General features: G+C 69.6%; 54 protein-coding genes (1 of these 54 cut by a window edge). 36 read left to right on the top strand and 18 right to left on the bottom strand.

Translation table 11 applies throughout. The annotated features are described in order from the left end of the window. The 4 genes from ACIRCZ_RS15955 to ACIRCZ_RS15940 all read right to left on the bottom strand — a co-directional run. Positions 1 to 842, bottom strand: partial view of an ABC transporter permease gene (locus tag ACIRCZ_RS15955; protein WP_402854750.1) — the 5' portion only. Its footprint begins 139 nt before the window's first position; only the first 842 of its 981 coding nucleotides appear in the window; the start codon lies at positions 840 to 842; its stop codon lies beyond the left edge, outside the window. Continuing rightward, on the bottom strand, positions 839 to 1774 hold the full coding sequence (locus tag ACIRCZ_RS15950) for an ROK family protein (protein WP_402854748.1): 936 nt from the start codon (positions 1772 to 1774) through the stop codon (positions 839 to 841). Before ACIRCZ_RS15950 ends, ACIRCZ_RS15955 begins: the two co-directional genes overlap by 4 nt. Next, positions 1771 to 2781 carry a phosphotriesterase gene (locus tag ACIRCZ_RS15945; protein ID WP_055894600.1) on the bottom strand — a complete coding sequence of 337 codons (1011 nt, stop codon included), beginning with the start codon at positions 2779 to 2781 and terminating at the stop codon, positions 1771 to 1773. Before ACIRCZ_RS15945 ends, ACIRCZ_RS15950 begins: the two co-directional genes overlap by 4 nt. A 137-nt stretch (positions 2782 to 2918) precedes the next feature. Further along, on the bottom strand, positions 2919 to 4046 hold the full coding sequence (locus tag ACIRCZ_RS15940) for a substrate-binding domain-containing protein (RefSeq protein WP_402854746.1): 1128 nt from the start codon (positions 4044 to 4046) through the stop codon (positions 2919 to 2921). Between the two features lie 244 nt (positions 4047 to 4290). On the opposite strand from ACIRCZ_RS15940, the gene ACIRCZ_RS15935 reads away from it, so the two are divergent. Beyond that, complete coding sequence (locus ACIRCZ_RS15935; RefSeq protein WP_402854744.1) at positions 4291 to 5472, top strand: ROK family protein; 1182 nt, start codon at positions 4291 to 4293, stop codon at positions 5470 to 5472. Between the two features lie 68 nt (positions 5473 to 5540). After that, complete coding sequence (locus ACIRCZ_RS15930) at positions 5541 to 6107, top strand: GIY-YIG nuclease family protein (RefSeq protein ID WP_402854742.1); 567 nt, start codon at positions 5541 to 5543, stop codon at positions 6105 to 6107. Between the two features lies 1 nt (position 6108). On the opposite strand, the gene ACIRCZ_RS15925 is transcribed toward ACIRCZ_RS15930, so the two are convergent. Further along, positions 6109 to 6810 carry a TetR/AcrR family transcriptional regulator gene (locus tag ACIRCZ_RS15925; protein WP_402854740.1) on the bottom strand — a complete coding sequence of 234 codons (702 nt, stop codon included), beginning with the start codon at positions 6808 to 6810 and terminating at the stop codon, positions 6109 to 6111. Positions 6811 to 6877: 67 nt separating this feature from the next. Between ACIRCZ_RS15925 and ACIRCZ_RS15920 the strand changes: the two genes are divergently transcribed. The 3 genes from ACIRCZ_RS15920 (at position 6878) to ACIRCZ_RS15910 (ending at position 9549) form a co-directional block, all read left to right on the top strand. Then, positions 6878 to 8197 (top strand): glycosyltransferase, encoded by a 1320-nt coding sequence (locus tag ACIRCZ_RS15920; protein WP_402854738.1) that lies wholly within the window; start codon positions 6878 to 6880, stop codon positions 8195 to 8197. Next, positions 8198 to 8842 carry a hypothetical protein gene (locus ACIRCZ_RS15915; RefSeq protein WP_402854736.1) on the top strand — a complete coding sequence of 215 codons (645 nt, stop codon included), beginning with the start codon at positions 8198 to 8200 and terminating at the stop codon, positions 8840 to 8842. Between the two features lie 365 nt (positions 8843 to 9207). Beyond that, a complete protein-coding gene (locus tag ACIRCZ_RS15910) occupies positions 9208 to 9549 on the top strand; it encodes a hypothetical protein (RefSeq protein WP_402854734.1) in 342 nt (113 codons plus the stop codon). Positions 9550 to 9552: 3 nt separating this feature from the next. On the opposite strand, the gene ACIRCZ_RS15905 is transcribed toward ACIRCZ_RS15910, so the two are convergent. Next, entirely contained in the window at positions 9553 to 10764 is a 1212-nt protein-coding gene (locus ACIRCZ_RS15905) for an ROK family protein (protein WP_402854732.1), read from the bottom strand. A gap of 243 nt (positions 10765 to 11007) precedes the next feature. Between ACIRCZ_RS15905 and ACIRCZ_RS15900 the strand changes: the two genes are divergently transcribed. The 6 genes from ACIRCZ_RS15900 to ACIRCZ_RS15875 are packed head-to-tail and all read left to right on the top strand — an operon-like array spanning position 11008 to position 17919. After that, positions 11008 to 12273, top strand: a complete 1266-nt coding sequence (locus ACIRCZ_RS15900; RefSeq protein WP_402854730.1) for an ABC transporter substrate-binding protein — start codon at positions 11008 to 11010, stop codon at positions 12271 to 12273. 28 nt (positions 12274 to 12301) lie between these two features. Then, positions 12302 to 13246, top strand: coding sequence for a carbohydrate ABC transporter permease (locus ACIRCZ_RS15895; RefSeq protein ID WP_055894577.1), 945 nt, complete (start codon positions 12302 to 12304; stop codon positions 13244 to 13246). Then, the gene (locus ACIRCZ_RS15890) at positions 13243 to 14166 is read left to right on the top strand and encodes a carbohydrate ABC transporter permease (RefSeq protein ID WP_402854727.1); all 924 of its coding nucleotides are present in this window, start codon (positions 13243 to 13245) and stop codon (positions 14164 to 14166) included. The genes ACIRCZ_RS15895 and ACIRCZ_RS15890 overlap by 4 nt, the downstream gene beginning before the upstream one ends. After that, entirely contained in the window at positions 14166 to 15851 is a 1686-nt protein-coding gene (locus ACIRCZ_RS15885) for a hypothetical protein (protein WP_402854725.1), read from the top strand. The genes ACIRCZ_RS15890 and ACIRCZ_RS15885 overlap by 1 nt, the downstream gene beginning before the upstream one ends. Beyond that, on the top strand, positions 15848 to 17101 hold the full coding sequence (locus ACIRCZ_RS15880) for a Gfo/Idh/MocA family protein (protein ID WP_402854723.1): 1254 nt from the start codon (positions 15848 to 15850) through the stop codon (positions 17099 to 17101). The genes ACIRCZ_RS15885 and ACIRCZ_RS15880 overlap by 4 nt, the downstream gene beginning before the upstream one ends. Beyond that, complete coding sequence (locus ACIRCZ_RS15875; protein WP_402854721.1) at positions 17092 to 17919, top strand: DUF6807 family protein; 828 nt, start codon at positions 17092 to 17094, stop codon at positions 17917 to 17919. The genes ACIRCZ_RS15880 and ACIRCZ_RS15875 overlap by 10 nt, the downstream gene beginning before the upstream one ends. Positions 17920 to 17923: 4 nt before the next feature. Here the strand turns inward: ACIRCZ_RS15875 and ACIRCZ_RS15870 are convergent, their stop codons facing one another. From ACIRCZ_RS15870 to ACIRCZ_RS15855, 4 genes are all read right to left on the bottom strand, one after another. Then, a complete protein-coding gene (locus ACIRCZ_RS15870) occupies positions 17924 to 18046 on the bottom strand; it encodes a hypothetical protein (protein WP_268765806.1) in 123 nt (40 codons plus the stop codon). A 55-nt stretch (positions 18047 to 18101) separates the two neighbouring features. Further along, entirely contained in the window at positions 18102 to 19007 is a 906-nt protein-coding gene (locus ACIRCZ_RS15865) for a hypothetical protein (RefSeq protein WP_402854719.1), read from the bottom strand. After that, the gene (locus tag ACIRCZ_RS15860; RefSeq protein WP_402854717.1) at positions 18997 to 19575 is read right to left on the bottom strand and encodes an RNA polymerase sigma factor; all 579 of its coding nucleotides are present in this window, start codon (positions 19573 to 19575) and stop codon (positions 18997 to 18999) included. Before ACIRCZ_RS15860 ends, ACIRCZ_RS15865 begins: the two co-directional genes overlap by 11 nt. A gap of 80 nt (positions 19576 to 19655) precedes the next feature. Next, positions 19656 to 21239: a phospholipase D-like domain-containing protein gene (locus tag ACIRCZ_RS15855; protein WP_402854715.1), complete on the bottom strand. Its 1584-nt coding sequence runs from the start codon at positions 21237 to 21239 to the stop codon at positions 19656 to 19658. A gap of 156 nt (positions 21240 to 21395) precedes the next feature. Here ACIRCZ_RS15855 and ACIRCZ_RS15850 point away from each other — a divergent pair, with 156 nt between their 5' ends. Then, complete coding sequence (locus ACIRCZ_RS15850; RefSeq protein WP_402854713.1) at positions 21396 to 23771, top strand: ATP-binding cassette domain-containing protein; 2376 nt, start codon at positions 21396 to 21398, stop codon at positions 23769 to 23771. A 13-nt stretch (positions 23772 to 23784) separates the two neighbouring features. Here the strand turns inward: ACIRCZ_RS15850 and ACIRCZ_RS15845 are convergent, their stop codons facing one another. Beyond that, positions 23785 to 24006, bottom strand: a complete 222-nt coding sequence (locus tag ACIRCZ_RS15845) for a hypothetical protein (protein ID WP_402854711.1) — start codon at positions 24004 to 24006, stop codon at positions 23785 to 23787. 99 nt (positions 24007 to 24105) lie between these two features. On the opposite strand from ACIRCZ_RS15845, the gene ACIRCZ_RS15840 reads away from it, so the two are divergent. The 12 genes from ACIRCZ_RS15840 to ACIRCZ_RS15785 all read left to right on the top strand — a co-directional run bounded on the left by ACIRCZ_RS15840 (position 24106) and on the right by ACIRCZ_RS15785 (position 36420). Next, the gene (locus ACIRCZ_RS15840) at positions 24106 to 25197 is read left to right on the top strand and encodes a DUF5937 family protein (RefSeq protein WP_402854709.1); all 1092 of its coding nucleotides are present in this window, start codon (positions 24106 to 24108) and stop codon (positions 25195 to 25197) included. A 281-nt stretch (positions 25198 to 25478) separates the two neighbouring features. Continuing rightward, on the top strand, positions 25479 to 26381 hold the full coding sequence (locus ACIRCZ_RS15835) for a UbiA prenyltransferase family protein (protein ID WP_402854708.1): 903 nt from the start codon (positions 25479 to 25481) through the stop codon (positions 26379 to 26381). A 31-nt stretch (positions 26382 to 26412) separates the two neighbouring features. Beyond that, a complete protein-coding gene (locus ACIRCZ_RS15830; RefSeq protein WP_402854706.1) occupies positions 26413 to 27465 on the top strand; it encodes a sensor histidine kinase in 1053 nt (350 codons plus the stop codon). Then, positions 27462 to 28175, top strand: coding sequence for a response regulator (locus ACIRCZ_RS15825; protein WP_402854705.1), 714 nt, complete (start codon positions 27462 to 27464; stop codon positions 28173 to 28175). The genes ACIRCZ_RS15830 and ACIRCZ_RS15825 overlap by 4 nt, the downstream gene beginning before the upstream one ends. 75 nt (positions 28176 to 28250) lie before the next feature. Beyond that, complete coding sequence (locus ACIRCZ_RS15820; protein ID WP_402854703.1) at positions 28251 to 29624, top strand: MFS transporter; 1374 nt, start codon at positions 28251 to 28253, stop codon at positions 29622 to 29624. Beyond that, positions 29621 to 30421, top strand: a complete 801-nt coding sequence (locus ACIRCZ_RS15815) for a class I SAM-dependent methyltransferase (RefSeq protein ID WP_402854701.1) — start codon at positions 29621 to 29623, stop codon at positions 30419 to 30421. Before ACIRCZ_RS15820 ends, ACIRCZ_RS15815 begins: the two co-directional genes overlap by 4 nt. Positions 30422 to 30486: 65 nt before the next feature. Beyond that, the gene (locus ACIRCZ_RS15810) at positions 30487 to 30804 is read left to right on the top strand and encodes a hypothetical protein (protein ID WP_055894551.1); all 318 of its coding nucleotides are present in this window, start codon (positions 30487 to 30489) and stop codon (positions 30802 to 30804) included. 76 nt (positions 30805 to 30880) lie between these two features. After that, on the top strand, positions 30881 to 31414 hold the full coding sequence (locus tag ACIRCZ_RS15805) for a MarR family winged helix-turn-helix transcriptional regulator (RefSeq protein ID WP_055894549.1): 534 nt from the start codon (positions 30881 to 30883) through the stop codon (positions 31412 to 31414). Further along, positions 31411 to 32190 (top strand): SDR family oxidoreductase, encoded by a 780-nt coding sequence (locus ACIRCZ_RS15800; RefSeq protein WP_402854698.1) that lies wholly within the window; start codon positions 31411 to 31413, stop codon positions 32188 to 32190. The genes ACIRCZ_RS15805 and ACIRCZ_RS15800 overlap by 4 nt, the downstream gene beginning before the upstream one ends. Positions 32191 to 32295: 105 nt before the next feature. Further along, positions 32296 to 33612, top strand: coding sequence for an MFS transporter (locus ACIRCZ_RS15795; RefSeq protein ID WP_402854696.1), 1317 nt, complete (start codon positions 32296 to 32298; stop codon positions 33610 to 33612). Between the two features lie 2 nt (positions 33613 to 33614). Then, positions 33615 to 35435 carry a glycoside hydrolase family 2 protein gene (locus ACIRCZ_RS15790; protein WP_402855089.1) on the top strand — a complete coding sequence of 607 codons (1821 nt, stop codon included), beginning with the start codon at positions 33615 to 33617 and terminating at the stop codon, positions 35433 to 35435. Beyond that, the gene (locus tag ACIRCZ_RS15785) at positions 35410 to 36420 is read left to right on the top strand and encodes a DUF2804 domain-containing protein (protein ID WP_402854694.1); all 1011 of its coding nucleotides are present in this window, start codon (positions 35410 to 35412) and stop codon (positions 36418 to 36420) included. The genes ACIRCZ_RS15790 and ACIRCZ_RS15785 overlap by 26 nt, the downstream gene beginning before the upstream one ends. Positions 36421 to 36442: 22 nt before the next feature. Here ACIRCZ_RS15785 and ACIRCZ_RS15780 read toward each other — a convergent pair whose 3' ends face one another. From ACIRCZ_RS15780 to ACIRCZ_RS15760, 5 genes are all read right to left on the bottom strand, one after another. Continuing rightward, positions 36443 to 36760 carry a hypothetical protein gene (locus tag ACIRCZ_RS15780; protein ID WP_157480292.1) on the bottom strand — a complete coding sequence of 106 codons (318 nt, stop codon included), beginning with the start codon at positions 36758 to 36760 and terminating at the stop codon, positions 36443 to 36445. A 165-nt stretch (positions 36761 to 36925) separates the two neighbouring features. Further along, positions 36926 to 37960: a DUF2804 domain-containing protein gene (locus ACIRCZ_RS15775; RefSeq protein WP_055894536.1), complete on the bottom strand. Its 1035-nt coding sequence runs from the start codon at positions 37958 to 37960 to the stop codon at positions 36926 to 36928. A 49-nt stretch (positions 37961 to 38009) separates the two neighbouring features. Beyond that, positions 38010 to 38906 (bottom strand): carbohydrate ABC transporter permease, encoded by an 897-nt coding sequence (locus ACIRCZ_RS15770; RefSeq protein WP_402854691.1) that lies wholly within the window; start codon positions 38904 to 38906, stop codon positions 38010 to 38012. After that, the gene (locus ACIRCZ_RS15765; RefSeq protein ID WP_200949610.1) at positions 38903 to 39826 is read right to left on the bottom strand and encodes a carbohydrate ABC transporter permease; all 924 of its coding nucleotides are present in this window, start codon (positions 39824 to 39826) and stop codon (positions 38903 to 38905) included. The genes ACIRCZ_RS15770 and ACIRCZ_RS15765 overlap by 4 nt, the downstream gene beginning before the upstream one ends. 13 nt (positions 39827 to 39839) lie before the next feature. Continuing rightward, entirely contained in the window at positions 39840 to 41150 is a 1311-nt protein-coding gene (locus ACIRCZ_RS15760) for an ABC transporter substrate-binding protein (protein ID WP_402854689.1), read from the bottom strand. Between the two features lie 257 nt (positions 41151 to 41407). Between ACIRCZ_RS15760 and ACIRCZ_RS15755 the strand changes: the two genes are divergently transcribed. The 4 genes from ACIRCZ_RS15755 to ACIRCZ_RS15740 are packed head-to-tail and all read left to right on the top strand — an operon-like array spanning position 41408 to position 46378. Beyond that, positions 41408 to 42487, top strand: a complete 1080-nt coding sequence (locus ACIRCZ_RS15755) for a LacI family DNA-binding transcriptional regulator (protein WP_402855086.1) — start codon at positions 41408 to 41410, stop codon at positions 42485 to 42487. A 50-nt stretch (positions 42488 to 42537) separates the two neighbouring features. Continuing rightward, on the top strand, positions 42538 to 43776 hold the full coding sequence (locus ACIRCZ_RS15750) for a CaiB/BaiF CoA transferase family protein (RefSeq protein ID WP_402854687.1): 1239 nt from the start codon (positions 42538 to 42540) through the stop codon (positions 43774 to 43776). Further along, positions 43773 to 44927 (top strand): acyl-CoA dehydrogenase family protein, encoded by a 1155-nt coding sequence (locus ACIRCZ_RS15745; protein ID WP_055894528.1) that lies wholly within the window; start codon positions 43773 to 43775, stop codon positions 44925 to 44927. The genes ACIRCZ_RS15750 and ACIRCZ_RS15745 overlap by 4 nt, the downstream gene beginning before the upstream one ends. Beyond that, positions 44927 to 46378, top strand: coding sequence for an aldehyde dehydrogenase family protein (locus tag ACIRCZ_RS15740; RefSeq protein WP_402854684.1), 1452 nt, complete (start codon positions 44927 to 44929; stop codon positions 46376 to 46378). The genes ACIRCZ_RS15745 and ACIRCZ_RS15740 overlap by 1 nt, the downstream gene beginning before the upstream one ends. Here ACIRCZ_RS15740 and ACIRCZ_RS15735 read toward each other — a convergent pair. Next, positions 46365 to 47531, bottom strand: a complete 1167-nt coding sequence (locus ACIRCZ_RS15735) for a Gfo/Idh/MocA family protein (RefSeq protein ID WP_402854682.1) — start codon at positions 47529 to 47531, stop codon at positions 46365 to 46367. The two genes, ACIRCZ_RS15740 and ACIRCZ_RS15735, sit on opposite strands and share 14 nt — an antisense overlap. 81 nt (positions 47532 to 47612) lie before the next feature. On the opposite strand from ACIRCZ_RS15735, the gene ACIRCZ_RS15730 reads away from it, so the two are divergent. From ACIRCZ_RS15730 to ACIRCZ_RS15720, 3 genes are read left to right on the top strand one after another with little or no spacing between them, the layout of a single operon-like run. Further along, on the top strand, positions 47613 to 47990 hold the full coding sequence (locus ACIRCZ_RS15730; RefSeq protein ID WP_055894521.1) for a metalloregulator ArsR/SmtB family transcription factor: 378 nt from the start codon (positions 47613 to 47615) through the stop codon (positions 47988 to 47990). Continuing rightward, positions 47987 to 48985 (top strand): cation diffusion facilitator family transporter, encoded by a 999-nt coding sequence (locus tag ACIRCZ_RS15725; RefSeq protein WP_402854679.1) that lies wholly within the window; start codon positions 47987 to 47989, stop codon positions 48983 to 48985. Before ACIRCZ_RS15730 ends, ACIRCZ_RS15725 begins: the two co-directional genes overlap by 4 nt. A 54-nt stretch (positions 48986 to 49039) precedes the next feature. After that, entirely contained in the window at positions 49040 to 50350 is a 1311-nt protein-coding gene (locus ACIRCZ_RS15720; RefSeq protein ID WP_402854677.1) for an alpha/beta hydrolase, read from the top strand. A gap of 9 nt (positions 50351 to 50359) precedes the next feature. Here the strand turns inward: ACIRCZ_RS15720 and ACIRCZ_RS15715 are convergent, their stop codons facing one another. Beyond that, the gene (locus tag ACIRCZ_RS15715) at positions 50360 to 51145 is read right to left on the bottom strand and encodes an isocitrate lyase/phosphoenolpyruvate mutase family protein (RefSeq protein ID WP_402854675.1); all 786 of its coding nucleotides are present in this window, start codon (positions 51143 to 51145) and stop codon (positions 50360 to 50362) included. 145 nt (positions 51146 to 51290) lie between these two features. On the opposite strand from ACIRCZ_RS15715, the gene ACIRCZ_RS15710 reads away from it, so the two are divergent. The 5 genes from ACIRCZ_RS15710 (at position 51291) to ACIRCZ_RS15690 (ending at position 55968) form a co-directional block, all read left to right on the top strand. Then, the gene (locus ACIRCZ_RS15710; RefSeq protein ID WP_402854673.1) at positions 51291 to 51728 is read left to right on the top strand and encodes a VOC family protein; all 438 of its coding nucleotides are present in this window, start codon (positions 51291 to 51293) and stop codon (positions 51726 to 51728) included. A gap of 6 nt (positions 51729 to 51734) precedes the next feature. Continuing rightward, positions 51735 to 52376, top strand: a complete 642-nt coding sequence (locus ACIRCZ_RS15705) for a helix-turn-helix domain-containing protein (RefSeq protein WP_055894508.1) — start codon at positions 51735 to 51737, stop codon at positions 52374 to 52376. A 181-nt stretch (positions 52377 to 52557) separates the two neighbouring features. Then, on the top strand, positions 52558 to 53100 hold the full coding sequence (locus tag ACIRCZ_RS15700; protein WP_402854671.1) for a hypothetical protein: 543 nt from the start codon (positions 52558 to 52560) through the stop codon (positions 53098 to 53100). 80 nt (positions 53101 to 53180) lie between these two features. Beyond that, a complete protein-coding gene (locus ACIRCZ_RS15695; RefSeq protein WP_402854669.1) occupies positions 53181 to 54425 on the top strand; it encodes an ROK family protein in 1245 nt (414 codons plus the stop codon). Between the two features lie 202 nt (positions 54426 to 54627). Then, positions 54628 to 55968, top strand: coding sequence for an ABC transporter substrate-binding protein (locus ACIRCZ_RS15690; RefSeq protein ID WP_402854667.1), 1341 nt, complete (start codon positions 54628 to 54630; stop codon positions 55966 to 55968). Positions 55969 to 56021: the final 53 nt, after the last annotated feature.

Raw genomic sequence — 56021 nt, 5'->3', positions numbered from 1 at the left:
AGGGCGCCGATGATGGAGCCCTTTCCACCCGTGAGCGCCGTACCGCCGACGATCACGGCGGCGAGCACGCTCATCAGGTCGGAGCTGCCGAGCGTGTACGTCGCTCCGGCCAGGCGGCCGGCGTAGAGCAGGCCGGCGAGCGCCGCTGTCACGCCGCTGAGGATGAAGACCGCCATGCGGACGCGGTTGACTTTGATGCCGCTGACCGCCGCGGCTGCTGCTTTGTTGCCGACGGCGAGCACGTGGGCCCCGAACGCGCGCTGGCGGAGCACGTGCCAGCCGATCGCGGTGACGACCGCCGTCCACCAGATCAGGATCGGGATGCCGAGCAGCGTCCCTCCGCCGAACAGCCAGCCGAACACGGCGTCCGTCACGGGCACGGACTGCAGGTTGGTCGCCTGCTGGGCCAGACCGGTGATGAGTCCCATGGTCGCCAGCGTGACCAGGAAGGAGGGCAGCCGCACCAGGGTCACGAAGATGCCGTTGACCGCTCCCACCACCGCCCCGACGGAGAGCCCTGCGAGAGCCGCGATCCACCACTGGTGCGTGGACTGGAGGGTGACGGCCGCGACCAGGGAGGCGAGGGCGACGGTCGATCCGATCGAGAGGTCGATCTCGCCGAGGCTGAGGACGAAGACCGTGCCGATCGCCATGACCGTGATCGGGGTCGCCTGCGTGATGATGTTGACCAGCGTCGTCCCGTTGAGGAAGTTGGCGCCCTGGGTGATCGCGAAGTAGAGGAAGACGACCACGAAGCCGATGTAGACGACGTACTGACGCCAGTCCGCGTGGCGCAGCCGGTCGACGACGGTCGGCCTGCCGTCGGTGGTGGATACAGTCATGATGCTTCTCTTTCCGTGCTGAGCGGTGCGGCGTCGATGGCGAGACGGACGGCGCCGAGGATGGGGGCGGAGGAACCGAGGCGGCTGATGCGCACCTCGATCGTCGGCCGGCCGAGACGGCCGAGCCAGTGGAGAACGGGAGCGAGCAGTTCTTCGCGGCTGCCGATGCCGCCGCCGAGGACGAACAGCCCGGGGTCGATGACCGCGTCGACGGCGAGGATCGCGTGGGCGAGCCAGCGCGCCTCCTCGTCGAGCGATGCCACCGCATCCTGGTCGCCCGCGGCGGCCAGCTCGAACACCTCGACGGCGCTCGAACGGGCACGGCCGGAGGTGAGCTGGAATCGCTGCGCGATCGCTTCGCCGCTGACGGCCTCCTCGAGGGCGCCGCGGCGCTGGTTGAGCGGATCGAGCGGGTCGGAGCCGATCGGCAGGTAGCCGATCTCGCCTGCTCCCCCGCGGACGCCCTGCCAGACGCGGCGATCGAGCACCAGCCCGACGCCGATCCCTGTGCCGACGGAGACGAATGCGAAGGTGTCGACCTCCACGCCCACTCCGCTGTGCAGTTCGCCGAGTGCCGCGATGTTCACATCGTTGTCGATCACGACCGGGTGACCGAGGATGCTCTCCAGCTCGGCGACGACGTCGAAGCCTTCGAGGTCGCCCAGGTTGGGGGCGAGATCGAACTGCCCTGCGGCGGCGTCCGGCACCCCGGCACCGCCGATCGCGGTCGCGACGATCGACCCGGTGGATGCGCCGATCGCGGCGGCCAGCGCTGTCACCAGGTGTGCGAGCTGCGCCACGATCGCCCGGCCGTCGCTGGTGGGCTCTGTCGTCTCGTGGAGGACGTCGCCCGCGATGGTGGCGATCCCGGCACGCACCTTGGTGCCGCCGAGGTCGATCCCGACCACGTACTCGTTCTGTCGGGTGCTCACGCGACCTCCAGTACGGCCGCGGGGTTGGCGGAGAGCAACTGCTCGATCGCCGCGTCCGAGACGCCGCGCTCGCGGAGCGCAGGCACGAAGACGCCACCGAGGTACGAGTATCCGCTCACGCCGTGCGTGCCGGGGTTCATCCACACCTCGGCGCCCGTCAGGTCCTGGGCGAGCAGGATGCGGTCGGTGAGACCGTCCGCGACGAGCGTTGCGACCAGGTCTGCCCGGCCGGCGTCGGAGCGGTGGAAGGCGCGCTTGCTGAACTCGCCGTCCTCGCGCTCGTCGGGCACGGGACCGAGGAAGAAGTCCCAGTTCTCCTTGCCGATCGTGTCAACGGCGACGCGAGCCCCCGCGTCGACCACGCGGCGCACCAGGTCGATGCCGAGCTGGGTGTCGAGGTGCCCGACGACGACCCTGTCCAGGTCGACCCCCTCGGATCGCAGGATGTCGAGCTGCTCAAGAGCCTCAGTGCCGTGTGTGGTGTGCGTCATGATCCCGAGCCCGGTCGCCCGCTGGGCGCGCGCCACGGCCCTGAGGCACTTCTCCTCGTGCGGGGTGATCTCGCCGAGGCTGGTCGCCTGCTCGCCGAACACGCCGGCGCGGACGCCGGAGTCTCCGATGCCCACCTCAGCGTCGCGGACGAGCCTGGCCGTGAGGGCGTCGAGATCGGCGGCCAGCGCCCACGCAGGAGAGTACGACTCCAGGTAGATCGCCGTGCCGGACACGATGTGCAGTCCGCTCCGCTCGGAGATCTCGATGAGCGTGGCGGCGTTGTCGCCGTTCTCGTCGCGGCCGACGACGCCGTACGGGCTCAGGTCGACGACCGTTCCGAAGCCGAGGTCGCGGAGCCCGGCCAGAGCATCCACTGCCCTGTCGATGCTGTCGTCGCGGGTTGCCCCGGTGAGCCAGGGGCCTGGTGTGAGCGACAGCAGATGCTCGTGCGGCATGACCCGTCCGAGGTCTGCTGAGTCGACCGGGCCGAGCACGGTCATGACCTGCCGTGTCATCGGTTCTCCTTCATGGTGCGTGCGGCTCGCGGCGATGCGCGACGATCCGCGTGGTTCGTGGTTCGTGGTTCGTGGTTCGCGGGGTGGAGGCTGGGCGGTCGAAGGGGGAGTCCGGCCGCCCAGCCGGTCTGATGGCGTCAGCCGCCCGTCACGCTCGACGGCGGCTTGGTGCCGTAGTCGGACTCCCAGCCCTTGTCGAGGTTGGCCTTGGTGACTTTGGTCGGCACGGACGCGACGAGCTCAGGAGCCTTCTTGCCGATGACCCCGTATGCGCCGGCCAGCGCGAGGCCCTTGCCGATGCCGATCGAGCCGTTTCCCACCATGCCGGCGACGTTCGTGCCGGACATCATCGCTGCTCCGAGGGTGGTGTCGAGGTCGTTGGTGACGACCTTGATGTCAGTGCGGCCCGATGCCTTGATGGCGGCGACGACACCCTGGGCAGCTGTGGCCCACGAGACGTAGATGCCCTTGAGGTTCGGGTTCTTGGCGATCATGGCCGCCGCGATGGTCTGCGTGGCCGTCTCGTCGGCGAAGCCTTCCGAGTCGACGATCTTCACGTCGGGGTATTCGTAGGCGAGCCAGTCCTTGAACGCCTTGTCCCTCTGGTTGGTGAACCAGAAGTTCGCGTTGTACGTGAGGTAGCCGACCTCGCCCTTCTTGCCGAGAGCGTCGCCGAGGATTTCGGCGTTGTCACGACCGGCCGCCGTGAGGTCCTCCGTGACGATGGAGACGAAGTCGGTGCCCGCCTTGTACCCCTCCGGCGGGGTGGTCATGATGACGAGCTTCGTCCCCGCCTCGACAGCGGGCTTGAACGCCTTTGCCGCAGAGGTGGGGTCGACCGCGATGGTGACGATGATGCTCGGGTGCAGTGCGAGCACGGTCTGGACGTTGTTGGCCTGGGTCGCTGCGTTGAAGTTGGCCTGCGTGCTGGCGACCACGTCGATGCCGAGCTTCTTGAACTCGTCGCGAGCGCCCTTCTCGACGGCGGTCACGAAGTCGGACGACGTGTGCCAGACGAACGCCGCCGTGTACTTTCCGTCTTTGACCTTGCTCTGCTCGTCGCTGGTGAGCGAGAGCTCGGAGAGCGCGCCAGGCTTCTCGCCGTTCGGGCCGGTGAACTCGAGGCTGGGCTTCGCCGCCGGCGTCGACGACGCGGAGGACGAAGCCGTGCCGGCCGAACATCCGGCCAGCGCGAGGGAGAGTGCGAGTGCGCCGACGAGGGCGGCGCGAGCGGCGAGACGCCGGGTGGGACGTGCTGTGTGCATTGTGGGTTGCCTTCCGGGACCGGGTTGAACTCCTGTGCGGTGGCGTCCCCCGGGCATCTCATGACCCCGTCACCGTTGACTTGCTGAAGCTATTTTGATTTCAACAAGCAATCAAAGTCAAGCCGAGAAATGTATCCGTTAGGTTTCGATCCCGTAAAACCTGCCGAAATCGGGCGTGGAGTGGCGCCGAGCGGGCATCCTGAGCTAGTTTTGGGTTCACGCTGAAGACAAAGGGGGTGAGCCGGTGCAAGACACGCGAGCCATCAATCGCAACGCCGTCCTGACCGCCCTCATCGGAGCGAGACCGGCCAGCCGCAAGCAGATCGCGGAGCTGACCGGCATCTCCGCCGCCACCGTGACGCGCTCGATCGACCAGCTCCTCGCCGAGGGGATTGTGACGGAGACGACGGAGATCGTTTCGGAGGCCAGGGGCCGCCGCGCTGTCGAGCTCGACATCGTCGCCGACCGCGCCTTCGTCGTCGGGGTCGACCTCGGCGCATCCAACACCCGCATCATCGTCGCCGACCTGCTCGCGCACCCGGTGTTCGCCAGCGAGACGCCGACGCCGACCACGCTGCACGAGGCGGAGCTCGCCGAGTGGATCGCAGCGACGGTCGAAGATGCGGCCGCCGACGTCTGGGACAGGGTGGAGCACGTGTGCCTCGGCCTTCCCGGCGCGGTGAACCAGCGCGACCTCAGCGTCTCCAACGCCCCCAACCTGCCAGAAGTCGAGTCTCCGACCTTCCTCGCCTCCGTGGAGCGCGCGATGGGGCGGCCGATGCACTTCGACAACGACGCGAACTACGCACTCCTCGGCGAGATGCACTTCGGCGCGGCTCGCGGAGCGCCCAACGCGGCGATGCTGACGATCGGCTTCGGCCTCGGCGCCGGCCTCGCCATCGAAGGGCGGATCCTGCAGGGCGAGCGGGGACTGATCGGCGAGTTCGGCCAGCTGCCGATCGGACCGCTCGGAACCAGACTCGAACACCTCGTGACCGGTGGCGGCATCCTGCGCAGGGCGGCGGAGGCGGGGCTGCACCTCGATGCGCCTGCCCAGCTCTTCGCGGACGACGCGGGCCACGGCCTGCAATCGCTGAGGGCCCACTTCGACCAGGCGCTGCTCGTGGTTCTGACCGCGACCACCGTCTCCTGCGACCCCCAGACCATCGTGCTCGGCGGCGGCATCGCCAACTCGCTGACCTCGTCGCTCGACCGCTACCGGATCGCCCTCGAGCAGAACCTCCGGGTCTCCCCCGGCCTGGCCACCGCCCAGCTCGGGGACTTCTCCGGCGCGGTCGGCTCCGTCGTCGCCGCGCTGCACACCGTCTATGCCGGACTCGGCGTGGAGGAGACGGCGATCGTGCACCTGCCGAACGGGGACGCATTGACGGCGGACGAAGTCGCACGGGTCAGAGCGCTCGGGTAGTCGACGACGGGAGCGGAGGGCTCAGGCGACGGAGTCACCATGTCGGACCCCGCCGCTACGCTTCCGGCATGACAGGCACCACCCCCTGCGTCGCCTCGGACGGAGACGTCCCGTGCGCCGGCCAAGCGCATCCGGGGGCTCCTGTGCCGCTGTGCCTGCGGCACCTGCTCCTCGCGGCCGAGTGGGTCGCCGACGATTACGGCCAGCTGGATGCACTCCCGGCCCCGTGCGCGCTCTGCGGCTCCCGCCTCGGCGTGCGCTACCCGTCCGGCTGGCTGTGCGCCGTGTGCGAGTGGCGCGTCGGCGAAACAGTGTCAGGCGAGCTGCCGCCGCCCCGCGTCGACGTCGTCTACTACCTGCGGTTCCGCGACAGGATCAAGATCGGCACCACGGCGAACCCGCGCGGCCGGTTCTCCAGCCTGCCGCACGACGAGGTGCTCGCGTTCGAGCGCGGAGACAGGGCGCTCGAGCAGCGCAGGCACGCGCAGTTCGCGCGTCAGCGCATCCCGCGCACGGAGTGGTTCGAACGCAGCGACGCCCTGGATGCGCACATCGCGTCTGTGAGCGAAGGCGTCGCCGACCCGTGGGCGCTGCTTGCGCGCTGGCGGAGCGAGGCGATCGCGCTCCGCGGGTAGCTCACCCGCCGGCGGCCACCGTCGCCGACACCGTGCCGATCAGCCAATCGCGGTAGCGCTCGAACGTCCAGCCGCTCTGCTGGACGAGCTGCTGATGACTCTCCGGCGACATCAGGAAGGAGAGGATGTCGGCGAGGTTCTGCAGGGCTTCGTCGGACGGGGTGCCTGCATCCACCTGGCCGGCGTCAGCATCCACCTGCCCGGTGCCCACGGCACCGCGGGCCGCCAGCAGCCCGACCATGCGGCGATAGTCGGCGTGGCGGCGTTCGAGCAGCGAGGCGAGCACATCGCCGACGTGCGCGTCTTCGGCGGCCGCCGCGAGGAACGCCGCCCACAGGCCGCTCGTGCGCGCGTTGGCCTCGGCGATCAGGCCGACCATCGCCGTGAGGAACGCGCCGGTGTCCTCGAGCTCCATGATCGCGGCGACCTCCGGGCGTTCGCTGAGCGACTCGTCTCCGGCGCTTCCGGCGAACGCGAGCTCGAACGCGCCGAGCAGCAGCGCCCGCTTGGGTCCGTGCACCTTGACGCTCTCCACCGAGACCCCCGCCCCCGCGGCGATGTCGGCCAGGGACGCGCCGGTGTACCCCTTGGCCGAGAACACCTCGAACGCGGAGGCCAGGATGCGCTGCCTGGTCTGGCGCGCCTGCTCCTCGCGAAGGGTCGACCGGTACTGCCGAGGTGCACCGTTCTCCGAATCAGCCATTGACTACCCTTCGTGTGTAGTGAATACTATCAACGTTCATCCAACTCTAACCCGAATGCGAGTCACCATGACCACCATCCTTCTCTGCAGCACACCGGTGCACGGGCACGTGACGCCGCTGCTCGCCGTCTCCCGCCACCTCGCCGACCGAGGACACCGCGTGCTCTTCCTCACCGGCGCGCGCTATGCGGAGCGCGTCATCGCCACCGGCGCCACCTTCCTCCAGCTGCCAGCCGAGGCAGACTACGACGACACCGACATGGATGCGGCCTTCCCCGGCCGGGTCGGGCTCACCGGGCCGGCGGGAATCCGGTACGACATGACCACCATCTTCCTGCGCCCCGCCAGAGCACAGCTCGCGGCGGTCGACGCGATCGTCGCAGAGCACGACGTGGATGCGGTCCTCGCCGAGAGCCTGTTCCTCGGCGCCGCCCTGCTGTCCACCCGGCCACGCGCATCCCGGCCGCCGGTGGTCAATCTCGGCATCGTGCCGCTCGGGCTGAAGAGCAAGGACGTCGCACCGTTCGGACTCGGCGTGCAGCCGAAGCCGGGCGTCGCAGGGCGCCTGCGCAATGCGGCCCTCACGGCGGTGGCGGAGAAGGTGATCTTCGCGCCCGTGCAGAAAGCGGCCAGCCGGATCGCCCACGAGGCGACGGGGTCGTCGCTGAACGGCTTCATCCTCAACTGGCCGTCGCACGCGGACGCCATCGTGCAGTTCACGGTGCCCGAGTTCGAGTATCCGCGCTCCGATCTGCCCGCGACCGTCCACTTCGTCGGCCCCGTCTCGCGCACCCGCCCATCGGATGCGCCCCTGCCCGCCTGGTGGGACGACCTCTCCGACGGGCGCCCGATCGTCCACGTGACGCAGGGCACGGTCGCCAACCGCGACTTCGGCGACCTGCTCCTCCCGACGATCCGCGGCCTCGCCGGCGACGACGTCTGGGTGGTCGCCAGCACGGGAGGTCGCCCGGTCACCGAACTGGATGCCGACCTCCCGCCGAACGCGCGCGTCGCCTCCTACCTTCCGTACGACGCGCTGCTCCCCCGCACCTCCGTCTATGTGACGAACGGCGGATACGGCGGGGTGCATTACGCGATGGAGCACGGCGTACCCGTGGTGATCGCCGGAACGACGGAGGACAAGGTCGAGGTGTCCGCGCGCGTTGCGTGGTCTGGTGTCGGCGTGAACCTCGCGACCAACCGGCCGACGGCCGCAGCGGTCGGCGACGCGGTGCGCTCGGTGCTGGCCGACCGGCGGTATGCGGACCGCAGCGCCGCTGTCGGGGAGGCGATCCGCGCATCCACTGGGCTGGCCGGGTTGGAGGAAGCGGTACTCGGGCTGGTGGATGCGCAAGGAGGGAAGCGCACTCATTCGCCACTTGGATGAATGGTAGAAGCGTTCGCTGTTGGATTCGATGAATGGCGCTGCGTACGATCGAAGAGGCAGACCACCGTCGCTCGGCCCCCACCCGCAGCCGAACGACACAGAGGAGTCGCCATCACCGAGTTCCGCATCGAGCTGGTCGCTCGCGACGAGCTCGGCTCCATCGTCACCCTGTTCACCTCGCACGGCGCCGTCGACGCCCGGCGGGCCGCGGCCGAGATCGCCGACGGCACAGCCACGTACGTCACCGGCCCGGACTCGTATGTCCGCGCGGTCGTCAGCGCCATCTCGTCGCCCGTCGGGCCGTACCTCTACGTGAACTGGGACGGCACCCGCCGCAACAACCTGCACGAGCTGTCGGCGGGCAAGCTGGTGCGGCTCTCCGCCCCTGCGCGCGCACCGCGTGCGAGCCGGTGGATGCGCGTGCGTGCCGCACTGACGGGCCTCGCGTCCCCCTCCGCCTGGCGGGAGCGCCTCGGTCCGGGTCACGAGACCGGCGCGGAGCGCGGGCAGCGCGCAGGGCTGGAGCCCGAGCCGAGGCGACCGGAGGCCATGCGCGATCGGATCAACCCGTTCGCGCCCAGCTTCCTCGACCTGATCCGCCCGCACGGCGTCACGCCGCGTCGCCGGGCGGAATGGCACAGCTAGCCACGCAGAAGCCCCGAGCCGGCGAGACGCCGGCAACTACGGCGCATCCCGGGTGTTCGCGACAGTTACTGGTGTCTCGACGGCGCAGGTGGGTTGAGCCAAGCCGCGGAGAGGGCGGGAGGCGCGCACTCTGTGAGGCGGTACAGGCGGGCGCGGGCGGCGTCCGCGGCCACGCGGGCCACGTCGACGGCGACCGCGGCCGGCGGCGCGACCGCCCTCGCAGCATCCCGTCCCTCACTCCCCCGCGAACCGAACCAGCGCATGAGCAGAGTCTCCCGAACCGGCCTGGACATCACGCCGGGATTCCAGCCTCGCGGCGTGAGAATGCCCACACGTCGCCGACCGCCCGCCGCTAGGCTCCACGCATGGAAGCGACCTGGCTCCGAGCAGCAGAACCTCCCACCTGGCCGATGGACACCCCCGCATACCGGGTGCGCATCTGGGTGCCCCAACCGGACCCGTACACGGGCTGGTCCGTCGACGACTGGGACGTCACAGGGGCGACGGAGGTGACCGAGGTCATCGCGTGGGCGGAGGAGGAGGCCGCACGCCTCCCCGGCGGCTCGTGCGAAGTGTTCGTGCCCGCCATCGACCACGACACGCTGGCCGACGGCACCGTCGCGGAGCAGGTGCACCATCTGCGCGTCTACGGCACTCCGGCGGACCCTGGCGTGACGGAGACGGTCGTGTCGTTCAGGAAGGACTGACCATCACACCAGGTAGGTCGCCCCGCGCGCCCGCTCGATCGCGAGCGCGCTGATGCCGGTGATCGCCGCGTCGAAGCCGAGGCTGCTGGCGACGAGGCGCGGTGGCGATGGGATGCGGCCGATCAGGCGGCGGCTGAGCTGGTCGACGGAGAGGGCGCTGTACTGGCCGAACGCTCCCGCGAGGACGATGACGCTGGGGGCGATGACCACGGAGATGGCCGCGCAGACCAGGCCGATCAGGTCGAAGAATTCGTCACGGGCCTGTCCTGCCACGGCGTCGCCCTCTTCGACCGCCGTCATCATGCGGCGGAAGGCGGGGCCGATGCGGCGGTCGACGTGGGGACCTCCGCGGTCGACCCAGGCAGCGAGTTCAGCGGCGATCGCGTTCTCGGTGTCGCCGTGGTCGGTGAAGTAGCGCGAGAACGACGCCGTGGACGTGAGCAGGTAGCCGACCTCGCCCGCCGCCGAGCGGAAACCGCGGTGGATGCGCCCCTCGCTGGCGATCCCGGCGCCGATGCCCGTGCCCAGCACCAGGGCGATGGCGCTCTCTTCGCCGCGCGCCGCCCCGTGGAGATATTCGCCGTAGACCGTCGCGTTGGCGTCGTTCTCGGCGAGGACGGGCAGGCCGGTGCGTTCGTGCAGGATGTCGGCGACGGGCACGTCCCTCCACTCCAGCTCGCTCGCCTTCGTGACGTGGCCGTCGTCGGTGATGCCGGGCAGCGCGATCCCGATGCCGATCACCGGGGTGCCGCCACCGGAGCCGCCATGCCCGCCCGACCCGCGCTGCCCACCGGAGACGAGCGTGTCCACCAGCTCCAGCAGGCCGTCCAGCCTGGCGGCGCCCGGGTCGGAGCCGTCGAACCGGAACGGGAGGTACTGCTCGTGCAAGACGGTGCCCGCGAGGTCGACGATGCGGCCGCGGGCGTTGGCCTCCGTGACGTCGATGGCGAGGATGGCCCTGCCGGTGGAGACGTAGCGCAGCAGACTCGACGGGCGGCCGGGTGACGAGCGATCGAGGCCGGCGATCTCGATCTGGCCCTCCTCGATGAGGGCCTGGGTCAGTCGCTCGACGGTGGCGGAGCCGAGGCCGGTTCGCTCGCGGATCTCACGCCGCGAGATGGGTCCCGCCGCGCGCAGCAGGTCGAGGATCGCGGTGCGGTTGATCTCCGTAACGTCGCGGGTGGTCGCGGTTCGCGGGATGTCCGACACGCTCATCGGCCCCCCTTTCACATCGCCGTGAGTAAATCTTCGCCTACCGGAAGCCCCGGTGACAAGGGGCGCCTGTACCCCGTCAGCATAGCGGGATCGGACTTCTTGTTGTTATTTATGCATCGTAGTGATAGAAAAGCCTGCAACGGTTCGCGTGCCGCGCTGACCGTCGGCCACTTCTCGAACGATTTGGACTCAACGATGAATCTCAGTTCCCGCTTCAGAGGCATTTCCCGCCGTCGGCGCCTGTTGGCCGCCACGGGCATCATCGCCGCAGCAGCCGTCGCCCTCACCGGCTGCTCGGCCGGTGGCGACAGCTCGGGTGGCGACGTCAAGAAGCTCACCCTCTGGCTCTCCTCCAGCGCCGCCCAGCAGAAGGGCTTCGATCAGCTCTCCGCCGACTACAAGAAGAAGACCGGCATCACGGTCGACGTCGTCAACATCCCGTACTCGGGATACGCGACCAAGCTGCACAACGCCGCCCAGGCCAATGCCCTCCCGGACATCGCGAACGTCCCGGCGCTCGACCCGATCTGGAAGAACAAGCTCGTCGACCTCAGCTCGATCACCGACACGAAGTCGAACAACATCAACGAGAGCTACGTCGCCAAGGGCACGGACGGCAAGACCCTCGCGATTCCCTCCGACGTCACCTCCACCGGCCTGTTCATCAACAAGTCGCTGTGGGAGAAGGCCGGCGTCAACTTCCCGTCGTCGCCGGACAGCACCTGGACCTGGCCGGAGTTCGTCGCCGCGGCCGACAAGGTGCGCGAGTCGACGGGCGCCAAGTACTCGCTCGTCTACGACGCCTCCCCCTCCCGGCTGCGCGCCCAGGTCTACGAGATGGGCGGAAAGTACATGCAGCAGGGCTCCGACGGGAAGTTCTCCGCTGACGCCGCCACGAAGAAGGCCGTCGACTACTTCGTCGGCCTGAACGACGACAAGACGATGCCGAAGTCCGTCTGGACCAGCGGCGCCGACCCGTCGGCACTGTTCCAGAGCGGCCAGGTCGCGGCGTACTGGTCGGGCGTCTGGCAGGTCTCCGCCTTCGCCACGAGCATCACCTCGTTCGACTGGGCGAGCGTCCCCACCCCCGCGCAGCCCGTGCAGGCAGCGGACGTGAACGCCGGCGGCCTCGTGGTCGGCTTCCAGAACAGCGACGCAGAGGGGAAGGCCGCGAAGTCCTTCCTCGAGTGGATGTACGAGCCTGCCCAGTACAAGAAGCTCGCTGAGACCAACGGCTACCTGCCCGTGGAGAAGGGCCTCGACATCACCTACGACTTCACCTCGCAGGCTGCCCTGGATGCGTTCGACCTCTACAACAAGGAGCTCGAGGTCTACAAGCCCATCTCCGGCTACTTCCTGCAGGCGCAGGTGAAGTGGGCTCTCGACGGCAAGTCGATCACGACCGATCCGACTGTGACAGAGATCGGCAAGGCGATCAACGGCCAGCAGACGTCCGCCGAGGCCGTGAAGAACATCGTCGACGGCTACGACAAGCAGGTCGGCAAGTAGGACGAGCGGGAAAGGAGGGAAGGAACCCATGTCGGCTACAGGCACAGCCACCCCGCGGGTGGTCGGGACACGCGCATCCGGAGCCCAGCGCACCCACAAGCGGCTGAACCACTACCGTTTCGCGCCGCTCGTGCTCATCCTGGTGAACGTCGTGCTCTTCGCGGCCTTCTTCGCCTGGCCGGCCATCATCGGCCTGGTGTACTCGTTCACCGACTACACCGGCGTGGGTTCCTTCCACTTCATCGGGCTGTCCAACTACCAGCAGCTGTTCGGGGACTCGGCGTTCTACGCCGCCCTCGGCAGGACCGTGCTGTTCACCCTCATCGTCGTGCCGACCAGCTTCGTCTTCTCGCTGCTGGTGGCGAACCTGATGGTGAGCCAGTACGCCAAGGGCAAGCTCGTGGCGCGCATCATCTTCTTCGTGCCGTGGCTGATCTCGCCGATCGTCTCCGGCGTGATCTGGCGCTGGCTGTTCGGCGAGAACTTCGGCCTCGTCAACTTCGTGATCGAGTCCCTCGGCGGCTCGGCCGTTCCGTGGCAGTCCAACGCGGATCTGTCCCTGATGGTCGTGGTGATCGCCGCGACCTGGGGAGGCACGGCGTTCTCGATGCTGCTCTTCATCGCGGCGATCAAGAACGTGCCGGTCTCCTACTACGAGGCCGCCGCACTCGACGGCGCAGGCCCGTGGCAGCTGTTCCGCAACATCACGCTGCCGAGCATCGCGCCGACGTCGTTCATCGTGATCCTGCTGACCACGCTGAACGCGATGAAGGAGTACGCGCTGTTCCAGTCGCTCAACAACGGCGGCCCTGGCACTTCGAACAACCTGCTTGTGCAGTACATCTACCAGACCGGTTTCCAGCAGGGTCAGATCGGCTACGCCAGCGCGGCCAGCTTCGTGCTGATGATCATCCTGATGGCCATCGCGATCATCCAATTGACTGTCAACCGCAGAACGGAGCGCCGCCGATGACCGCCAGCGTTGCAGACCCCCGCATCGACAGGGCGGCGGATGCGCGACCCACGCAGCCGCGCGCCGACCGTTCGCGTCGTCGCGGCGGAAAGAACGGCGCCAGGCAGCTCGGCCGCGCCATCGCCCCGACCACCCTGCTCTGGGTGCTCGCCTTCGCATACGGCTTCCCGCTGCTGTGGTTCGTCCTCAGCTCGTTCAAGCCGGCCGGCGACCTGTTCTCGTTCCCGCTCTCGCTGCTGCCGAAGTCGTGGACCGTCCAGGGCTACATCGACGCGTGGAACAGCTTCAACTTCTACGAGTTCTTCGGCAACACGTTCCTGGTCGCCATCGTGACCACGATCCTGACCGTGGTGGCGAGCTGTTGCACCGGGTACGCCCTCGCCAAGTACGACAACCTCTGGCTCAAGATCTTCTTCGTCTGCATCCTGGCGACGACGATGCTCCCCACCGAGGTCATGCTCGCCCCCACATTCCTGGTGGTCCGCGACCTCGGGATGTACAACTCGCTTGCGGGCATCATCGTCCCGTCGATCCTCACCGCGACAGGCGTGCTCATGTTCCGGGCGTTCTTCCTCACGGTGCCGGACGAGCTGGTCGAGGCCGCCCGCATCGACGGCGCGAGGGAGCTTTCGATCTTCTTCCGCATCATGGTCCCGATCTCTCGTCCGATCATGCTGACGCTCGCGATCTTCTCCTTCCAGTGGCGCTGGAACGACTACATCTGGCCGCTGCTGGTGCTCAACGACCCGAGCAAGTTCACCCTGCAGATCGGCATCCAGAGCATCGTCGGCGCGCAGAACATCAACTGGTCGGTGCTGCTCGGCGCGTCCGTGATCTCGATCGTGCCGCTCGTGCTGCTCTACCTGGTGTTCCAGAAGTACGTGATGAACGCCAACATCAACGCCGGATTGAAGGACTGATGCGCGACTCCGTTCCCGCCTCCTCGCTGCTGGCCGCGGCACGGGAGGCAGCGCTTCTGGCAGCCGGGGATGCGGCGTCCTCGCCGGTCGCCGAGCTCGCGCACCGCGAGCTGATGCGACGGGTGAAGACGCTGGTCTCGGTCGCTGTCTCCTCTTCTTCGGAGACCGCCCCGCCCGGCACCGTCGTCACCCTCCGCGCGCTGCTCGGCGAACTCCGCCGCCTGCAGACGCCGACCGGCCTGTTCGAGGGCGGCGACAACGTGCAGTCGCCTCCGGACAGCGCGTTCACCATCAACGACGCCTGCGACGTGCACCACCTGCTGCGGGATGCGGTCGACCCGTCCCTCGTGGACGTGCGGGACGCGCTCGCCGCGCTCATCCGGAACGCCACGCCTCCGCTGCTCGCCGGCGGGGTGCACACGCCGAACCACCGGTGGGAGATCAGCGCGGCCCTCGCGCGCATCCACCGGTCGTTCCCCGACGCGCGCCTGGTCGCCAGAGTGGACGAATGGCTGGCGGAGGGCGTCGACATCGACGCGGACGGCTACTACTCCGAGCGGAGCCCGAACTATGCCTCAGCGGTGAGCAACCCGTCGCTGCTGGCGATCGCCGAGATCCTGGACCGACCAGAGCTGCGGCGCGTGGTCGAGCGCAACCTGGAGCTGACGCTCGCACTCATCCATCCCGACCGCACGGTCGAGACCCTTCCGTCGCGGCGGCAGGACCAGGGGACCAGGTTCCCGCTCGCGCCGTACGCCGTGCCGTTCCGCTCGCTGGCGCTCTCGACGGGCCGCGGCGACTTCGCGTGGGCGGCAGAGCTGGCCGTGGCGGATGGGATCGACGACCCCGGCGTGCTGACCGAGCTGCTGCTGCATCCCGCGCTGAACGAAGCGCTTCCTGGCGTGCAGGCCCCTCGGCGAGAGGGGACGACGGTGCATCCCGGTGTCGCACTGGCGGTTCATCGGGGCGCCGCCGCCGATACGGTGGCGTACGGCGGCTCGGACTACGCCCGGCACGGTCGAATCCGCTCGGGCCTCGCCAACGATCCGACCATCCTGCGGCTGTTCGCGGGCGGCGCGGTGCTCGACTCCGTGCGCCTGTCGCGCACCTTCTTCGGCCTCGGTCCGTTCCGGGCAGACGCGTTCCGCACGCTCCCCGACGGACGCATCGAGCTGCGCGAGCGCGTGTCGGCCGGGTACTACCAGCCGCTCGCGCCCGACGCCCGCCGCGCGGGCGGCGACTACGCCGTGACCGACGACGGCCGGTTCTCCGCCGCGATGTCGTTCCCGGAGCGCACGGCAGACGATGTCGCGCTGGAGACGACGATCCTGGTGGCACTGCACGACGACGGAGCCGACCTCGAGGTGACCATCGACGGGCCGCCGAGCCCGTGGACGCTGGAACTGGCGTTCCGCGACGGTGGCGCTGTGGATGCGCCCCGGCGCGACCGCGACGGAGCCCACGTCCTCGCCGGCCACCGCGCGAGCTACACCCGCGGCGGCGATGCGATCAGCGTCGAGCTCGACGGCATCGACCCCGCTGCCGATCCAGCGCCGTACTGGCCGGGCGAGGACTACGCGTTCCTCTCCGGAACGGACGCGGTCGGCGGTGTGCGCCTGCTCGTCGGCGGCGCGACGCCGGCGCGGTTCGTGGTGCGGCTGCGCGCCGGGGCGGCGGACGCGTGAGCGCGACGGACTCGCGAGACGGGGCGAACGCATCCCGCGCTGGAGCACGCGCTGCACCCGCGGCACGCACAGCAACCGGGGCAACCGCAGCCGCCCCTCCCGCCCGCGTCGCCGTGGTGGGCGTGCAGGGCTACGGCACCGCGCACATCCTGAACGCGCTGGCGCTCGAGGACCGCGGCCTGGTCGAGCTCGTCGCCCTGGTCGACCCGGCGCGCGGACCGCTCGTGCGCGACGGCGTGCGGGTGCCGGAGGACAGGCTGCCCGTGCGGCTGGACCACATCGACGAGCTGCTCGGGAGCATCCCGGTGGACATCGTCATCGTGGCGACCCCGCTGCACACGCACGCCACGCTCGCCGCCGCCGCGCTGCGCGCGGGCGCGGACGTGCTGCTGGAGAAGCCTCCCGTCACGGAGCTCGCCACCTTCGCACGGCTGGAGGCGGTGACCGGGGAGACCGGCGGCCTGGTGCAGGTCGGCTTCCAGAGTCTCGGGTCCGGCGCGCTCGCGGAGCTGCTCCGGCTGATCGACGCCGGTGCGCTCGGCGACATCCGCTCGATCGGCGCTGCGGGGTCGTGGACGCGGCCCCGCGGGTACTGGACGCGGGCCCGCTGGGCGGGCCGCCGGATCCTGGACGGTGCCAGGGTGGCTGACGGCGCGGTGGCCAACCCGTTCGCCCACGCAGTGATGACCTCCCTGCGCATCGCCGGCTGGGACTCGCCGGAGGCCATCGGCACCATCGAGACCGACCTGCGCAGGGTGAACCCGATCGAGGTCGACGACACCTCCACCATCCGGGTGCGGCCCTCAGCGCACGGGGCGACGTCGTTCGGTGGCGCCATCACCTGCGCGTTCACGCTCGCCGGCCCCGTCGAGGCCGAGCCGACCATCCTGGTGCGAGGCACAGCCGGCGAGGCGACCCTGTCGTACACGACCGACCGCCTGACAGTGGCGACGAGCGACGGCCGCACCGAGGAACGGCAGTACGGCCGCCGTGACCTGCTGGAGAACCTGATCGATGCCAGGCGCGACGGCGCCGCCCTGCTCTCGCCGCTGTCCGCGACAGGCGGTTTCGTGCGCGTCATCGAGGCGGTCGGAGATGCCCCCGTCGCGCCGATCGATGCCGGTCATGTCACCTGGGACGGGCTCGGACCGTCGAGGCGCCCGGTGCTCGCCGACGCGGAGGCCGCGGTGCGCCGCGCTGTCGAGACACAACGCCTCTTCGGAGAACTGGACGGGCTGCCGTGGCGCTGAGGGCCACCCGCGACGCGTCCGGTGTCGACATCGCGCTGGGGGCGCAGCGCGTCGCCCGCTACGTGTTCGCGCCGGACACGCCGGTGTCCGAGTCGCCGCGACCGTACCTGTACCCGATCACGACGGCGGCGGGCATGCCGGTGGCCGACTTCCGCCCGAGCGATCACTCCTGGCACCACGGGTTCTCGCTGGCGCTGCCGAACGCCGGACGGGCGAACCTGTGGGGAGGGCGCAGCTGGGACCGCGCGACCGGCGCATACCTCGACAGGGGCGACAACGGCTCGATGCGCACCGAGAGCATCCAGGTGGATGCGGCTGGGGCCATCGTCTCGACCGTCGCGTGGCTCGACGCCGACGGAGAACGGCTCGCGACCGAGGACCGCGCGCTCACGTTCGCGGAGGAGGAGCGGGGCTGGACGCTGGACTGGGAGTCGCGCATCCACGTGCCATCGCCGCTGACGCTGGGAAGCCCTGCCACCAACGGACGCGCCGGCGCGGGATACGGCGGTCTGTTCTTCCGGGCGGCGCCGGAGTTCCGCGGCGCGACGGCCACGGCGGACGACGGGAGGTCGGGACCGGCCGACGACTTCCTCGGCGAGCGCGCGAGGTCGCTCGCACTGACCAGGCCGGACGGGGCGGCGACCGTGCGCCTGGCGACCGCCGACACCTCCTCCTGGTTCGTGCGCTCGATGGAGTACCCGGGGTTCGGGCCTGCGCCGTTCGACACGATCGAGGTGCAGGTGAAGCCGGGCGATGGCTGGTGCCTCCGCGCGCGGCTCGTGGTGCTCGACGGAGACGACACCCGCCGCTCCGGCTGAACGGTCAGTCGGAGCCGCGCAGCGCGTCGGCGAGCAGCCAGGTCATGTCGATGGGCTGGGTCGGCGGAAGGTCAGGCGCCCCGGGGTCGATCGGGGTGCTGCGGCCGTGCTCACGCGATGTGTTCATGATGTTCCTCTCGGTGGTCGTTCGTTACGGGGCGTCGTTCATTCCTGGGCGTCGTTCATTCCTGGCTCGGGAGGCACGCCTGCAGCAGCCCCAGGCGCCGAAGCTCGGCGAGCTGCTGCTCGATGCTCAGCCGCGCGCCGTCCACGCCGTGCTCGGCCAGGCAGGTGACGTCGAGGTCGGAGAGCGTGGACTGCCACGCCCTGTCGACCTGAGCGAACTCCCGGGCGTAACAGGTGCCATCCGCCCCAGCGTCGACCGCGGCGTCGGGGACGGCGTAGAAGACGAACGGAGGCGCCCCGGTGACGGGAGCCATCGGGTAGCCGGCCTCCGCCATGCATCCGGCGTAGCGGCTGTACGCGGCCAGATACTCCGCATGGGTGACGCGGCCGTCGGAAAGGTCGGCGTTCTGCTGCGCAGACGCCGCGGGCAGCGGCCGGTCGCGTATCCACGACGCCCACGCCAGGATGCGGCCGCCCGCAGCCGCCGCGACGGTCACGGTCTGCTGCGGCCCGACAGGGGCGGACAGCTCGGTCACGGCCGGCGTATCGACGGAGCAGTCGACCGTCTCGGAGACACCGGCGACGGAGGCCACCACCTGGCCGTCGTCGAAGCACTCGAGCGAGACCGCCAGCCTTGTCGCCCCCGGCGGCGCGCTGCGGAGCGCCAGGCGAGCCGTGCCGGAGGCGTCCGCGACGACAGGAGCGCCGAGCAGGACGCCGTGGGTCTTCACCTGCTGCTCGGCGGCGGCCCCGAGCCGGAAGACCCTGTTCGCCTGGTCTGCGCTCGCGATGGCCGTGGTCGTGATGGCGGCGCCGGTCAACGCCCCGGCGAGCGCGAACGCGCCCACGCCGAACATCCATCGACGACGGCGACGAGGTGCTCGGCGCCCCTCCTCCGCGGACGTCTCGACCAGGACGGCCCGCAGTGCGGTGTCCCGGTCGGCGGCCAGCTCAGTACTCATGGGAGGTCTCCCCTCTGATGGTGCGTGTGGAGGCGCCGTCGTTCTCGCCGAGACGACGGGCCAAGCGGGACTTCGCTCGCGACAGACGCGATTTCACGGTTCCAGGGGCGACACCGAGCGCTGCTGCCGCGTCCGCCTCCGAGTACCCGTGCAGCACGCAGAGCGCGATCACCTGCTGATCGGCAGCCGGCAACCGGAGCAGCGCTGCGGTGGCCGGGCCGTCGTCGAAGGCTTCGGCGTGGTCGGGGTGAGGGACGGGCGCGGGGAGCCGGTCGAGGAGGATGCGGTGCCTGCGGTGCGCGCGCGACAGGTTGCGAGCTGCGTTGGTCGCCGTCACCAGCAGCCACGGCAGCATCGACCCGTTGACGAAGCGGACGGCGTCCCGCTTGCGCCAGGCTTCGAGGAAGGTGACGGCGACGACATCCTCCGCGTCGCCGACGTCGGGGACGAGGCGCAGGCTGTGCCGGCGCACGCGGTCGCGATGACGGTCGAAGACGCGACCGAACGCTTCGCCGTCGCCGTGCACGGCCAGAGCCCAATCGGCCTCGTCGTCGGAGAGTTCGCTCACACTGTGGAATGTCCGCGACGGCGCGATCGGTTCCCCCTTCTTCCCTTTTCCTCGCTTTTCCTCGCTTTTCCTCGCCGCCGTCAGTCGGGCGCGACGGTGCGCGAGGCGAGCACCGACCAGTCGTGCTCGAAGAGGCCGGTGAAGTATGCGGCGATCTCGGCGTTCTCCAGGATGACGCCGGCATCCCGGTTGGTCAGCGTGCCGGCAGGCGACCAGTTCTGACTGCTGACGAGCGCCGCCCTTCCGTCCACCACGATCCCCTTGTTGTGCACGTTGTTCTGCAGCTTCACCCTGTTCACGACGTCGAGGCCCTCCGCCTGCAGCTTCTCCAGGTACCCGGCCGTCTCGAACTGGCTCATGATGATGCGCACGTCGACCCCCGCATCCTGCCGCTCCACCACCGCGCGGACGAGCGCGACGAAATCGGCGGCGGCCGCTGTGACCGTCTTCGGCAGTTCGATGTACTGGAACTGCATCAGCAGCGACGTCGTGGCGCTCCGGATGAGGTCCAGGATGTGCGGGGCATAGCTGCCGGCGTCCGGGGTGAGCAGCGGGGTCACCGTGAGCCGACGGCGGTGGGTGTCTGCGGCGAAGAACCGCTGGTACGGCGGGGTGGTCGCGAGGGGCGCGAGCAGAGCGGGCGCCGGAACCGGAGCCGGTGCGGCGGCCTGGTGCGCCGCTGCGACGGCGAGGTCGTTGAGCAGGAACGCCTCGAAGGTGTTCGCGAGGTGCTCGTTCTCGATGACGACGTGCCAGTCGCGGTCGCCGTCGCGCGCCGCGTCCGCGTCGCCCGGCGTATTCACAGGGTCGATGTCCGGCTGGTTCGAGTTGTTCCAGTTGCCGCTGGACAGCCAGACGGCCGACGAATCCCGCACGGCGACCTTGATGTGGTAGGCGGACGGGAAGATCCAGGCGGCGGCGAGCGGGTCCATCCTGTCCAGCGCCCAGGCGTTGGCGAGGTGTTCGCCGAAGGCGGCCGTGAGGGCGGCGACGGTCTGCTCGTCGGTCTGGTCGGCCGTCGGATTCTTGGCTGGGTGGTCGAGGACGAGGCGCACGGTCTTACCGGCGAGCTCCGTCTCGACGGTCTGCAGGACGTGCCGCGAGGTGAAGTCGTAGAGGCCGACCGTGAGGGTCTCGCGCACGCCGGACAGGAACGCGCCGAGGGTCGGCCAGCCGGAGTCCGGGCTCGCGCTCAGGGTCACGGTCATGGTGCCGGAGACCGGGGAGAGCGTGGCGCCCGCCGGGGGCGTGTACGCGAGCTGAGGTTTCGCGGCGGCAGCGAACGCGACGTGAGGTACGACCGCGCCGACCCCGCCGGATGCGCCGGTCAGGTCGAGTTCGTCGGCGAACTCCGGCACGGCGCCGCGGTCGGGCGCCGGACCGGCCGTGCGCGCGTACGCGGCCGGCTCGCTCAGCGACTGCTGCTTGGCAGCGGAGGCGACCCGCACGTCGACGGGGAACCCGTCGACGTCCCCGGGCAGCGCCGCCCGCAGGCCGGCGAGCTGCGCACCCCGCGCCGCCGTCACCACGATGGCAGGCTGATCGGTGATCCACCCGTCCGTCAGCAGATACCCCGGCCGCACGCTGAGCGCACCAGGAACCCGGAACGCGTCCAGGTGACTGCGGATGACGGATGCGATCCTGTCGGCGGGAACCTTACGCATACCCCCGGCTTACTCCGCCGCGCGGCGAGATACCAGTAACTGCCGCGCATCCCGGGCGAATCGCGACCGGTACTGGTATCTCGTCGAACCGATGAATGCCTGTATTCCTGCGGCCCCTAGGATGATGCGCACAGCCAGAAAGATGGAGATCGCACCATGAGCACCGACGCGCCGACCACCACCCACCAGGCGGACAGCCATGACGTGATCCGCGTGCAGGGCGCACGCGTGAACAACCTCAAAGACGTCAGCGTCGAGATCCCGAAGCGGCGGCTGACGGTGTTCACCGGTGTCTCTGGCTCCGGCAAGAGCTCGCTCGTGTTCGGGACCATCGCGGCCGAGTCGCAGCGGATGATCAACGAGACGTACAGCGCGTTCGTGCAGGGCTTCATGCCGACGCTCGCCCGGCCGGATGTGGATGTGCTGGACGGCCTGACCACGGCGATCATCGTCGACCAGGAGCGGATGGGAGCCAATGCCAGGTCGACGGTCGGGACGGCGACCGACGTCAACGCGATGCTGCGCATCCTGTTCAGCAGGCTGGGGCAGCCGTACGTCGGGTCGCCGCAGGCATTCTCGTTCAATGTCGCGTCCGTGTCCGGCGCGGGAGCCATCACGCTCGAGCGCGGAGGGAACACGACCAAGGAGCGCAGGAGCTTCTCCATCACCGGCGGGATGTGCCCGCGCTGCGAGGGGATGGGGAGCGTCAACGACATCGACCTCAGCCAGCTCTACGACGACTCCAAGTCGCTCGCGGACGGCGCCCTGACCATCCCCGGATACACGGCGGACGGCTGGAACGTGCGGATCTACGCCAGCTCCGGTTTTCTCGACGCTGACAAGCCCATCCGCGAATACACGAAGAAGGAACTGCAGGACTTCCTCTACCACGAGCCGACCAAGGTCAAGATCGGCGACATGAACCTCACATACGAAGGGCTCGTGCCCCGGGTGCAGAAGTCGATGCTGTCGAAGGACAGGGAGGCGATGCAGCCGCACATCCGCGCGTTCGTGGATCGCGCCGTCACCTTCACCACCTGCCCGGACTGCGGAGGGACCCGGCTCAGCGAGGCCGCCAGGTCGTCGACGATCGGCGGGGTCAGCATCGCGGACGCGTGCGCGATGCAGATCAGCGACCTCGCCGACTGGGTGAACGGGCTCGACGAGCCGTCGGTGGCTCCCCTGCTGGCCGCGCTGCGCGAGACGCTCCAGTCGTTCGTGGAGATCGGCCTCGGCTACCTGTCGCTCGACCGCCCCGCCGGTACGCTGTCCGGCGGCGAGGCGCAGCGCACCAAGATCATCCGCCACCTCGGCTCGTCGCTCACCGACGTGACATACGTGTTCGACGAGCCGACCATCGGGCTGCACCCGCACGACATCCAGCGGATGAACGAGCTGCTGCTGCGCCTGCGCGACAAGGGCAATACGGTGCTGGTGGTCGAGCACAAGCCGGAGATGATCGCCATCGCCGACCACGTGGTCGACCTCGGGCCGCGGGCGGGAACGGACGGCGGCGCCATCACCTTCGAGGGCACCCTCGACGGGCTGCGCGCGAGCGACACGCTCACCGGGCACCACCTGGACGACCGCGCCACCCTCAAGGAGACGGTGCGCAGTTCGACGGGCATGCTCTCGATCCGCGGAGCGAACGCGCACAACCTGCGCGACGTGGACGTCGACATCCCCCTGGGGATGCTCGTGGTCGTCACCGGGGTCGCAGGCTCCGGCAAGAGCTCGCTGGTGCACGGCTCGATCCCGGCCAGTGAGGGCGTCGTGTCCATCGACCAGGCGGCCATCCGGGGCTCCCGCCGCAGCAACCCCGCCACGTACACCGGCCTGCTCGACCCGATCCGCAAGGCGTTCGCCAAGGCCAACGGGGTCAAGCCCGCCCTGTTCAGCTCGAACTCCGAGGGCGCGTGCCCGAACTGCAACGGCGCAGGCGTCATCTACACCGACCTCGGCATCATGGCGGGCGTCTCCACCGTCTGCGAGGTGTGCGAGGGCAAGCGGTTCCAGGCGTCCGTGCTCGACTACCACCTGGGCGGCCGCGACATCAGCGAAGTGCTGGCCATGTCGGTAATCGAGGCGGAGGAGTTCTTCGGCAGCGGCGACGCCAAGACGCCGGCCGCCCACAGCATCCTGAGCAGGCTCGCGGATGTGGGACTCGGCTACCTGAGCCTCGGTCAGCCGCTCACCACCCTCTCCGGCGGGGAGCGGCAGCGCCTGAAGCTGGCGACCCACCTCTCCGAGCAGGGTGGCGTCTATGTGCTCGACGAGCCGACCACCGGCCTGCACCTGGCCGATGTCGAGCAGCTCCTCGGCCTGCTCGACCGGCTGGTCGACGCCGGCAAGTCGGTGATCGTGGTCGAGCACCACCAGGCCGTGATGGCCCACGCTGACTGGATCATCGACCTCGGCCCCGGCGCGGGGCACGACGGCGGGCGCGTGGTGTTCGAGGGGACGCCTGCGGAGCTGGTGGCTGCGCGGTCGACGCTGACGGGCGAGCATCTGGCGGCGTACGTGGGGGCCTGAGCGCCCAGCGAGGTCAGAGCCACATCCTGCGCCGCTCTGCCTCGGCGCGGACGGCCTCTGCGCGGTCCAGGCGCTCCGCCAGCCTGGCGGCTCGCCCGGAACGTCCGGCGCCGTCATGTCCGGCGCCACGACGTCCGCTGCTGCCGCGGTGCCGCATCCGGTGCAGGATCGCAGTGCACCAGGCAGGAAGCGCGGTCGGGGTGCGAGCGGGGAATCCGGCTGGTCTGATCGTCATGCCGCCACGATGGCGCAGGTCCCTCTGCGCCTGCGCGCCGATTGACGGAAATCGTCAATCGACAGTGCGCCGCCCGCCCTGCCGCGCAAGGATGATGCCATGAGCGTGTCCATCGATGTGAGCAGAGTGCAGACCGAGCAGTTCCGGATCGCGCCGTCGCCGCTCGCCGAACTGGGGTCCGCCATCCACCTGCTCGTCGAGCCGACGCACCACCCTGCCCACAGTGGATGGGTCGCTTCGGTGACCGGGGCGATCGAACCGGACCTCCTAGACAGACTCATCGACGCCGACTACCTGTGGCGGACATCCCGCGCTGACATGCTCCTGCCGTCGGAGCCGGGCGCGACGCTGGCCGAGGAACTGGACGCGGTCGACGCGCTCGACGACGAGACCTGGGTGTCCGCAGCCCTCCTCACCAGCAGCTGCGGCACGGTGCCCCTGTTCCGCGAGCTCGGATCGCCGCTGGTGGACCCGGCAGCGCGAGACCTCGCCAGGGAGCGCGCCATCGCGCGCGGCCAGCGGCAGATCGGCTTCGTCGATGTCGTGCTCGACGATCCGCCCTTTGCACGCGCCCGCGTGCGCCGCCTGCTCGAGGACTGCGACGCCGCCTTCTTCGCGGAGGCCTGGACTCAGCTCCTCCCCCGGCTCGCCTCAGACGCACGCCTCAAGAAGGACGTGCTCGCCACCTCCGGACTGCGACGGATGCTCGGCTCCGTGTCGCCTGCGGTGTCGGTCGACGACGACGAGACGCACATCGTGGTCGACAAGCTGCAGGACAATGCGACGACGGCGGACGAGCGCGGCATCACCTTCTTGCCCAGCGCGCTCGGACACCCGCACCTGCTCGTGGTGCACGCCCCCGGCTGGAAGCCGGTGATCCAGTACCCGTTCGCCGCCGGCCAGACGCCGGGGGCGGCTGCCACGGTCGACGCCATCGCGCAGCGGCTGCGCGCGCTCGACAACCCGGTCAGGCTCCGGCTCGCGCGCAGCCTGATCCGCGGGCCGCATACGACGGCCGACCTGGCAGAGGCGTGGGGCCTCAGCGCCCCGGAGGTGTCTCGCCACCTCGCGATCCTGAAAGACGCCGGCTTCCTGACGACGACGAGAAACGGTCGATACGTCGTCTACGCGTTCGACATCGTCACGGCCGCACGGCTCGGCAGGGACATGATCGACGCACTGCTGCGGTGACCGATTCGGCCGGTGCGCCCCCGGTCAGACACCGGGTGTATTCACCCAGTGTCTGACCGCTCCCCCCATAAGGCGCGACGCGCGTGCGCCACCCGAGACGTACGCCATCGGTGCCTGAGTGACGAAGCCGAATAAGTCACTCCCTTAGACCGTAGGAGCCCCCTTCTTCGGCGGATATGGCACTTTGGTCGCATCTCTGGCCCCGTTGGCGGCAAAAGATGTGACTTTGGTCGTAGTCCTGGGCATCGTGCTTCGGACGCGAGGCTACGCATGATGAGCGAGTGACCCGAACTCTCGGGGCTCGCGCATCGCCGGGCGGGCCTCTTGGCTTTCTGCGTACCCTCCGGTGGTCGTACACCGAAGCACGGCCCGTCGTGCTCTGGGTCTTCAACCTGCGGTTTCTGGTGGGCGGAATGCTCGCGTTCAGCGGAGAGATCGCCGTCGTCAAAGCGATCGCAGGGGCCACATCCTGGTTCCTGGCCGTGTGGGCCGTGTACCTGGTGAACGGCATCAGCGACATCGCGGGAGACCGGGCGAACGGGTCGCACCGTCCGCTCGCCTCCGGAGTGCTGACCGAGCACGCCGCGGTGTCGTGGTGCGTGGTGCTCACCGCTGCGTCCGTCAGCATCGCCGTTCGCATCAGCGTGGTCTTCGTGCTGCTCGTGGTGATGATGCTGTCGCTCGGATTCGCGTACTCGCTCGGTGCGCACGCGGCGAAACGATGGGCTGTGCCCGCCCTCACCGTCGCCGCGGCGGGCGGTCTGCTCACCTACCTGGCAGGGGCGGAGGCGTTCCACGGGACGATCGCGCCCGCCGTGCCGGTGTTCGCCATCGTCATGGCGCTCTGGATCGCCGTGGTCGGGCACGCGAAAGACTTCGGCGACGCCGTCGGGGACAGGATCGCCGGACGACGCACCCTGCCGATCGTCATCGGGGATCGCTCTGCGCGACGCGTCGTCGCAGTGGGCTCGGCGACGATCGGCGTTGCGGCCGTCCTCGCTGCCGTCCTGTATCCCGCGCTGCTCTCGCTCGTCGCCCTCGGCCCGTGCGCCGTCGTCGTCTGCGCCCTCTCGCTCAGGCGAACGGGCACGGACAGGCGCTCCAGACGACGACCGTACCGGGCGTTCATGGTGTCCCAGTACACGGTCAACCTGCTCGCCATCGGGTTCGCGGCCACCCCGTGAACGAGACGACCCCGTGATAGAAAAGCCACCAATGACTACCAGCACCTCCGACCACGACCACCAGCTCGCAGACGCCAGCGCCGCGATCGTCGAACAGACGGTCGCCGCCCTCCGCTCCGTGGACAGCGCACTGGTCTCCGACCCGTACATCGAGGCGGAGTTCGTGGCGCAGATCGAGCACATCCTCGGCCAGACGCTCGCCACCCTCGGGCTCAGCGCCGCTGCGGAGCCGAAGCAGGCGTCGCGCGGCGCTGAGGTGGGCGAGCACCGGGCGAGGCAGAACGTGCATCCGGTCGACAGCCTGAAAGCGGCGACGCTGCTGTTCGATGTCGGCCTCGGCGTCCTCGTGAAGGCCACGGGCGACCGGCTCGGACACGACGACATCGCGCGAGCGCTCAACGCGTCGATCATGGGCAACGTCATCCCCGCCTCCGTCGCCTACGTGAACGTTCTGCTGGAACGGCTCGCCGTCGCGCACAGCGAGGAACGACTCGGCATCTCCCGCGAGCTGCACGACCGCGTCGCCCACAGCATCGCGGCGGGGATGCAGCGCGTCGACCTCAGCGGACTCGCCGACCCGGCAGGCACGGATGCGCAGGTGCGGCTCGCCGACGGGATGGCGCTGTTCGACGCAGCGCTGGACGAGACCCGCGCGATCGCCAGGGACCTGCGGCACTTCGTCGGGGACAAACGCCTCGACGAAGCACTCAACGACTACGTGGCCGACCTCGACGACGCAGGTCCCCGGGTGATCGTGGAGCTGGACGGGATGCCGTTCAGGCTCACCACGGGAACGCAGGAGGAGGCGTTCATCATCGTCAGGGAGGCCATCCACAACGCGCGACGACACTCAGGGGCCGGCACGATCACCGTGAGCTCCAGCTGGCAGCCAGGCAGCGTGCGCCTCTCCGTCCGCGACGACGGGCACGGCTTCGAGCACGACAGGATCCGCTCCGGCGCGCTCGGGCTGATCGCGGCCCAGGAGCGCGCCGAGCTCATCGGGGCAGACCTCACCATCGACCCAGGCCCCGGCGTCGGCACCCACGTCGAACTGAGCATCCCCATCCAGGAGGCCGGCGTATGACGGCAGAGCGTCGCAGCATCGTCATCATCGACGACCACAGCCTGTTCCGACAGGGCATCCGCGCCCTGTTGGAGAGCGCCTTCGACATCGTCGGCGAGGGCGGCACCAGCTACGACGCCCTCCGGCTCGTCGCGGAGACCTCCCCCGACGTCCTCCTCCTCGACGTCGAGCTGCCAGGCATCCCCGCCGAGCAGACGATCACGCGCGTCCGCCGCGACCATCCGGAGGTCGCGATCGTCGTCCTCACCATGCACAACGACGTCGCCCTCGAACGCCAGCTGCTGCGCGCGGGGGCGAGCCACTACGTCACCAAGAAGGTCAACGGAGACGACCTCTCGATGATCGTCTCCGGCGCCACCCCGGCGCCGGCCACGACGCGCCCGGCCGCCCCGGACACGGAGGCGGCCGCCCCCACCATCCTCACCAGCCGAGAGCTCGACGTGCTCCGGATGATCGCCCAGGCATACACGAACCGCGACATCAGCGTCCAGCTCCACATCGCGGAGGGCACGGTCAAACGGCACACCACCAACATGTACGTGAAGCTCGGCGCCACCTCCCGCATCGACGCCGTCAGGAAAGCCGCGCGGCTCGGGCTGCTCGACGCCTCCCGGCCGTACGCGCAGGAGACCAGCGCCCAGGAGACCCGCGCACCCGAGGCCCGCGCATCCGAGACCCGCGCACCTGAGCCGGGCACGCCGCGAAGCTGAGCCTCCTGTCGCGCCGGCACCCGCACCCGCGGCCGACCCGTGACAGGGGCGCGCGCATCCCGTAGCCTCGTCTGCATGGCGGAGCCGTCGACTGCCGCGCAAGCCACGTCCGCCCCACCCGCGGGCGGTACCCGCACGTTCCTGCAGGTGCTGGTCAACACGATGATCGCCAACGTGACCACCAGCTTCCTCTGGTTCGCTCTGACGTTCTGGGTCTACCTCGAGACGCACTCGGTGCTCGCGACGGGCATCGTCAGCGGAGCGTACATGCTGCTCGTCGCCGTGTTCTCGATCCTGTTCGGGTCGATCGTCGACCGCTACCGCAAGCACGCGGTGATGCTCGTCGCGAGCGCCGTCACGCTGGTGTCGTTCTGCATCGCCGGAGTCTTCTACCTGCTGTTCCCCGAGTCGGCGCTCCTCGACATCGCCGGGCCGATGTTCTGGGTGTTCGGCGGCATCGTGCTGTTCGGTTCGGTGATCGAGAACATGCGGAACATCGCTCTGTCCACCACCGTCACCCTGCTCATCCCTGTGGAGCGGCACGCCAACGCGAACGGCCTGGTCGGCACGGTGCAGGGCCTCGCGTTCATCGTGACCAGTGTGTTCAGCGGGCTGGCGATCGGGATGCTCGGAATGGGCTGGACGCTCGTCATCGCCATCACCTTCACCGGGCTGGCCCTCTTCCACCTGCTGTTCCTGCGCATCCCGGAGGATGCGCCGCACGGCGACGGCGAGAAGGCGCCCGGCATGGACCTGCGCGGGAGCATCAGCGCGATCCGCAGCGCGCCCGGCCTGTTCGCCCTCATCATCTTCTCCACCTTCAACAACCTGATCGGCGGCGTGTACCTGGCGTTGATGGACCCGTACGGGCTCGAGCTGTTCCAGGTGGAGCTGTGGGGGATCGTGCTGGCCATCTCGTCGACGGGGTTCATCATCGGCGGTCTCGTCATCGCGAAGTTCGGGCTGGGCAGGAACCCGATCCGCACGATGCTGATGCTCGTGATCGGGATGGGCGTGCTCGGCGCCCTGTTCACCATCCGCGAGTGGTGGTGGCTGTACGTGCTCGGCATCTGGCTGTACATGACGATGATCCCGGCGGTGGAGGCCGCGGAGCAGACGGTCATCCAGAAGGTCGTGACCTTCCGGCGCCAGGGTCGCGTCTTCGGGTTCGCCCAGGCGCTGGAGTCCGCAGCAGCGCCGATCACGGCGTTCCTCATCGCGCCCATCGCGCAGTTCGTCATCATCCCGTATCTGGCGAGTGACGCCGGTCAGGCCACCTGGGGCTGGCTGCTCGGGGAGGGCGACGCGCGGGGCATCGCGTTCGTGTTCCTGGTCTCCGGGCTGCTGATGGTACTGCTCGGGGTGGGGGCGTTCCTCACCAGGTCGTACCGGATGCTGTCGAAGGAGTACCGGGGCGACGATCCGGCGCTGCCCGGTGCGGCGACGTGAGCGCGGCGGGCGGCACGAGCGGCGACCGGGCAGGGCGCCTCGCCTTCGACGCGGCGGCCAAAGTGTACGACGAGGTGCGCCCGTCCTACCCCGCCGCGCTGTTCGACGCGCTGTTCGCGCTGCTGCCCCCGGCGCCGGACATCCTGGAGGTCGGCCCGGGCACAGGGCAGGCGACGGCCGACCTGCTGGCGCGGGGAGCGACCGTGCACGCCGTCGAGCTCGGTCCGGCGCTGGCCGCCGTCCTGCGATCGAAGCTGCCATCGGAGCTGCTGAGCGTGAGCGTCGGCGATTTCGAGCGCCTGCCCCTGCCCGCCCGGTCGGTCGACGCCGTGTTCTCGGCCACGGCGTACCACTGGATCTCGCTCGGCGCGCAGCTCGACCGGCCGGCGCTGCTGCTGCGGAACGGAGGCGTGCTGGCCGTCGTCGACCTCATCCAGGTGGCGTCGCAAGACGACCGGGGGTTCTTCGCCGCCGCCCAGCCGCTGTACGACAGATACGGGCAGGGGCACACCGGCCCGCCGGCGCCGACCAGAGAGGACGCCGATCCGCCCATCCGGAGCGCCATCGCCTCCGACCGCCGCTTCGATCGCGTGGAGGTGCGCCGCTACGACTGGAACCAGACGTACAGCGCTGCCGACTACCGCAAGCTCATGCTCAGCTACTCCGGCACGCGCCTGATGCCGTCCGAGCAGCGGGAGGGACTGCTCGACGACGTCGAGACACTGATCGTGGACGCGTTCGACGGCAGAGTGACCCGCCCTCTCGTCGCCACGCTGACGACGGCGATCCTCGCCTGACCGGCTCCGCCCGCACCCGACACCGATATCCCGACACCGATATCCCGTGCCGATATCCTGTGCCGATGGCTCTCGAACTCTGCGTCCTGCTCTGGGCGACCGACGGCAACGACGACGCCCTCACCCGCTACGAAGACACCGTTCTCGCGCTCGTGCCGAAGCACGGAGGGCGGGTGGTCAGCCGGGTCCGTCGCGCCGCGTCGGATCGTGGAGGCGAGAGCGGAGGGGATGATGGGGCCCCGCTGGAGGTGCAGGTCATCCACCTGCCGGACGATGCCGCGCTGCAGTCCTACCTGACCGATCCGGAGCGGGTGGCGCTGGCGGACGTGCACCGCACCGTGATCGCGCGCACCGACCTCATCCGGGTCGAGACGCTGGTCTGATTCGACGGCCTGGACGCCCCGCCCTTCCGCGCGGGCATATACTGTCTTCAGGACAGTATCTCCGAAAGGCGGCGACATGACTGTGGATGAGGTCCCAGACGACACCCCCGGCCTCCCCTATCGCTCCGGCCAGCTCGCCGCACTGCTCGAGGTCTTCTCGCTCTGGTCGTCCGGTGCGTTCATCCGCGGCCTGGCCACCGGGGTCGGCGTCGACCTCGACACGACCGCCATCGTCGCCGTCACGATGCTCGCGCGCGACGGCGAGCAGCGCGCGTCGACCCTCGCCTCCCGGCTGCACGTCGGAGCATCCGCCATCTCCAAGCTGACCGCGCGGCTCGGCACGCACGGGCTGATCGAGAAGCGGCAGGACCCGGAGGACTCCCGGGCGACGCTCCTGCGGCTCTCGACCACCGGGACGGAGACGGCGGCAGCGCTCGTCGCGGCGGGGGACGCGATGATGGCCGACCTGCTCCGAGCGTGGCCGGAGCGGGACCGCGCCGACTTCGATCGCTTCCTGCACCGCTTCCGAGACGACGCCGTCGCGCACGCGTCGCGCGTCTCCGCTGCTCCGCAGCACACCCCCGACCGACCAGAGAAAGCAGAATCATGACCCGCACCTACCTCGTCACCGGAGCCGCGAGCGGCATCGGCAGAGCGACAGCAGAACTCCTCCGCTCCCGCGGCGAACGCGTCATCGGCGCCGACCTGCGCGGCACGGACATCTCCGCCGACCTGTCCACCGCCGAGGGCCGCGCAACCCTGGTCGAGCAGGCGACCGAGCTGTCCGGTGGCGTCCTCGACGGCGTGCTCGCCGTCGCCGGCCTCAGCGCCGGCATCCCGGTCACGGCGGCCGTGAACTACTACGGAGCCATCGCGACGCTGGAGGGGCTGCGCCCACTGCTGACCGCATCCACTGCCCCGCGGGCCGTCGCGGTTGCGTCGATGGCATCGCTGCAGGACCACGACGAGAAGCTGGTCGAACTCCTGCTGGATGGCGCAGAGCAGGACGCGCTCGCGCGTGCGGCCGAGCTCGCCGAGTCCCCTTCGACCGCCCACCAGATCTACTCCTCCAGCAAGCGGGCGCTCGCGCGGTGGCTGCGCAGAAACGCGGCGACGCCGGAGTGGGCAGGCGCGAGCATCCCACTCAACGCGATCGCCCCCGGCGTCGTCCTGACGCCGATGACCGCGGAGCTCGTCGCCACCGCAGAAGGGCGGGCGCGCCTCAACGAGCAGGTGCCGATGCCACTGAACGGCCCGTTCGACGCCGAGGTCGCCGCCAGGCTCCTGGCCTGGCTGGCCGGCGAGGAGAACTCGCACCTGTGCGGACAGGTGGTGTTCGTCGACGGCGGCTACGACGTGACCGTGCGCGGAGACAGCACCTGGTGACCTGATCCCGGACGGCCGCGAGGGGACTCTGTCCTCTCGCGGCCGTTTTTGTTGCTATTGTCAGATCACTATTTCCACGTTGCAACTCTCGATGATGAGGATGTGATGGGTCCACGAACCGAACCCGCAGCCCCGGCCACCACCCGCTCGACCCGCACCGCCATCGGCGGCCGCACCTGGCTGGCGCTCGTCGTCGTCGGGCTGGTCGGACAGCTCGCGTGGACGGTCGAGAACATGTACCTCAATGTGTACGTGTACGACACCATCTCGCCCGACCCGAACGTCATCGCGATCCTGGTGAGCGCCAGCGCGATCGCCGCGACGATCGCGACCCTCCTCGTCGGCGCCTGGTCGGACAGGATGGGCCGCCGCCGCGCGATCATCGCGTTCGGCTACGTCGCGTGGGGCGTCTGCACGGCCGGCTTCGGCTTCGTCGGCGCACCGGCAGGGGCAGCTGCTCCGACCGGCGCCGCGCTGATCGGGGCGATCGTCGCGATCGTGCTGCTCGACTGCGTGATGAGCGCGTTCGGCTCCGGCGCCAACGACGCCGCCTTCACCGCGTGGGTGACCGACTCCACCGATCCAGGCAATCGCGGACGCGTCGACGGCGTGCTCGCGGTGCTTCCGCTGATCGCGATGCTGCTGGTGTTCGGCCTGCTCGACGGCCTCACCCGCGCCGGCGACTGGAAGCTGTTCTTCGGCGTCGTCGGCATCGTCACGATCCTGACCGGAGCTGCGTCGTGGTTCCTGATCAGAGACCGCGGCGTCCCCGCACGCACCGACGGCATCCTCACCGCCGTGCTGCACGGCCTCCGCCCGAGCACGATCAGGCGGCAGCCGGCGCTCTATCTCACGCTCGCCATCTGGACGGTCATCGGCACGAGCACGCAGGTGTTCCTGCCGTACGTGATCATCTACCTGCAGCGCTACCTCCGCATCGAGTCGTACGCGCTCGCCCTCGGGATCGTGCTGATCCTGGCGTCGGTGCTGAGCATCCTGGGCGGCCGGGTGATGGACAGGATCGGCAAGACTCGCTTCCTGCTGCCGGCGGTCGCCGTGTTCGCGGCCGGGCTCGTCGCGATGACCTTCGCGCGCGAGCTGCCCGCGGTGATCGCGTCCGCGACCGTCATGATGGCGGGCATGATGGCGTCGCTCGCGACGGTGTCCGCGATGACCCGCGACCACACCCCGGCCGATCGCGCGGGGGCGGTGCAGGGCGTCCGGATGATCCTCGCGGTCATGATCCCGATGATCGTCGGCCCGTTCCTCGGCGCCGCCGTGATCTCGGGGGCGGCGAACACCTACACGTCCCTCGGCGTCGTCCAGCCCGTGCCCGGACCGGAGATCTTCATCGCCGCAGCGGCCGTGCTCGTCCTCGTGCCCGTGCTCGTCGTCCGGCGCGCCAGGGCGGTCCGCTCGTGAGCATGAGGACGCCGTGGGCGGACACCATCGACCAGGACGCCGTGCTGCAGGAGTACCCCAGGCCGCAGCTCGTCCGCGACAGCTATCTCAACCTCAACGGCCTGTGGGAGTACGCGATCACCGGCAGCTCCGCGCATCCCCGGGACTGGGACGGCGAGATCCTGGTGCCGTTCTCGCCGGAGGCCGCACTCTCCGGCGTCGGCAGGCAGCTTCTTCCAGGGCAGCACCTCTGGTACCGGCGCACCCTGCGCCTGCCGGACGGATTCGTCGACGACGCCAACGACGGTCGCGTGCTGCTGCACTTCGGCGCCGTCGACCAGGACTGCGTGGTCTATCTGGACGGCGAGCAGGTCGGCAGCCACTCCGGGGGCTTCCTGCCGTTCAGCCTCGAGTTCCCGCCCGCACTGGCGGACGGAGCGGAGCACGTGCTCACCGTCGACGTGGTCGACGTCAGCGACACCGGCCACCGCTCCCGCGGCAAGCAGGCCATCCGCCGTGGAGGGATCTGGTACACCGCCCAGTCCGGAATCTGGCAGACGGTGTGGCTCGAGGCCGTGCCGCGGCTGCACATCCAGCGCCTCGACCTCCGGCCGTTGCTCGCCGAGCGCACGGTCGAGATCGTCGTGGCAGGGAGCGAGGACGCCGAGGCGACGGTCGTGCTGAGCGCCGACGGGGAGCCGGTGGCGAGCGGCAGGGGCCGCACCGGCTCGCCGATCGCCCTGCGCATCGACGAGGTGCGCCCGTGGAGCCCGGAAGACCCGTACCTCTACGACATCGATGTGCGGCTCGGCGCCGACCGCGTGACCAGCTACGTCGGGATGCGGTCGGTGAGCGTCGAGCGCGACAGCGCGGGGCAGCCGCGCCTCCACCTCAACGGCCGCCCGTACTTCCACGCCGGTGTGCTCGACCAGGGATACTGGCCGGACGGTCTGCTGACCGCGCCATCCGACGAGGCGCTGATCCACGACATCCGCAGCATGAAGGAGCTCGGCTTCACGATGCTGCGCAAGCACATCAAGGTGGAGTCGCTGCGCTGGTACCACCACTGCGACAGGCTCGGGATGCTCGTCTGGCAGGACATGGTCAACGGCGGCCGCGCATACAACCCGGCCGTCATCACCGCCCCGGTGCTGCTTCCCGTGCGGCTGGACGACAGGCGGCACCGCGCGTTCGGCCGCCAGGACGCCGAGGGACGCGACGAGTTCCGCGCAGAGCTCGATCAGACCGTGCTGCTGCTGAAGAACGTCCCGAGCGTCGTGGTCTGGGTCCCGTTCAACGAGGGCTGGGGGCAGTTCGACGCGCTGGACGCCGTGCGGCGCATCCGATCGCTCGATCAGGACAGGGTGATCGACCACGCGAGCGGCTGGCACGATCAGGGCGGAGGCGACCTGCGCAGTCTGCACGTCTACTTCCGGCGCATCCGTCCCCGTCGCGGCTGGGGCACGGACGGCAGGGCCGTCGTCGTGTCCGAGTACGGCGGCTACAGCCTCCGGCTCTCCGGTCACGCGTTCAGCTCCCGAGAGTTCGGCTATCGCAAGCTCGCCTCGCGCGAGGCGTTCAGCGCGGCGTTCGCCGCACTGCACAGGGACGAGGTGCTTCCGGCCATCGGTGCCGGCCTGTCCGGGATCGTATACACCCAGCTCGCCGACGTGGAGGACGAGTTGAACGGCCTCCTCACCGCCGACCGCACGGTCGTCAAGGCCGACGCCGCCACCGTGCGCGCGGTCAACCGCGAGCTCGCCGAGCGGTTCGCGCTGGTCGCGCAGCCGCGCACACCGCACCAGGAAGGAGTCCGCGATGGGTCGCAGGATCGTCGAGCGTGAGCTCACGGAGGAGGTCGCCCTCTGCCTGCCGAGCGGACGACTGAATCCGGATGCGGTCGGCTGGAGCAGGACCCCGCTGCACGATACGTCCGGCATCGGCGGCCGCACGAGCTGGGGCAGGAACAAGCGCTGGGAGTACTGGGCGGTCACCACGCCGACCCACATCGTCTCGCTGACCGTCTCGTCGCTCGACTACGCCTCGGTGCACGGCATCATGATCCACGACATCCGGTCGGGCAGGACGGTCGAGCGCGGAGCCGTCGCGCCGCTGAGCGGGAGCGCGAAACTGGCGGCCCGTCTCGGCGCAGGGCCGGCGCGAGCGCGCACCCGATCGCTCTCGATCGACATCGACGAGAGCGCGGGCGGCACCCGGCTGCGCGGGCGGGCCGCCGGTGTCGCCTTCGACATCACCGCCGAGCGGCCGGACGGTCACGAGGTGCTCGCCGTGGTGGTCCCGTGGTCGCAGAAGCGGTTCCAGTACACGGTCAAGGACGTCGCCCGCCCCTCCGTCGGCTGGCTGGAGCTTGCCGGCGACCGCGTCGAGCTGCCGGTCGGCGAGAGCTGGGCCGTCCTTGACCACGGACGCGGGCGCTGGCCGTACCGGATGCAGTGGAACTGGGGAGCTGCGTCGGGAACCGTCGACGGTCGCACGATCGGCTTGCAGCTCGGCGGGAGGTGGACGGACGGCACGGGCTCGACCGAGAACGGCGTGCTGGTCGACGGAACGCTCCACAAGATCAGCGAAGAACTCGGCTGGGACTACGACGAGCGCGACTGGCTCGCCCCGTGGCACATCCACGGCGCGGGCGTCGACCTGACCTTCGTCCCGTTCTGGGATCACACCAGCTCGACGGAGCTGGTCGTCTTCGGCAGCCGCGGTCACCAGTGCTTCGGGCACTACTCCGGATGGGTCGACACCGAGGAGGGGCGCATCCGGGTGGATGCGCTGCTCGGCTGGGCGGAGGACGTCCGCAACCGCTGGTGAGCTCGGCCGGCACCGACCGCCGTCATCCGGCGAGCGCGTGCGACCTGGAGGGGAACGAGGTCGGCGCTTCCGCGAGCAGCGTGAAGACGGCGAGCTCGCCGACGACGCTGTGCAGCACCCAGGACCTGCTGTATGCGCCGGGGTAGTCGACCACGATCAGGTCGGGATGCGGGGCGTCGCCCTCCAGGTGCAGGATGCGCGCGGTGCCGGAGCCGGCAGGGCCGCTCAACCAGGCCGAGCATCCACCCCTGTCGTCGCCGGAGCGGGGAGGGGCGACGGCGAGCGCGCTCTCGCTCACGCGGAGCACAGCGGGAGTCTGGCGCGTGGTCTTCACTGACATGGTGCTGTCTCCGATCAAGGGATGTGCGGTTCGAAATGTGCGATTCGAGGGGGTGAGCGGGGCGCCGCATATCGGTACGGCGTCCCGCTCTGCTCCGGCTGCGTCAGTGGACCTCCGCAGTGGCGTCCGGAGCGGTCTGTGCCGGCCGGGTGGCCGGTGGTCTGGTCACCAGCGGCGTTCGACCTCTTCGACGTGGCCGAAGACGTTCGCGAACTCCACGACCTCGCCGGATTCCAGCGTGATCCTGCCCGCGTAGTGGCCGAAGCAGGTGTCGCCTCTGCTCTTCACGATCCACCGGTCGAACAGGTGCCTGGTGTGGTGCTCCGGGGTGAAGGTGACCTCGACGCCTGGGCCGGTGAGCGTCCACGGCCGCAGCCACTGGGTGGGGTCGTACCGCCAGTCGAGGTGCGAGCTGATCTTGTGCAGGCGGCCGTCGACGCGCAGCCAGTTCTCCGTGGAGGGGGTGCCGTCCGTCCACTTGCCGCCGAACTGCAGGCCGATCTCCCTGCCGTCTGCGCTCAGGCCGTTCCCAGCGCCCCAGTTCCAGAACGTGAAGTACGGCCAGCGGCCGCGCCCGCGGTCGTGCACCGCGTACGACTCGTCCGGTTCGATGCGGTGGGTGACGCCGTCGACGATCACCACCCCCTGCGCGCGCAGGCAGTTGTCCTTCTTCGTGTACTGGAACGCGCGTTCGCTCCACGGCACCACGACGCCCATCGACTCGTGATCCGGCTCGCCGATGATGCGCAGGTCCACCGAGATGCGCGGCGACTCCGCGTGCAGCACGGTGTTGACTCCGCGCGGCGTCATCCGGACGAGCACGTCTTTGCGGCTCGACTCCATCGGCTCGCGGTTGGTCTCGTCGCGCATCCCGCCGTGGCCGGGCAGCCAGGTGTTTCCGCCCTGCACGATCTCTCCGTACGTCGCTCTGTCGAGGTAAGTGACGGACACGTTCGCCCGGTAGTCGTGGTGCGAGATGTTCATCGTCACGATCGACGTCGGCGTGACGATCGACCAGTACTCGAAGCGCTTGTTGCGGCCCCACCCGGCGAGGCCGGTCCTGTGCAGCGCCGTGCGTGTCCAGCCGACCGCGGCAGGGTTGAGCTTTCCCGATGGGAGGCAGAGCTCCGTCGTCTCGGTGATCTCGCGCTCGGCGATGCGCTCGCCGCCCTGGGCGACCGGTTTGAGAGGTAGCCTCACTCGTTCTGGCCTTTCTGTGTGTGGATGGTCGGTGTGGGTCGCACGGGGCTCAGCCCTTGGTCGCGCCGTCCGCGAGGCCGCGGATCAGCCACTTCTGCACGAGCAGGGCGAGGATCACGACGGGCACGACGGTGAGCATCCCCGCTGCGGAGAGGGCGCCCCAGTTCGCGCCGTGCTCTGTGTCGCCCGCCATTCCGGCGATGGCGACGGGCAGGGTGGTCGCCTTGCGGTTGGTCAGCACCAGCGCGAAGAGCAGCTCCTCCCAGGCGAGGATGATGCTGAAGATGAAGGTGGAGACGAGCCCAGGCGCCGAGATCGGCACGATGATCCGGAAGAACGCGCCCATGCGGGAGCACCCGTCGATCATCGCCGACTCCTCCAGCTCCTTCGGCAGTGCGAGGAAGAAGCCCCGCATCAGCCACATCACGTAGGGGATGACGAACGAGCAGTACGCGAGGATCAGGGTGATGTGCGTGTCGGTGATCCCGAGTGTGCGGGCGACGAGGAACATCGGGACGGCGAGGGCGATCGGCGGCACGCCGCGGGAGGCGAGGATCAGCACGCCGATGGTGGCCGCGCCCTTGATCTTCAGCCGCGACAGCGCATAGCCGGCCATCGCTCCCGCGACCAGCGAGAGGATGCCCGCCCCGCCGGCGACGATGATCGTGTTGATCATCTTCGGGCCGAGTCCGCCCTGGATGAACGCCTGCACGTACTGGTTGAGCGTGGGGTCGAAGAAGAACGTCGGCGGTGTGGTGAAGATGTCGCGCTGCTGCTTGAACGAGGTGAGGAGCATCCAGACCAGCGGGAGCAGGAACAGGATGCAGATGATCACGCCCGACCAGATGCGCGCGCGTTCGCCGCGGCGGCGCCTGCCGGTCAGGGATGCGCGGGGTTCCTGCGCTGTGTCGGAGTCGCGGGTGCGCTCCCTGGCGGTGACGGTCACAGCCTGTCCTCCAATTTCTTGCTACCCAGAAGGAACACGAAGGTGAGGATCATCGTGATGACGAGCACGATCACCGCCATCGCCGACGACTCGCTGAACTTGAGCAATCGGAACGCCTGCTGGTAGATGAAGAGGTTGACGACGTTCGTCGCCTCCCCCGGTCCCCCGTTGGTGGTCGCGAGGATGATGTCGAACATCTTCACCGCGCCCAGCCAGCGCACCACGAACGTCGCGGCGATGATCGGCCCGAGCATGGGGAGGCTCACCGACCAGAGCGTCTGCCACCAGTTCGCCCCGTCCACTTTTGCCGCCTCGAACACGTCCTTCGGCAGGGCGAGCAGCGCGGCAGCCGCGATCAGCGCGACGAACGGCACGGACCGCCAGGTGTCGATGATGACGACGCTGATCATCGACATGCTCGCGCTGCCGAACCAGTCGATCGCCGGGATGCCGAACAGGCCGAGGAACCAGCCGACGACGCCCCAGAGCGGGTCGAGGATCATCTTCCAGATCCCGCCGGAGACCACAGGGGCCACGACCATCGGGATGAGGAAGAGGGCGCGGACGACGCCGCGCCCTCTCCACTCGGCGTTCATCAGGTAGGCGATCCCGAAACCGAGCACGATCTGCAGGGGAAGAGCGAGCACCAGGTAGATGCCGGTGACGACCAGGGAGTTCTGGAACGTCTCGTTCTTCAGCGCGGCCGTGTAGTTCTCGAGACCGACCCATTCCGTCGGTGAGAACGTCGCCAGGTCGAACTTCGAGAAGCTGATCTGCAGCGTGTAGAGCAATGGGTATGCGAGGACAGCGGCGAGGAGCACCGTTGCTGGGAGCATGAACGTCCATCTGCTGAAGATGTCCCGCGTCCGCGAGACGCGACGGGCGCGGTCCACACGCCGTCTCGTGAGTTCGACTGTCATGTTCCTTACTTCTTCAGCAGTTCATTGATCTGATCGGTGGCCTTCGCGAGCGCGTCCTTCGCGGACGTCTGTCCTTGGACGGCCGCACTCGTCTGGTCGGCGAGGATCTCCTGGATCGCGTTCGACTCCGGGCTGCGGGGCCGCCACATCTGACCCTTGTCCGCCACGTCGTACGCGCTCTGGATCGTCGTGAAGACCGGCCGAGGGTGTTGGTCGTCCAGACCTCGCCCTTCTTCGACGTCATCCACTGCAGGAAGGTCCAGGCGGCCTCCGGATGCGCGGAGTTCTTGAAGACCGAACCGCTCCAGATGCCGCGGTGCGTGCTCGCGCCGTCCGATCCTGCCGGCATCGTCTGGATGCCGACCTGGTCGGGCGTCAGCGTGGTGACGGCCGGGTCGACCGCTGCGCTCTTGTATGCGCTGCCCCAGGTGAAGATGGAGGCGACCTTGCCCTGGCGGAACGCATCCAGTGGCTCTGTGTAGTTGTAGTTCGTCGCTCCGGGAGGCGCGTACTTGAGCAGGTCGACCTGCGTCTGCAGTGCCGCGATGCCCGCCTTGGTGTCGAACGTCGGCTTCATGTCCTTGTCGAACAGCGCGCCGCCGTTGGAGTTGAGGACGGCCTGCCAGACCGGCGGAGAGAGTACCCCGCGCATCCAGGTGAGGCCGACGGCCCAGGAGTCGACCTTGCCGTCGCCGTCGGTGTCCTGCACCAGCGACGGGGCCTCCTTCAGGTACTGGTCCCAGGTGAGCTCAGGCGTGGGCTCTGCAAGACCTGCCTTGGCGTACAGGGCCTTGTTGTAGAACATCAGCAGCATGTTGGAGCGCAGCGGGACGCCGTACTGCTTGCCGTCCCACTCGCTGGATGCGAGCGGCGCCGCGTTGAAGTCGGCCCAGTCGTATCCCTTGTCCGTCCACTGCTTGGCGTCGTTCTTGAGGTCCATCAGCACACCGGCGTTGGCGAGCTGCGGCGTCCACGGGTCGTCCAGCGTGATCAGGTCGTACTGCGGGTCGGGGTCGGTGCCGTTCAGCAGCCCCTTGGCGAGCAGTTCCGTGTACGGGACGGCGTCGATGGTGACGTCGATGTACGGGAACTCCTTGTTGAACTCCGGGACCAGTTGGTCCTGCCACTGCTGGGCGAACGCGTCGTTCGACATCATCGTGATCTTCACGTGCTTCTTCGCCGTGCCGATGCCGCCGCCGTCGACCGCCGCGGGCTTGTCGCTCGATCCGGTGCCGGTGCACGCGGTGAGCGCGATCAGGCTGAGCGCTGCCGCGCCTGCGACCGCCAGCAACCGTTTCGGTCGCCGCTTGGTGCCTGCTGTCATACAGATCATCTCCTCGTCGTTGATTGGATGTTCGGGGTCGGGCTTCCGCGGTGCGCGTCGAGGAGGGGGTGCCTCTATGGCGCGTGCGATACGGGTTTCCGGCCGGAATGGTGATTGCCGGACAGCCTCCGCCTGGGGTCGTGCGGAGCTGCTCGCAGGGACACTCAAGCAGAGTTCGCAGAATATTGCAACGTGGAAATACACCGATAGGTCAACGTTGCAAGATTTGCCTTCACTACGATGTCACCGTGACCAGCATGGACGAGCAACCACCGGGGCGACGCACGGGAGCGCCGACGATCAAAGACGTCGCGGCTCTCGCGGGCGTCTCGTACCGCACGGTCTCGAACGTGGTCAACGGGCACAAATACATCAGCGAGGCGACGCGCACCAAGGTCGAGGCGGCCATCGCCGAGATCGGCTACCGGCCCCAGCTGGCGGCGCGGCAGCTCCGCAGCGGCAGGAGCAAGCTGCTCACGCTCTCTGTGCCGTTCGTCTCGCATCCGTACTTCGCCCAGCTCGCCCACGCCGTCGTGACGGAGGCTGAGCAGTTCGGCTACGACGTGGTGATCGACGAGACCAGGGGACTCCTGGAGCGGGAGCTTCGCGTGGCCGCGGGGTTCCGCACGATCCTCACCGACGGCATCCTGTTCAGCCCGCTGACGATCGACCTGGAGCGCTTCGAGGCCGAGCGGGGAGCGACGCCGCTGGTGCTGCTCGGCGAGCGGTTCCGCAGCACTCGGATCGACAGCGTGGTGGTCGACAACGTCCGGTCGAGCTACGACGCCACCCGGTGCCTGATCGAGAGCGGGCGGCGCACGCTCGGCTTCCTGGGAGACGTGAAGGTGGGAACGATCGGCGCCGCTCCCGCCGACCTGCGCATCCGGGGCTTCCAGAACGCACTGGACGAGGAGGGGCTGACGGCCGACCCCGCGCACATCGTCACGGTCTCGCGCTGGGATCAGTCGAGTCCGGACGGCGACTACTCGCGCGAAGAGGGCTACGAGCGCACCACGGAGCTGATCGAACGGATGGACGGGCTTGACGGGCTGGTCTGCGCGAACGACCTCCTCGCCATCGGTGCGCTCCGCGCGTTCCGCGAGGCGGGCATCCGCGTGCCGGACGACGTCGCGGTGGTCGGCTGGGACAACACGGCGGAGGCCGCGTTCTCCGCTCCGTCGCTCACGACCATCTCCCCCGACCTGCACGAGATCGCGCGGCTGGCGATCGTCGCGATGCTGCGACGCCTTGACGAGCCGGATGCCGAACCGCGCACCGATCACGCCCCGTACAGCCTGGTGAGACGCGAGTCGACGAGGTCGCCGCGCACGGACTGACAGATATTTCCACGTTGCAACACGACAAGGACGTCTGGTTGGATGCAGATATGACGCAGCACGATCGAGCCGCGCCCCTCGCGGGCATCCGGGTCGCCGACTTCACGCGCATCCTGGCCGGCCCGTACGCCACGATGATGCTCGCCGACTTCGGCGCGGACGTCATCAAGATCGAGAGCCCGCACGGCGACGACACCCGGCAGTGGCTGCCGCCGGTGGATGCGCAGGGCAGGTCGACCTACTTCGCCGGCGTGAACCGCAGCAAGCGGTCGATCGTCTGCGACCTCCGCACACCGGACGGCATCGCCACCGCGCGCCGCCTCGCGCACTCCGCCGACGTCGTCATCGAGAACTTCCTCCCCGGCACGATGGAGCGGTTCGGCCTGGACGACGCCGCCGTGCGCGCCGTCAACCCGGGCGTCGTCTACTGCTCGATCACCGGATTCGGCCAGGGTGTGAGCCTGCCGGGCTACGACCTGCTGGTGCAGGCGGTGGGCGGCCTGATGAGCGTGACGGGTGCACCGGACGGTCCGCCGACGAAGGCGGGCGTCGCGCTGGTGGACGTGCTCACCGGCCTGAACGCGTTCTCCGGCATCCTGCTGGCGCTGCGCACCAGGGAGGCGACCGGCCTCGGCGACCACCTCGACGTCGATCTGCTCGGCACCCTGCTCGCCGCACTGACCAACCAGGCGTCCAGCGCCATCGCCACCGGCGTCGACCCCGTGCGCCGCGGGAACGCGCACCCCAGCATCGCGCCGTACGAGGTCTTCGCCTGCCAGGACCGCGATCTCGTGATCGCCGTCGGCAACGACCGGCAGTTCGCCGCCCTCGCCGAGGCGCTCGGGCGTCCTGAGCTTGCCGCCGACGCGCGCTTCGTCAGCAACGCCACGCGGGTCGGCCACCGGGATGCGCTGCGGCGCGAACTCGAAGCGGTGCTCGCCACCGCGCCGGCCGAGCACTGGAAGCGGATCCTCGACGCCAGGGACGTCCCCGCCGGGCTGGTGAACACGATCACCGAGGCGATCGCGCTCGCGGAGAGCTTCGGCGCGCATCCCGTGCAGGAACTGACAGACGAGCTCGGGGCGGTGGACGCGCGCCAGCCGGCCAACCCCATCCATCTGGCCGGTTCTCCACCTCGGCGCGGCGTCACCGCTCCGGCTCTGGGCCAGCACGACGGCGCCGACTGGCTGCCCGTCCCGGCAGACCGGCGTCCCGCCTCCGCCGACCTCACCCTCACCGAACCCGCCCGCACCGACCACGCCCGCACCAACCTCGAGGATCACCGATGACCCCACTAGCCGACACTTTCGATCTCGCCCCGCTCCTCACCGCAGAGGAGCTCGGCTGGGCCGAGCGGGCGCGCAGCTTCGCCAGCGACCACCTCGCCCCCGTCGTCGACGAGGACTTCGAGAACCGGCACTTCCGGCGCGAGCTCCTTCCCGCGTTCGGCGCGGCCGGCTTCCTCGGGATGCACCTGCAGGACGACGGCTGCGCCGGCGCCGGCGCCGTCAGCTACGGCCTGGTCTGCCACGAGCTCGAAGCCGTCGACAGCGGCTGGCGCACCTTCGTCTCCGTGCAGGGATCGCTCGCGATGACGGCCATCTCCCGGTTCGGCTCCGCTGAGCAGAAGGCGCTGCTGCCCGCGATGGCTCGGGGAGAGCTGATCGGCTGCTTCGCGCTCACGGAGCCGCAGGGCGGGAGCGACCCCGCCGCGATGACGACGTTCGCGACCAGGGACGGCGACGACTGGCTGATCACCGGGCACAAGCGCTGGATCGGGCTGGCGGGCGTCGCCGATGTCGCCGTGGTCTGGGCGCGCACCGACGACGGGGTGCGCGGATTCCTGGTCGACACCGCATCCCCCGGCTTCACCGCCACCCTCATCGACAACAAGCTGTCGATGCGCACCTCCGTGCAGTACGCGGTCGACCTCGACGCCTGCCGCGTCCCCTCCTCCGCCCAGCTCCCGGACGCCATCGGCCTCTCCGCCCCGTTCACCTGCCTCAACGAGGCGCGCTTCGGCATCGTCTGGGGTGCGATGGGAGCCGCACGGAGCTGTCTGGAAGCGGCCATCGAGCGCTCCACCACGCGTCAGGTCTTCGGCGCCCCGATCGGTTCCAAGCAGCTCGTGCAGCAGCGGCTCGCCGACATGCTCGTCGAGTACGAGAAGGGGATGCTCCTCGCCCTCCACCTCGGACGACTCGAGGAACGCGGAGCGATCACGCCGGCGCAGCTCAGCGTCGGAAAGCTGAACAACGTCCGCGAGGCTCTCACGATCGCGCACTCCGCCCGCACGATCCTCGGCGGCGACGGCGTGACGGACGAGTTCCCCGTGATGCGGCACATGAACAACCTGGAGTCGGTCAGGACCTACGAGGGCACGGACGACATCCACACCCTCGTCATCGGCCGCTCGCTCACCGGGCTCTCGGCGTTCTGATGAGCGACACCGTCGTGCGGGCATCCGCTGTGGATGCGGTGGTCGGCCGCGCAGCCGGCTCAGGGTTCTCCTCGTCGTCGCTCTCCGACCGGATGCGCGCACTCACGGCTCTGGCCACCGCGCTGGAGGCTGCACGCGACGAGCTCGTCGCCATCGCGGCCGCCGAGACGCACCTCACGCCGGCACGGCTGTCCGGCGAGGTGACGCGCACCGCGAACCAGCTCCGCTTCTTCGCAGAGGTCGTCGGCGATGGCGGCTTTCTCGAGGCCGCGATCGACCACGCCGATCCGTCGACCACCCCGCCGCGCCCCGACCTCCGGCGGATGCTCCGCCCGCTCGGCGTCGTGGCCGTGTTCACCGCGTCCAACTTCCCGTTCGCCTTCTCCGTGCTCGGCAACGACACCGCCTCCGCTCTGGCCGCAGGGTGCCCTGTGGTGGTCAAGGCGCATCCGGGGCATCCACGGTTGTCCGAGCGGACCGCCGAGCTCGCCGCAGACGCCCTCGCGGCTGCCGGTGTGAGCGCCGACGCCATCGGACTGGTCGACGGCGTGGACGCGGGCGTCGAGCTGGTCAGGCACCCGCTGGTCGCCGCCGTCGCGTTCACCGGTTCGGAGCACGGAGGTCGCGCCCTGTTCGAGGTCGCGTCATCGCGTCCCGACCCCATCCCGTTCTACGGCGAGCTGGGCAGTATCAACCCCGTGGTCGTGACGGAGGCTGCGGCGAGCGAGGACGCCGCCGGACTCGCCGCAGGGCTGCTGGAGGTGGTGGCCAGGGATGCCGGCCAGTTCTGCACCAAGCCGGGGCTGGTCTTCGCGCCCGCGGACAGCGGTTTCGGACGGGCGGTGCACGACGCGCTCGCGGGAGCGGCCGCGCATCCCCTGCTGACCACCGGCATGACGCGCGCGTTCGAGCACCGCGTCGGCGACCTCTCCGCCCGCGGCGACGTCGCCGTGGCGCGCGCCGGCGGAGACGCTGACGGGCGACCGACCGTCGTCTCGGCGACCGTGGCCGCGTTCCTCGCAGACCCTGACGCGCTCATCGCCGAGTGCTTCGGCCCGCTCACCGCGATCGTGTCGTACGCGTCGGACGACGAGCTGCGGTCGGCGCTCGCACTCCTGCCGAACTCGCTCACCGCGACGATCCGGTCGGCGCAGGGCGAGGACGTCTCCGACCTCGCCGCGATCCTCGCTCCGCGGTGCGGCCGGCTGGTCTTCGGCGGCTGGCCGACCGGAGTCGCGACCGCGTGGGCGCAGCACCACGGCGGCGCGTGGCCGGCGACGACCGGCTCGCAGCACACCTCGGTCGGCGCCAGCTCGCTGCGCCGCTTCCTGACTCCCGTCGCGTACCAGAACGCCCCGGAGGCCGTGTTGCCGACCGCACTCCTCGACGCGAACCCGCTGCGCATCCCGCGTCGGGAGGACGGTCGGCTCGTGCTCGCTACGGATTCGTAGCGAGCACGACCTCCGCGACGTCGACCTTGCGCCCCTCTGTCAGGGAGAGGCTGAGGGCGTCGGCGGTGGCGATGGCCGCCCGTGCGGCGGTGCCGTCTGTGAGGGCGGCGAACTCGGGCTCCGGCTCGTTGCCGAGCAGCAGGCCGTGGAAATACGTCGTCTCCTCCTCGACGATGCCGGTGAGCCAGAGCGGAGGCACGGTGGACGGGTCGCCGTAACGGATCGCTCCGTCCGCGGCGCTCCCCGCGTATGTCTCCGCGCGCTGCGCATCCTCCTCCGCGGTGCGGTGCAGGAGGTGTGTGGTCTCCGTGCCGCCGATGCGCACGGTGACGCCTGGGTTCTTCAGGTCGATCATCACCGCGCCGAGAGTGCCCTGGATGAGCAGGTGGTGCTCCGGCCAGCGGAACGCCGAGCCGTATTCGAGCGTCGCGAACGTGTCGTTCCCGAATTCGAGCGTGATGAGCAGCATGTCGTCCTCGTCGCCGAACTCCTCGCCGCGGTGCGCGACGTTGCCACCCACCATCGTGACGGTCTGCGCCGCACCCATGATGAACTGCACCACGTCCAGCTCGTGGATGTGGTGGTACAGGTGCCCGCCGGAAAGCTCGCGCTTCTTCTTCCACGAGACGGAGGGCTTCGGCTCCTCCCAGCCGGTGCGCACCGCGCGGCAGAACAGCACCCTGCCGAGGGAGCCGTCCGCGATGAGTCGCTTGGCCAGGCGCACGCCCGCCATGAAGTTCATCACGTGACCTGCCATGAACAGCACGCCGGCCTCGGCTGCCGCATCCACCATTTCCGTGCATTCGCGGTACGACAGCGCGATGGGCTTCTCGCAGAAGATCGGCTTGCCCGCCCTCGCGGCGGCGACGACGGACGCGTGGTGCGCCCAGTTGGGAGAGGCGACGATGATCGCATCCACGTCGTCGCTCTGGCAGAGCTCCTCCGCCGACGCCGCGACCGTTGCGCCGAACTCGGTGGCGGCGGCGCCGGCGTGCTCGGGGTCGTGCACGACGGCGATGCGCGCGCCGGGGAGCTGGACGAACGCGCGCGCGAGGGCGAGCCCGAAGTAGCCTGCGCCGACGAGCCCGTAGCGGATCTCGCGCGTCTGAGGATCGGTGGATGCGGTGCTCGGGGCGGTGGCGGCGTTCGTCATATTAACAAGACGTTAGACATCAGACGTCCGACACGTCAAGCCGGCTTGCGCTTCCCGTGCCATTGTGTCTTTAATCTGCGTATGGATGCAGATAAGCCGATATGCGGACGACTCCCGGACAGCCAGTACGTCGAACTGGCTGTCGAGGTGTTCTCCATGCTCGCCGATGCGACGCGGGTGCGCATCGTCCTCGCCCTGAAGGATGCGGGCGAGCTGTCGGTCAACCACCTCGCCGACATCCTCGACAAGTCGCCGGCGGCCGTCTCCCAGCACCTCGCCAAGCTGCGACTGGCGCGCATCGTCGCCACCAGGCAGGACGGGCAGCGCGTGTTCTACCGACTGGGCAACGAGCACGCCGGCAGGCTGGTGACGGATGCGATCTTCCAGGCGGAGCACTCGCTCGGCGGCACACCGCGCCACCACCACGGCGAAGCCGAGCAGGAGGAAGCGTCGGCGTGAGCGCGGTGCACACCCACCACCACGACCACGGCCACGGCCACGACCACGACCACCCGACCGGCTTCCGCGGCTTCCTCTACGGCCTGTTCGTCCCCCACTCGCACGACGCCGCCGACTCCATCGACGATGCGCTCGAAGCGAGCACCGAAGGCGTCCGCGCCCTCAAGATCAGCCTCTTCGTGCTGCTCGGCACCACGATTCTGCAGGCGATCGTCGTCGCGTTCAGCGGTTCCGTCGCCCTCCTCGCCGACACCGTCCACAACTTCTCCGACGCCCTGACCGCCGTTCCGCTCTGGGTCGCGTTCGTGCTCGGCCGACGCGTCGCCTCCCGCCGGTACACCTACGGCTACGGCAGAGCGGAGGACCTCGCCGGGCTGTTCATCATCGCCGTCGTCGCGCTCTCCGCCGTCGTGGCAGCCTGGCAGTCGGTGGACAGGCTCATCCACCCGCATCCCCTGGCGAACCTCGGCTGGGTGATCGTCGCCGGCGTCATCGGCTTCGCCGGCAATGAGGCGGTGGCGATCTACCGCATCCGAGTGGGACGTCGCATCGGCTCCGCCGCCCTGGTCGCGGACGGCGTGCACGCCCGCATCGACGGCTTCACCTCGCTTGCGGTCGTGCTCGGCGCGGTCGGCGTGCTGCTCGGCTTCCCGCTTGCCGACCCGATCGTCGGCCTGGTCATCTCCGCGGCGATCGTCCTGCTGCTCATCGGCACCGTCCGCAGCATCGGCCGGCGCCTGCTCGACGGCATCGAGCCGGAGCTCGTCGACAGGCTCGAGCACGCGATCGAGGAGACGCCGGGGGTGGCCGCCGTCCCCCGCATCCAGTTGCGCTGGATCGGCCATCGCCTGCACGGGAGCGCCCAGCTCATCGTGGACGCGACCAGCCTGAGCGACGCCCAGCGGATCGCCGCCGCGGCGAGAGCTAACGCGCGCGCGCACCTGCCCAATCTCGACGGGCTGCAGCTGGAATTGGCGCCGGCGCCGAATCACTAGCGCAGGCCGCCTCGCGGAGTACTCTTGCCTCCTCGGGGAAGGGAGTGACGTCGGATGCGCCTGGCCTCAGCGAGACGATGGAGCGTCGCGCGCCGCGCCGGGATCGTCGCCGTCTGCGCGGTGATCGCCGCGGTGGCCCTGATCGTCGCTCCGTCGCGTGGACCGGCATCCACTGTCCGGGTGCTCGACACGCTCGCCCGCCTCGAGGGCGCAGCGCTGGACGCCTTCCTCACCGCGCACCCCGACAAACTGCTCGAACTCACCAACGCGGACGCGAAGCGTTTCCGCAGTGGCTGGTACGCGCTGCCCGCCTCCGAGAGACGGGGGCTGGAGCGGGTGATCCCCGCGTTCGTGGGGAACGCCGACGGACTGCCGTACGCGCTGCGCGACCGGGCCAACCGCCGCCAGCTCGCCACCGAGCTCGCGTCAGCAGAGCACGACGTGCGCAGCCACCCCGGAGACCGGGGCGCCGCCGTGCGCGCCAGCTCGTACGTGGCCATCCGCAACGCGCTGAGGTCGAGCGGGGGCGTCCGCCGCTACCTGGTCGAGTTCATCCCGAACGCGCAGCCGACCGCGGCGATCTCGGTCGGCGACCCCGACACCGCCGACGTCGTCACCTGGGCCGTGCCGGGGATGGGGACGTACACGACGGACATGCAGCTCTGGACGCTGGCCGCGCAGAACATCTGGAACGCGCAGGGCGAAGCCGGCGCATCGAAGGACCGTTCGGTGATCGCGTGGATGGGATACGCGGCGCCTCCCGTGGGAATCGACGCCGCGCTCGGGGACTACGCCGCGAACGGAGCTCCCCTGCTGATCGAGGCGATCAGGGGGCTGAGCGCCGCACGGTTCGGGCGCGTTCCGACGCTCAACGTCGTCGCGCACTCCTATGGAACGACGATGGCCGCCGACGCCCTCGCTGACGCCGACCTGGGGGTCACCGCCTTCGTGATGCTCGGGTCCGCCGGGATCGAGGAGCGCATCCCGACCGCCGGCGACCTGCACGCCCGTGCCGTCTACGCGGCGGAGGCTGCCTCGGACACCGAGGCCCGGCTCGGGCGGGCGAGCAGGTTCGACCCGCGAGCGCCCGGTTTCGGAGCCCGCGTGCTGCCCGCCGACGGCGACGCCAAGACGGGCCTGCTGCCGGTGACCGGCCACGCCCCCATCCTGCACTCCTCGTGGAACGACGACATCACCTCCACCGCGTGGACCAGGATCGCGCCTGAGCGGGTGCGGGCTGCGCTCTACCGTGACCACATGGCCCAGCACGGCTACCTGGATGCGGGAACGCAGTCGCTCGCCGAGGTGGCCGTCGCGACGACGGTGCCTCCCCTGTCCGTGCTGTACACGGTCGCAGCCAAGTGACGGCCGGCGTCAGGGATCGCCTCGGGTCCGGCGCCGCTCCTCGAAGTCCAGCAGCCGCTGCTGCGAGTCGGCATACGACGTCGCAGCCGGGACGGCGCGGCCGTCCCGCACCGCCGCGGCGACCTCCACGGCCGCATCGATCGCGACGCGATACGGGAGCGATCCCGTGCTGACCCTCCGCACCCCGAGGCCGCCGAGCTCGTGCAGCGTGAGACCGGGCACGACGAGCACGTTGAGCGGAAGCGGGATGGCGGAAGCGAGCTGTTCCAGCGTCGCCGGGTCCGTCGCGCCCGGCACGAAGATGCCGTCGGCCCCCGCATCCACGTAGGCCTTCGCCCTGTCGAGCACCGCGGGCACGGTGGCGTCCTGCCCGAACCAGTACGAGTCGATCCTGGCGTTCACGAACACCCCGGGCGCCGCGCCGCGGATCGCCGCGATCTTCGCCGCCGCGAGGCGCGGGTCGACAAGCCGCCCGTCGGCCGAGTCCTCGATGTTCACCCCGGCGACGCCGAGGCCCGCCACGAACGCGCCGACCTCGGCGGGGTCCTGGCTGTAGCCGTCCTCGATGTCGGCCGAGACCGGCACGGGCAGCGCGATCAGCGTCGTGACGAGCGCGACCGTCGCATCCCGGCTGGCCCCTCCCGCATCCGGTCGGCCCGTGGATGCGTTGACCCCGAAACTCGTCGTGCCGACGGCCGGAAAGCCCGCCGCGACGAACGCGAGCGCAGAGCCGACATCCCACGCATTCGGAAGCAACAGAGGCACATCGCCGTGGTGCAGTTCGGAAAACGTCATGGCACCCCTTTCCACGAGTGAGGCTACGCCTCGCGGGACTCTGGCGGGGCTCTGCCTGCAGCGAGGTGCGGGGGTATTGACGTTCCACTTGTTTTTTGCAAGTGTTAGGACTGTTCAGACACCACACCAACGCAAGGAGACCACCATGACCGGGATGTTCGTCAACCTGCCCGTGACCGACCTGGAGCGCGCGAAGGCGTTCTACGAGGCGATCGGGTTCCGCATCAACCCGCTGTTCACCGACCACAACGCCGCCTGCGTCGTCGTGGAGGAGGACCACAGCTACTTCATGATCCTGGTGCGCGACTACTTCCAGACCTTCACCGACCTGCCGATCGGCAACCCGGCAGAGGCCCCGTCCGTCTCCACGGCGATCTTCGTCGACAGCCGCGCAGACGTCGACAAGGCGGTCGAAGACGGGCTCGCCGCAGGAGGCTCAGAGGGTCGCCCCGCCGCGGACTACGGCTTCATGTACCAGCGCCAGCTCTCCGACCCGGACGGCAACCTCCTCGAGTTCGGCTGGATGGACCCCGTCGCCGCCAGCCAGGGCCCAGAGGCGTTCGCGAACCAGCAGCAGGCCTGAGGCCCGATGGCCGCACGCGACTACGGACAGTACTGCAGCGTCACCCGCGCTCTGGAGCTGATCGGCGAGCGCTGGGCACTGCTGATCGTCCGCGATCTGCTGGTCGGGCCGCGGCGCTACGGCGAACTGGCCGCCGGTCTTCCGCGCATCCCGAGCAACGTGCTCGCCGCACGGCTCAAGGAGCTGCAGGAGGCCGGGATCATCCGCCGTGCGCCGCGGTCGCGCATCATCGTCTACGAGCTGACGCCGTACGGCCGCGAGCTCGAACCGGTGGTGCTCGCCCTCGGCGCCTGGGGGTTCAAGGCGATGGGCGACCCGCGCGATGAGCAGATCGTGACGCCGGACTCGATGACCATCACGCTTCGCACCGCGTTCCGCCCTGCGGTGGCGGAGAGCCTGCCCGCCACGGGATACGCGGCCAGATTCGGCCAGGCCGAACTGCTCATCCGCGTCGACGGCTCCGCCCTGGATGTGCGTCGCGGGGACGGACCGGCCGACCTCGCCTTCGCGGCGGGGCCGGACATCCATCGCCTGATCTCGGGAGAGCTTCGCCCCGAGCTGGCCATCGCGACGGGCGTCGTCGAGGTGCTGCGCGGGCCGGGCGACCTCCTCGACCGCTTCGCGGACACGTTCCACCTGGCTGCCTGACCGGCCCTTGCCGCGAGCCCCTCCCGTCCGCGACGATGGACGGGTCAGAAGAGCGGACAGGGGGTGCGTGATCTCGAGCGAGCCGCGGCCGGACGATCCTTGGCCGCCCGACATGCGGATGACCATCGAGGACCGGCCGAGCGCGCTCCTGGAGCTGCTCTGAATCCGGGAGGCGCACGGATTGCAGCCGCACGGCGACGACCTGCCTCCGCTGCTCTCCGACCCGCCGGCCCTCGTCGTGGATGCGCAGGTCGACGCCGCGACACGCGTGGAGTGGGAGCGCGGGTGGCCGCAGCTCTGGCAGGACGCGCTCACCCACGCCGGCGCCGACCAGGATCCTGCGCTCTTCGACCGGCTGCTCCACACGGCGGACGGGTCGAGCGAGCGCGCTGAGCTTCTCCGCCAGGTGACAGGGCCGTACTGGAGCGACCTGTTCGGCACGACGGCGTCCGAGGGCGACGCCTCCAGCGGGTCGTACGGCGACTGGCTGGACCGAGGGACGGCCGCCTATCTCGCCGCCATGCCCACCAGCTACGAGGAGCAACCGGAGCGCCGCGACCTGCCGGCGCTCATCCCCGCCTGGCGGAGAGGGCTGACGAAGATCGTGGTCATTCCGTGCACGGGCGACGTCACCCGCACCGTGGGCGGGAACGCACTGCTGGTCACAGCGGGGACGCGCGCCGACAGCGGCCGGTACAGGAGGGCGCTCGGCGCGTTCGGCTGACGGGGGCCGACGCTCGCGCGAAGACGCCGCTCACGTCAACCCCGGTAGGCTTTCGGGAAGCTTGCAACTGGGGAGGCCGGATGGTGGATCGCACGGGAACGAACCTGCCCGCCGTCGGCGAGTACAACCAGACCGTCGTGCTCGACGCCATCCGCCGGAGGCCTGAGGGCATCACCCGATCCGAGCTGGCGTCGCTCACCGGCCTCAGCGGAATGACCGTCACCAAGGTGTGCCGACGACTGCTGGATGCGGGACTCGTCGATGAGCACGGCACCCGGATGAGCGGGCCCGGCAAACCTGCCGCCGTCGTCAAGCTGAATCCCGGCGGAGGGTTCGCCGTCGGCGTGCACATCGACCCGGCAGCCGTCACCTACGTGCTCGTCGACCTGTCCGGCACCGTCCGCGACCACTCGCGCACCGGCACCCCGACCGCCGGCGATCCGAGTGCCGTGATCACCGAAATGGCGGACGCGATCGAGGCGCTCATCGCGGGGTCGGCCGTCGACCGGTCGCGCATCCTCGGCATCGGGATCGCGTCGCCGGGGCCGATCAACGTCGAGGACGGCGTCGTCCTCAACCCGCCGATGATGCCCAACTGGCATCGCGTCGCCCTCCGGCGATCGCTCTCGGAGGCTACTGGACTGCCGGTGCTGCTCGAGAAGGACGCCACCGCCGCCGTCGTCGCCGAGCTGTGGTTCGCCGAGCCAGGCAGCAGCAGGGACTTCGCGTTCATGTACTACGGCACCGGCCTCGGCACCGGCCTGTCCGTGTCCGGCGAGGTCGTGCGCGGCATCAGCTCGAACGCGGGCGACGCCGGGCACATCACCGTCGACCCCGACGGCCCGATCTGCACCTGCGGGCGCCGAGGCTGCGTCGGTTACATCACCGTGCCGCGCGCCCTCGTGGAGCGGGCGGTTCTGGACGGCGTCCTCTCCGCCGGCGAGGCGGGCAACCCGGACGACATGGACGACGTGGATGCGGCGTTCACCCGGCTGGCCACCCTCGCCTCAACGGGAAACAGGGACGCAGAGACGATCCTGACCGACGCCGCCCGTTCGCTGGCACGCGCCGTCGTGGTGATCGTCAACCTTCTCGACATCGACGAGGTCATCTTCGGCGGCCCGTTCTGGGCCCGCATCTCGCCGACCATCCTGGCCGCGCTTCCGGATGCGGTGCGCTCCGATCCCGCGCTGATCCCCCCGCATCCCCTGCGGTTCGCGCAGTCGGCGATCCCCGTGGACGTGGCGGCGGTGGGAGCGGCGACCCTGGTGCTCGACAACACGTTCTCTCCTCGTCCTTCCGCGCTACTGCTGGCAGCCGACTGAGTCCAGGATGTTTGTCCTCACATAGTGTTGCGGGCAATTAGAAAATATGATTTGCTAATTCCTGCCGCGGCGATCGGCTCTCGATCCACCCGCCGGTGATACCCGTCCATTCCAACCCGAAGGCACTCTCCGAACCCCCGTGCCCGAGGGGTCAATGTCGACCCGTCCAGCGGTGCCGCTGGACGTTTTCTGGAAGGAAAACATGAGCAACACAGTCAGGCGCATCCGCTTCGCGGGTGCCGTCGTCGCGGCGGCGGCCAGCATCGCCGTCCTCGCCGCGTGCTCGTCCCCCGCACCGTCCGGTGACGCATCAGCCGCCTCCTGCGAGCCGGCGAAGGGCAAGGTCACCATCCAGTACTGGAACACGGTTCCCGGCATGGACCAGGTGGTCGCACTCTGGAACAAGAAGAACCCGGACATCCAGGTCCAGACCAAGAACATCTCCAACGACCAGTACGGCACGCTCGGCAACGCGCTCAAGGCAGGCAAGGCGCCAGAGCTCGCGCAGATCGGCTACGACGAACTGCCCGACCTGCGCACGCAGGACGCCTTCGTCGACGTCTCGGCGTGCAAGGCGGCCGTGGACGCGAAAGACAAGTTCGTGCCGTGGACCTGGTCGCAGGCGAGCTTCGGCGGCACCGGCGTCTTCGCCTTCCCGCAGGACACCGGCCCGATGGCGCTCTACGTCCGCAGCGACATCTTCAGCCAGCACGGCCTCGCGGTCCCCACGACATGGGACGAGTACGCGGCCGACGCGCAGAAGCTGCACGCGGCGGACCCGAACCTCAGCATCACGTTCTTCGACCCGAACAACGCCGAGTGGTTCAACGGCCTGCTCTGGCAGAACAGCGCCGACATGTACAAGTACTCCGGCGACAAGTGGCACGTGACGGTCGAGTCGGACAAGAGCAAGCAGGTCGCCGACTACTGGCAGAAGCTCATCGACGCCAAGCTCGTCCGCACCGACCTCGCCAACGGGTCCACCCCGATGTACGCCGCGTACCAGCAGAACCAGGTCGCCAGCTACGTCGGCGCGGCCTGGGGCTACAGCATGTTCCGCGACAACCTGCCCGACCAGGCAGGCAAGTGGTCGATCGTGCCCATGCCGACCTGGGGGTCGAGCCCCGCATCCGGTGACTGGGGCGGCTCGACCGTCGCGTTCATGAAGGGCAACACGCACCTCTACGAGTCGGTGAAGTTCAACGAGTGGCTGAACTCCGACCCCGAGGCGCTCGCCCTCGAGAACAAGCTCGGCGGCCTCTACCCGGCAGCCGTCGCCGGTTCGAAGCTCCCTGCACTGTCCGAAGGCGTCCCGTACTACAACAACGAGAAGATCTTCGACGTGTTCGCCGACTCCTCGAAGAACATCGACACCAGCTTCACCTGGGGGCCGACCCAGAAGACCGTGAACCTGGCACTGCAGGACGCGATGGCCAAGGCCGCCGCGGGCAGCGGCACGCTGAACGACGCGCTCGCCGCCGCCCAGGCCGCAGCCCTCAAGTCCATGAAGGACCAGGCGATCCCGGCTGTGGCGGGCAACTGAACATCGCATGACTGACATCGCAACCCGCGCGACCCGCGTGGTGGCAGCATCAG

This window comes from Leifsonia sp. NPDC102414 (assembly GCF_044765685.1).
Taxonomy (GTDB): Bacteria; Actinomycetota; Actinomycetes; order Actinomycetales; family Microbacteriaceae; genus Leifsonia.
Note: the sequence above shows the minus strand (reverse complement) of the source record. Positions and strands in the feature narration are given on the sequence as shown.

What these genes read in the sequence shown, in the direction of transcription:
- ACIRCZ_RS15710 (WP_402854673.1), top strand. Translation starts at nt 51,291, where the DNA reads ATGACCGGGATGTTCGTCAACCTGCCCGTGACCGACCTGGAGCGCGCG.
- ACIRCZ_RS15790 (WP_402855089.1), top strand. Translation starts at nt 33,615, where the DNA reads ATGAGGACGCCGTGGGCGGACACCATCGACCAGGACGCCGTGCTGCAG.
- ACIRCZ_RS15915 (WP_402854736.1), top strand. Translation starts at nt 8,198, where the DNA reads ATGGTAGAAGCGTTCGCTGTTGGATTCGATGAATGGCGCTGCGTACGA.
- ACIRCZ_RS15795 (WP_402854696.1), top strand. Translation starts at nt 32,296, where the DNA reads ATGGGTCCACGAACCGAACCCGCAGCCCCGGCCACCACCCGCTCGACC.
- ACIRCZ_RS15870 (WP_268765806.1), bottom strand. Translation starts at nt 18,046, where the DNA reads ATGAACACATCGCGTGAGCACGGCCGCAGCACCCCGATCGACCCCGGG.
- ACIRCZ_RS15840 (WP_402854709.1), top strand. Translation starts at nt 24,106, where the DNA reads ATGAGCGTGTCCATCGATGTGAGCAGAGTGCAGACCGAGCAGTTCCGG.
- ACIRCZ_RS15945 (WP_055894600.1), bottom strand. Translation starts at nt 2,781, where the DNA reads ATGACACGGCAGGTCATGACCGTGCTCGGCCCGGTCGACTCAGCAGAC.
- ACIRCZ_RS15810 (WP_055894551.1), top strand. Translation starts at nt 30,487, where the DNA reads ATGGCTCTCGAACTCTGCGTCCTGCTCTGGGCGACCGACGGCAACGAC.
- ACIRCZ_RS15850 (WP_402854713.1), top strand. Translation starts at nt 21,396, where the DNA reads ATGAGCACCGACGCGCCGACCACCACCCACCAGGCGGACAGCCATGAC.
- ACIRCZ_RS15920 (WP_402854738.1), top strand. Translation starts at nt 6,878, where the DNA reads ATGACCACCATCCTTCTCTGCAGCACACCGGTGCACGGGCACGTGACG.
- ACIRCZ_RS15890 (WP_402854727.1), top strand. Translation starts at nt 13,243, where the DNA reads ATGACCGCCAGCGTTGCAGACCCCCGCATCGACAGGGCGGCGGATGCG.
- ACIRCZ_RS15735 (WP_402854682.1), bottom strand. Translation starts at nt 47,531, where the DNA reads ATGACGAACGCCGCCACCGCCCCGAGCACCGCATCCACCGATCCTCAG.
- ACIRCZ_RS15895 (WP_055894577.1), top strand. Translation starts at nt 12,302, where the DNA reads ATGTCGGCTACAGGCACAGCCACCCCGCGGGTGGTCGGGACACGCGCA.
- ACIRCZ_RS15845 (WP_402854711.1), bottom strand. Translation starts at nt 24,006, where the DNA reads ATGACGATCAGACCAGCCGGATTCCCCGCTCGCACCCCGACCGCGCTT.
- ACIRCZ_RS15925 (WP_402854740.1), bottom strand. Translation starts at nt 6,810, where the DNA reads ATGGCTGATTCGGAGAACGGTGCACCTCGGCAGTACCGGTCGACCCTT.
- ACIRCZ_RS15885 (WP_402854725.1), top strand. Translation starts at nt 14,166, where the DNA reads ATGCGCGACTCCGTTCCCGCCTCCTCGCTGCTGGCCGCGGCACGGGAG.
- ACIRCZ_RS15755 (WP_402855086.1), top strand. Translation starts at nt 41,408, where the DNA reads ATGGACGAGCAACCACCGGGGCGACGCACGGGAGCGCCGACGATCAAA.
- ACIRCZ_RS15940 (WP_402854746.1), bottom strand. Translation starts at nt 4,046, where the DNA reads ATGCACACAGCACGTCCCACCCGGCGTCTCGCCGCTCGCGCCGCCCTC.
- ACIRCZ_RS15705 (WP_055894508.1), top strand. Translation starts at nt 51,735, where the DNA reads ATGGCCGCACGCGACTACGGACAGTACTGCAGCGTCACCCGCGCTCTG.
- ACIRCZ_RS15865 (WP_402854719.1), bottom strand. Translation starts at nt 19,007, where the DNA reads ATGAGTACTGAGCTGGCCGCCGACCGGGACACCGCACTGCGGGCCGTC.
- ACIRCZ_RS15800 (WP_402854698.1), top strand. Translation starts at nt 31,411, where the DNA reads ATGACCCGCACCTACCTCGTCACCGGAGCCGCGAGCGGCATCGGCAGA.
- ACIRCZ_RS15905 (WP_402854732.1), bottom strand. Translation starts at nt 10,764, where the DNA reads ATGAGCGTGTCGGACATCCCGCGAACCGCGACCACCCGCGACGTTACG.
- ACIRCZ_RS15695 (WP_402854669.1), top strand. Translation starts at nt 53,181, where the DNA reads ATGGTGGATCGCACGGGAACGAACCTGCCCGCCGTCGGCGAGTACAAC.
- ACIRCZ_RS15740 (WP_402854684.1), top strand. Translation starts at nt 44,927, where the DNA reads ATGAGCGACACCGTCGTGCGGGCATCCGCTGTGGATGCGGTGGTCGGC.
- ACIRCZ_RS15930 (WP_402854742.1), top strand. Translation starts at nt 5,541, where the DNA reads ATGACAGGCACCACCCCCTGCGTCGCCTCGGACGGAGACGTCCCGTGC.
- ACIRCZ_RS15780 (WP_157480292.1), bottom strand. Translation starts at nt 36,760, where the DNA reads ATGTCAGTGAAGACCACGCGCCAGACTCCCGCTGTGCTCCGCGTGAGC.
- ACIRCZ_RS15745 (WP_055894528.1), top strand. Translation starts at nt 43,773, where the DNA reads ATGACCCCACTAGCCGACACTTTCGATCTCGCCCCGCTCCTCACCGCA.
- ACIRCZ_RS15855 (WP_402854715.1), bottom strand. Translation starts at nt 21,239, where the DNA reads ATGCGTAAGGTTCCCGCCGACAGGATCGCATCCGTCATCCGCAGTCAC.
- ACIRCZ_RS15910 (WP_402854734.1), top strand. Translation starts at nt 9,208, where the DNA reads ATGGAAGCGACCTGGCTCCGAGCAGCAGAACCTCCCACCTGGCCGATG.
- ACIRCZ_RS15820 (WP_402854703.1), top strand. Translation starts at nt 28,251, where the DNA reads ATGGCGGAGCCGTCGACTGCCGCGCAAGCCACGTCCGCCCCACCCGCG.
- ACIRCZ_RS15715 (WP_402854675.1), bottom strand. Translation starts at nt 51,145, where the DNA reads ATGACGTTTTCCGAACTGCACCACGGCGATGTGCCTCTGTTGCTTCCG.
- ACIRCZ_RS15805 (WP_055894549.1), top strand. Translation starts at nt 30,881, where the DNA reads ATGACTGTGGATGAGGTCCCAGACGACACCCCCGGCCTCCCCTATCGC.
- ACIRCZ_RS15765 (WP_200949610.1), bottom strand. Translation starts at nt 39,826, where the DNA reads ATGACAGTCGAACTCACGAGACGGCGTGTGGACCGCGCCCGTCGCGTC.
- ACIRCZ_RS15825 (WP_402854705.1), top strand. Translation starts at nt 27,462, where the DNA reads ATGACGGCAGAGCGTCGCAGCATCGTCATCATCGACGACCACAGCCTG.
- ACIRCZ_RS15750 (WP_402854687.1), top strand. Translation starts at nt 42,538, where the DNA reads ATGACGCAGCACGATCGAGCCGCGCCCCTCGCGGGCATCCGGGTCGCC.
- ACIRCZ_RS15730 (WP_055894521.1), top strand. Translation starts at nt 47,613, where the DNA reads ATGGATGCAGATAAGCCGATATGCGGACGACTCCCGGACAGCCAGTAC.
- ACIRCZ_RS15760 (WP_402854689.1), bottom strand. Translation starts at nt 41,150, where the DNA reads ATGACAGCAGGCACCAAGCGGCGACCGAAACGGTTGCTGGCGGTCGCA.
- ACIRCZ_RS15690 (WP_402854667.1), top strand. Translation starts at nt 54,628, where the DNA reads ATGAGCAACACAGTCAGGCGCATCCGCTTCGCGGGTGCCGTCGTCGCG.
- ACIRCZ_RS15830 (WP_402854706.1), top strand. Translation starts at nt 26,413, where the DNA reads ATGACTACCAGCACCTCCGACCACGACCACCAGCTCGCAGACGCCAGC.
- ACIRCZ_RS15720 (WP_402854677.1), top strand. Translation starts at nt 49,040, where the DNA reads ATGCGCCTGGCCTCAGCGAGACGATGGAGCGTCGCGCGCCGCGCCGGG.
- ACIRCZ_RS15785 (WP_402854694.1), top strand. Translation starts at nt 35,410, where the DNA reads ATGGGTCGCAGGATCGTCGAGCGTGAGCTCACGGAGGAGGTCGCCCTC.